Genomic DNA, 57,671 nt, shown 5'->3' with positions numbered 1-57,671 from the left:
TCTCCGAGATGGCGATGCTGGACGCTGGGAACACGCCCGAGGTGATCAGCGCATGGCCGGTGTAGACATCGTGTTGTGGATCCGCACTTCGCTCACCTGGCCGAGGGAAACGCGCGCCAAGCGCGTAAGCGCGTCGCAGCCGATGTGCTGATCCGGGACGGGGCCGGCCGGGTGCTGCTCGTCGACCCCACCTACAAGGAGGGGTGGGATCTACCAGGGGGGATGGTGGAGGCTAACGAGTCTCCCCAGAGCGGCGCGCTGCGAGAACTTGATGAGGAGCTCGGCCTGGCGCCGACGCTCGGACGTCCGCTCGTGATCGAGTGGGTGGGGGCGCACGGACCATGGGACGACCAGATCGTCTTCGTGTTCGATGGCGGGGTCATCCCCGAAACCGAGGTGTCCAGCATCCAAGTCCGGGATCGTGAGATCGCTGACTGGCGCTTTTTCGACGTCGATTCCGCCCGCGGCAAGCTGCGCGAGCACATCGGACGCAGGCTGCAGGCGGCTGTCGATTCGCTCGAGAACGGCTCCATCCACTACCTTGAACGAGAACTCTGAATCGGCCGCTCCCAGCAGCTCAAGGGCTCACGCCGATAAGCAGTTGCTGTTCGCGCTGTCGAAACGAGGCTCTATGCGCGAACCTGGGAGTGCGGTTCTGGACCGTGTCAGTGCGTGGTCTTCTCGGATGCGGTGGCCGTTGAGCAACAGACGCAGCTTGTAGTGGGCGAAGTTGCGGTATCCGCGGCCCGACTCGCTTGTGTTTTTGATCTTCAGGTCCTGGTTCACGATTGGCCTGTTGCTCACATCCGGATGATCGAACTGGGCGGTGAGCTCGGTCGCAGGCGTGGAAGGTGCGGCCGAGCCGAGCCAGCTCGGGGACCGGACAGCTGCGGTCGGCGGCTCCCGGTGAACCGGCGAACCAGCGCGGCCTGCCGCTGCGAGATCGTGATAATCGACAGGAACCGGCTGGCCTGCTGCCCGCTTCAGTCGACCGCGATCGCTTCGCACGCCGCCTGTTCAAGGCGCAGTGAGCGACATTTCTGGCCAGCTTCGAATGCGCGGTGCTGAATATGTGAGGCGTCAGTATCCACGATCCCTCCTTCCGTCGGGGCAAGGAGCTTGCATCAAATGCAAAGGGGAGGCGTTCGGTCTGCTCGGGCAGCGATAGGGGCGAATTGACGCCAGTCGCGTTACTGTAGGTACCGTTAGTTTCCGCGATGCCGGTACTCGGATCGTGCATTTGGTACAGTTACGCATGTTGCTTATGACGCCCGTTATTTGTTCACGGGTTCCCGGTGGTTGGCGCGCTGGTGGATCGCCTCGGCGAGTTGGATGGTGGCGGGTTCGGGTTCGGCCTCGATGTCGGCGAGTTGTGCGTGCAGGAGGGCGTAGGTGTTGGCGGCGTCGTCGGGTCGGTCGAGTTGGGCTTGGATGCGCATGATGTCGCGGTAGATCGCCTCGTTGAGGGGTTCGAGGTTGCGGGCGGTTTCGAGGAGTCCGAGGGTCCGTTCGGGGTCGCGGGAAATGGTGAGGCGGGCCAGCGTGGTGAGGGCTTCGAGGTAGCGGCGGCGGGTGGCTTCGCGCAGGGTGATGAGCCATTCCCCGGTGTGGTCGACTGCGAGGGGTCCCTGGTAGGCGTCGATGACGGTTTCGCAGGCGTGGACGCGCAGGTCCGGGTCGGGTTGGGCGAGTTCGGCGGCGGCGACGAGGAAGGTCCAGTAGTCGACGGCGACGAGGTCGGGGTGCAGGCGGTAGCGGTCGCCGTGTTGGGTGACCAGCTGTGCCAGGCCGGGGTCGCCGGTGCTGCGGAGCGTGCGGCGGAGGCGGGCGAGGGTGGCGTGCAGCGCGTTCGTGGGGCGGTCCGGGCTGGCGTCAGGCCAGAGCGTGGTGACGACTTGGTCGCGGTGGACTCCGGCGGGGTGCACCGCGAGGTAGACGAGTAACTCGGTGGCGCGGGGCCCGAGTCCGCTGATCGGGCGGCTGGGTTGCTGGTCGTTGATCGACTCAGCGCCGCGACTGTGGTCGGCGCCGCTGTGGCAGAGGACGGTGGGGCCGAGGATGGACAGGCTCAGCGGTCGGGGCGTGTCGGGCCCGTGGTCGTCGGCCGTTGCGGCGGCGTGACCCTCGCTCGGTCCTGGTGGGCCGGCGGGGCGCGGCGCCAGTGGGGCCGGTCGGGCTGCTGGGGCGGGCTCGGCGGCGTCGTCGGTGGGTGGTGGCGGCTGCTGGTTCGACGGTGCCGCAGCCGTGGCGTCGTGATGCTCGAGGGTGTGGCGCAGCGTGGCCGTCGGGGTGGGGAACAGGTGGGCGCCGGTGAGGTGCGCGGGCAGGCTCGCTGCTATCCCGCCCGGGGTGGGGTGGGGCGGGGTGTGGCGGGTGATGCGGTGCTGGTCGTCGACGTGGCAGCTCCAGCCGGGCGGCCACCACCCGGTGATCACCGCGACGAGGTCGTGGTCGCGTCCGGCGGTGAGAGCGGCGCGCAAGCGATGCTGGGCGGCGGTGGTGGCGGGTGCGGGCACGATCAGCAGCCATGGTCTGGCCGCGGGGTTGGGGTGGGCGCGGCGGCGGGCCAGCTCGGTCTCCGTGGCCTGGAGTGCGAGGAACGGGTCGGGGACCGTGCGCACCACGTTCCCGAGAACGCCAGAACCGGAAGGCTCACTGCCCCCGGCCGGGAGATCGGTCGGCTCGTCGTCGGTCGGCGTCTGGAGGAGCGCGGCCGCGGTGGAGACCGGCAGCACGATGGTGGCCGGCGGGGCGTGGTCGGTGAGGAGCCGGACCAGGGTGCGGGCGATGGCCGGGGCGCCGGGGCCGGTGAGGCCGAATCCGCCGGTCGCGGCGAGGTCGAGCAACACCGGCTGGCCGTCGTGGACACCGATGTGCAGCGACCGGCGTGGTCGCGTGCCCTCGCGGGCACCGTTTCTGTGCTGACTGCTCGAGGTGGGCGGGATGGGGCGGGGCGCGGGTGCACTCGGCGCCGGAAACGGCCGCTGCGCGCTCGCGCCGGGCGGGGTGGGGTCCCGGTCCGTCCCCTCGCCAGCGGCCTGGCGCGGCGACGTGATCGGGTCGGCCGCTGGCGCGCCGGTCGAGGAGGTCGCGCCAGCCGATCGTGGGCTGGTAGCGGCGGTGAGGTCAGCAGGGGCAGACTGCCGGGCCCGGTCGCGGCGGGCCAGCACCATCGCCGCTGCGGCGGCCGCGGCTGCGGTGGCGGTGGCTCCGATTAGGACGGCGTGGCCGTCGAGCGAGTGCGCGGAGCTGGCGCCGACTCCCGCTCCGGCAGGCAGACCTGTCGCCGTGGGAGGAGGCATCGGGACGGGATCTGGATTTCCGCCCGGTAGCGGTTCGGGCGCAAATGGCACTGGCGCGTGCTCCTCGTGGCCTGGTCGTCGGTGCCCGGGCTGGTGGCCCGGCTCGATTGTTGCGGGGGGCGGCGACAGCGGTGGCGGAGGCGGTGGCGGGGGTGGCTGCCCTTCCTGGGCCGGTCCGTGAAGGCTGGCGGGAGGCGGTGGCGGCGCTGGTGTGGCCCGGTCGGCCGCCTCGGGAGCTGGCGGATCGGGTGCGGCGGTGTGGATGGTGATGTCGACGTCGGTGACTATCACCGGCGGGGCCCCGCGAGGTCGGGCCGCCGCTGGGGCGTCGTGGTCGGTGAGGGCGTGGTGGATGCGGGTGGCGTCGGCGTGCAGGGCGGCCCACCGGTCGCGGTGGTCGGCGAGCCACTGGCCGTAGTTGTCGGCGGCCGCGCCCCGCCAGGCGGGCACCGTGACCGCCGTCACGCTGAGCAGGAAGCTGGTCTGGAGGGCAGCGTCGCTGCGGGCCTGCCACAGGACCAACGCCCGATCCAGCGACATGCCGGCGGGCATCGCGGCCGATGCCGTGACCGTGGGCGCCAGATAGACCGGGACGGGTGGCATCGCATCGTAGTCCGGTGGCGGCGGGTTCGGATCGGCCTGCACCGCAGCGGGCACTACCGGCACCCCGCCGTTGTCATGCCCGGGCGCGATGACGTGTTCCCCGCGGCCGACCGAGATGATCACAGCGGCGAGCTGCTCGTCGCCACGGAGGTAGCTGCGCGCCGTGTCGCGCAGCGCGGTCGCGGTGTCGGTGAGGTCGATGAGCAGCTGGTCCCGCCGGGCGCACCAGTCTGTGTTGGCCTGGCCCAGCCACGGCGGCGCCGGCCGTCCCCCTAACCCAGCGGCTCCGCAACCGGCCGGGGGCGGAACCCCCTGGGGGTCGTGCTCGCGCCGCCGGCGGCGTTCCTCGCCCTCTACGATCTCAGCCAGCTCGCCGCCGGCGAGCTCGAACTGCTCGAGCTCGACAGCGAAACCCGCACCCGGACCTTCACCGCGCTGCACGTCCCCGCGCTCCACGTCACTGCGCTGCACTGCCGCACCCCCGGCACGTCGGCCGCACGGCCATCCGCGGCGGCGAGATCCTGAGTAGTCCACCGCGGACCGGCGCGCGGCCGGTTCACCCGGGATCACCCGATATTCGTAGCGAAGCCGTGTCCGGCGCCCGGAAGCGGACCCCTCCGTTGCTTGTCTGCCAGTGGGTTCGGGCAGAAACACTCCGCACTCGAACCACATTTGGGCCGGGGTGATCGCCGCGAGGTGCGCGGCACCGAGAAAAACCGCCGAGAGGAGTTCGACGGGGTAGTCATTTCGAAACGCCTCGTCCTCGACGCCACGTGTACCCTGCGTGGTAAGCGTGGCTTCCAGTCGTACGTTCAGTGTCGAGCAAACGTGAATTGGCAGAAGAGTCCTGAGTATCGTGCGCCCCTTCTCCTCGTCCACGTGTGTATGTGGCAACGCGGCCAGTCGGGCTACTCCGGGGGCTGTCGCTGATTTAGTGTGGAAGAGCCGTCACTGCAACCCGTAGAATAAGCTGACGCACGCCAGTACAGACGAGAAATTTCCTACGCTCGACAACTGTGGCGTGCACGGGGCGAAGGATGGATCCGCAGCTATGCCGGGCAGCCCTACCGAACACGCTCCGGTCGTGCTGGCAACGCGAGAACAACGCGACCCGGTGTGGCATCAGCACCCTGATGCCCCTGGCATGCTGCGACAAGAGGGACAGAGGGTCGCGAATGATCCGGAGGGGATGCTGACAGCACGGAAGGGACGACGGGTTGCGGTCAGCGGCTCCGGTCGCGCCGAACGGTGCTGTCCGTGATCGCGTTCCGGGCTTCGTGAGCTCTCGCGTCTCCATGCTCGTCACCACCTTCGCGCTAGAAGGCCAGTGCCGGTGGCGAGACGGCGCCCGGTCGGCGCCCAGACGAAAGGATCGTGATCAGCCCCGACTCCCGTCAGAAGCGGCACTGCCAGGGGAACGGAGCAGCTTGAGACCTCACGGCGGGGCACGGCGCCCGATGTGGCCAGCAGTGCACCCCGCTGGCCACCGACTTGACATCGAACCTATTGACTCTTTCCTGCGCTTCGCTTCTGAAGCTAATCGATCCGTGGGTGCTTATTGTGCACTTGCGAAAGCCGACTCGTTGACGCTTTATGCTTTCGCGCCTGGCGATTTGAATTTCCCGATGCAGCCTGGTTCCGCGCGGCTAAATGTCACGTGGCTCCGGGTGATTGTCGATCGGCGCGGACTGTGGGGGGCTAGAAGAATCATGAAGAAATGGCCCCCCTCGTCATTGAGATTCCGGTGCAGAGCGCGTACATTAATAGGTGACAGCGAACGACGGCCCGCCGGGCCCGGAAAGCGGCACCGGACGGAGCCATCAAGGGAAAGCGACAATTCCTCACGGGGGTGTTCTATGCGTGTCGGGCGAACGAGTGAGGACACGGGCCGGTGGACGTGGACGATCGACCGCGGCCGCCGCATGGCCATCCGATGCGGCGGCACTCGGGTTGCCACCTTGACCTACGCCGACGGTGTGTGGCGGGTCGACGGAACGCGCCTCGGCCACCGCGCTGGTGCTGGCCGACATGCCCACCGGCGGGTCGGGAATCGACCGGGCGCAGGCGGCGCAGGCGGCCGGTCTGCTGCTGGCGCGGGCCGACGCCGGGATCCTCACCGCAGCGGAGATCACCCCGGTCGCCCGCACCGTCGAGACCGCGCTCGGCGCCGACACCCTCGCCGACCTCCGCGCGATCTGGCGGGCCGCGCAGCGGGTGGCCGACGACGACACCGAGGCCATGCTCGAGCTCGGCCACCGGTGGTGCACCGCCGTCGGCGCCGACCCCGGCACCCCGCCCGACACCCCCGACACCTCCGTGACCCCGCCCGGTAGCCGGTTGGAGGGCCCGGCCGGGGCGTCGGAGCTGACCGCGGCGATCTCCGAGGTCCTGCGCCGGGTCGCCACCGCGGTGGAGGCCGCGGCGCTGCCTGCCGACCCGGCCGAGACGGCCGCCACCGCGCGGGCCACCGAGGACGCCGCCCGTGCCGCCGCCGAATCCACCGCCCGCGCCGTGTTCACCGCCGCACCCGCCACGCGGCCTGGGCGGCGCCGGGTCGGGCGGACCGCACTCGCGGGTACCCGTCCGGCGACCGATGGCGAGCGGGCCGCCGCCCGCCAGCTCGGTCGGGCACTGACCACCGCCGCGGTGCGGGACCGGGCCACGATCACGACCACGTCGGCGACGCCGCCTGGTCGGCTGCGGATGCGCGGCGCGCTGGCCGCGGACGCGCAATGCGCCGCCGGGGCGATGCCCACCGCTGAACCGTTCATCCGCACCACCCGCAAGGTCACCCCGGCGCCGCCGCTGCGGCTGGGCATCGCCTGCGACGTGTCCGGCTCGATGTATGAGTTCGCGGCACCGGTGGCCTCGGCCGCGTGGATCCTCGCCCACGCCGCCCACCACACCCGGGTCACCGCCACCACCGCGACCGTGATCTTCGGCAACTACGTGCGCCCGATCGCTCGGCCCGGTGACCGCCCGGCCGTGGTCACCGAGTTCGCCACCGACGACGACTACGAGGACATCCCCGCCGCGATCGACGCCCTCGACGGCGCGCTGGACCTGTCCCGGCCCGGTGCCGCCCGGCTGCTGGTCATCGTCTCCGACGGCCTCTACACCGCGGCCGCCCGCGACGACGGCCAGACCCGCATCACCCGGCTGCGCCGCCACGGCTGCGCGGTGCTCTGGCTGACCCCGCCTGGCACCAGCAGACCCTTGGACGGCGTCACCGTGCACCCGCTCACCGATCCCGCCGCGACCGGGCAGACCATCGGCCGCGCCGCCACCGCCGCCCTACGCGCCACCCGCTAGCCGCCGCGTCGGCGGCGCGTGCGAGCGCGCCGCCGACCCGGGCGGGACCGGAAACCCATCGCCGCAACGTCCAGGAAAGGAGACCGAGATGGCCGACGACGTACCCGACGACGCGATCGCCGTACAGCCCGCGGCCGCGAAGCGCAGCACCGCCGAGATCAACGCCGAGTTCGCCCACCTACGACGGCTGAACAAGCGGCACGGCGCGCACCCGGCCCGTACCGCGGCGCTCAACCGGCTCGCCGCCGTCCTGCGTCAACGCCGCAACACCCGCGCCTGACCGACCACCGCCAGGCGGCACGCACGCCAGCGCGCCCGCCGCTGACAGCTTGACTTCAGCACCAGCACCAAGCGTCCATACACGTGTGGCCCTGCATCACGGCAGCGCGCGCCGAAGGACCACATCGCCCCCGGGGGCATGACACCCCAACCCACTCAGCCCATCGAGCAGGAGTCTTGTCATGCCCACAACCACCACCCCGCCAACCACCAGCCCGCCGACGGCGACCGACACCAGCGCGGACGATGCCCGCCGTGATCGCGTGGAGGACCGCGTCTGGGCCGCCCTGCGCGGACACCCCGGCGCCACCGCCGCGCAGCTCGCCACCCACGCCGACGCCGGACGCTCCACGGCGATGAAGATCCTCGCCGGATGGGCCGCCGACGGCAGCGCCACCTCCACCCCCGGCGACAGCCCACGCGCCCCGCGACGCTGGACCGCTACCCCTACGGGCAGGTCGGCCACCGCCCCCGAGCCCGCCGCCACGTCCGCACCCGGCGGCATCGAACCCGGTACCGACGCCCGCGCGGACGGTCCCGCCGAGGACGGGGCCGCACAGCGCCCGGGCCTCGACGCCACCGTCTCCGACACCGGCACCCAGGGCGACGCGCCCAACGAACCGGTCGGCGGCACCGACAGCGCCGACAGCACCGACACGGCCGAACGCGGGCGCCTCGACTCGCCGAGCGAGCACGACCTCGACGGCGACTCGAGAAACCGCACCCCCGACGCGGGCGCCCGTGACGGCGCCACGGGCGAGCCCGCACCCCCTCGCGGTGCTGCCGACGGCGGCCCGGCCGACGACGACGGCCAGCCGCGGAATGCGGCGGCCCGCCACGGGCAGCCGCCACGCGGGACGGCTGGGCGCACCCAATTCGGCTCGACACGGCTGGGCGGGGGGCAGCTACGCGGGATGGTCGAGGAACACCTGCGCGAGCACCACCACGACGACCACACCCCGGTCAGCATCGCCAAGGTCCTCCGACGGTCCTCCGGCGCGATCGCCAACGCCCTCGAGCGGCTCGTCGACGACGGCTGGGCCGAGCGAACCAGCGACCGGCCCAAGCGCTACCGCTACACCGAGCCCGATGACCCGGCAACACCGCACGACCCCGCCGACGGGGCCAGCAGCGCCGACGGGGCCAGCAGCGACGCCCCGGACCCGACACCACCCGCACCGGCGCCGACGACGACCCGGGCGCAACGCGTGAACTCGGAACCAACCGGAGCGGGTAGCCGCACGCCCGGGCAGGCCCGGTTCACCCCTCCAGGCACGCCCGGGCGGATACCAATTACCTCGTGTTCTGGCGCCGCCGCCCTCCCGGCAGACGGCCGCCTCGACCGTTGGGCCGCCCGGGTACGGGGAGGGACAACAACGCCGCCGGGATGCGCTGGCGCCGAACCGACGGTGCCTCGCCGGCGATGCCCGGTCGCGTCGGCGGTAGCTGTGCATCGGGGGGCAACTAAGAGGTCGCGCGGAATGATCACAGGCCGGTAGCGGCGGGCGCGTCGGGAGGTAGGAGCGGGCACGAACCTTCCGATCATGAAGTTGCTGACGCTTCGTGATCACCTGGAGGGTGCGTGCCCGCGCTGCCATCCTGGCTCATCGAGCCACTGTGGGACCAGTTCGCCGCGCTGTTGCCGGCCCGCGAGGAGTTCGTGGCCACCCATCCGTGGGGCTGTCACCGCCGCCGGATCGCCGATCGGATCGTGTTCGACAAGCTGATCCAGGTGTTGCGGTTCGGCTGCTCGTATGAGGCGATCGCCGACACCACCTGTTCGGCCACCACCATGCGCACCCGCCGCGACGAATGGATCGCCCTCGGCGTGTTCGCCTCGCTCGTCGAGATCGCCCGTGACGCCTACGACCGGATGGTCGGGCTGGTGCTCGAGGAGGTCTCGGTCGATGGCTGTATCACCAAGGCCCCCGGCGGGGGTGAGGTCGCCGGACCGTCGCCGGTCGATCGGCGCAAGCAGGGCATGAAACGCTCGGTGCTGGTCGAGGGTTACGGCATTCCGCTGGGCCGGGTGCTGGCCGGGGCGCACCGGCACGACTCGCCGCTGCTGGCGCCGACCCTGGACCGGCTCGCCGCGCTCGGCCCGCTGCCCGACGAGATCACCGTGCACCTCGACGCCGGATACGACTCCGGCAAGACCCGCGACACCTTGGCCGCGCGCGGGCTGAACGCCGAGATCGCGCGCAAGGGCGAGAAGGCACCGATACAGGCCGGGCAGCGCTGGCATGTGGAGCGCACCAACGCCTGGCACAACAGCTTCAACCGACTGCAGCGCTGCTACGAACGACGGGAAGCCGTCGTCGACGCGTTCTTCGACCTCGCCGACGCGATCATCACGGTACGTAGCCTGATCCGCCGAACCTGGATCCTCTACCGCTGGGACACCCGGCCCATCCGCAGGCCATGATCAACTCATCTATCCGCGCGACCTCTAACAGGAACCACTGGATCGCGGCCGGAAGCCCGGCGCGGGTGACCGTCGCGAATCCGACCCACGTGCGCCACTCCAGGCGCGCCACCATGGGTCGCCCGGAGACACCGCAACCGCTGAGGCCCGATCCGGCTGCGCACCACAAGCGAGCTGTCTGAACGGAGAAAGGACAACAACCATGGCCCGCGCCATCCAGACCGTCGGTGAGCTGAAGGCCCATCTCGACCGCTATCCCGACGACGTCCCGGTCCAGCTGGCGGTGCAACCCGACTACCCGCTCGCCGAGACCATCGGCGCGGTGGTAGGCACCCCCCGACGGTGCCGACATGCAGGGGCAGCCACCGGCAGCGGAGACACCGCGCATGGTGTGGATCGGTGCGGGCAGCCGCCTCGGCTGCCTGCCCGACAGCGCGTGCAACGCCCTCGGCTGGGAAGCCAGAAGCTGACCGCGATGAAGAGTCCGCCACTGTTCGGCGAGGTTCCCGGTGCGGCCGCCCATCAACACGAGCGGGAGGAAGTGTGCGATGAGCGTGGCCGAGCGCACCCGCGACCGCCCTCGCGCGATCGCGCACGACCGCCAACGGCCAGTACCCGCGGAGCGCTCGCGGCGTCTGATCCACACACGCGACGGTGGCGGGCCCGGCTGGCCCGCAAGCTCGCCGCCACGCTCGGGTCGACCCGGCCGACGTCGTGGTCACCGCCAACCCCGCGCCGCAGCCCCGGCGGCTACCCCGGCCACCTCCTGATCGTCCACGACACCGAAGGCCGCAACGGCGCGGTGGTGTGGCGGTTCGTACCGGAGGTCGGTGACGACACCCTTCACCTGCTCCTCGGCGCGTGCCGCGGCTGGGCGGCGAAGTACTGGTCGCGGCGATCGCCGGGTTGGCCGACTCGGCCTGTTCCTACCACCGGCCGAACATCCACCACCTGCGGAACGACGAGCGCGCATATGGCCCTGGTGTGCCGGATGTATTCGTCGGCGACCCGGGCCATGCCGCCGACTGCCCAACCCGCACAGGCTCCTCCTCCGGATAGGAAACCCCCGCTTGGTTCATCGCATCGGCGGGGCGCCCTATTCGTTGCGCTTGGCCCGTGGCCGGGCTGGAGCCCTGCGCGGCCGCCGTCGACGGGGAGCTCCCGGATTGTGCCCGCGCGCTTCACGAGGCCGCCCAGCGTGAACGGCACGTGCCCGTCGCGCGCGGGGCATGTCGCGGTGGCGGCGCAGCGGGCCGAGCCACCGCCGCGCGCGGACGCGGCCCCAGAGCATGAGCCACGCGATGACCGCGCCAGACGCGCACGCTTCAACGCTGGGGCGGGGGTCACGCAACGGTCCCGGGCGATGTGGGCGGCGGCCGGTGCGTTCTTCCCCAACGCCCGGCCGACCGCGAACCCATGCTACCGCAAGGGCGAACGCTTGTTCGAGAGGTGGCGAGTGGGCTCGTGCGGTCGGGCGTCGCTGCGGCCGCGTCACGCCCACCACAAAGCAGCGGAGGCGGACCGGGCTCGACAGCGACCCGCGCCTTCTCTTGGGGAAGGTGCAATCACGCGGGGCAGGCACCCCAGAGACCGCGCTGCGCGGCTCGGGAATCGGCCTCGGCCGCGGCGATGACGGAGTGCTCGCGGACGGGGTTGCGCTGGAAGACGTAGGAGCGGGCGGCGCCGGCGTCGGCAGCGAGGACGAAGTAGTGGCACCGCTTCGGCGCCGACGCGATCGGCCAGCACGTCGACGAGCTCACCCGCGACGCGCTGCGGCTGCGCCTCGGCGACCGCAAGTGTCGGTTCCTGGTCCGCCGCGGGCCGGCCGAGGAGGTCGTCGCCGCCGGCTGGGCAGGAACCGGATGTTGAGCTTCGCTGGGCGATCCGTTCCGTGATCCGGTCGGCCAGGCGCAGGTCGACCAGGTTGTTCCAGTAGGTGTGCAGCTGCTCGGGCTGGTGGTGGTGATGGCGAGGTGGCCCATGCCGGAGCGGCCGGTGACGAACGCGGTGTTCTGCATCCGCAGCGGCGCGGTGCTGGTGCGGGCGCGGGTGAAGACCTCGGTGCTGAGGCCCTTGGGGCCGGGGGGCGCCACAGCCGCTTCACCCCGCGTGCGGCCTCGTCCGCGGTGCCCTCGACGACCGGCAGCCCGGCGGCGCGTACGCGGGCCAGGACGATCTCGAAGGTCTCGTGGTCGTCGATCTTCGCCGCCGTGCCGTCGACCCGGCCGGCTCCCGGCACCGTCGCCCGGCCCCGCCTGACGGCTCCACCGACGGCTCCGTGGCGCTGACCCCCGTCCAGTCCGCTCCGGCACCAGCAGCTGCGCGCTGACGTGCTGCCCGCAGAAGGGAACCTCATGGCATTCGACGCGATCACGCAGCCCCGCACCGCGGACCCGATCGCTCCGCCATCGCACCCGCAGTGGCCCAAGGAGACCGTGCGGGCGTGCGCGCCGCCGCCGATCGGCTGCAGCAGGCTACGCGGTGCAGTCCCTGCTCACCGAGGCGTCCCTGGCCAGGGGTCGACACATTTGTCTTGCGCAAGATCGGCCTCAAGTCGCCGGCGGTGCAGGCGTAACTCTGCAGGACGCCGCCGACGACCTCGTCCGGCCGCTGCAGGACTGGCCGGCCCGCGTCGACCGCGAGACACTGACCCTCGGCTATGCCGGGGTGTACTCCAGCTTCCTCCGCTACGCGGAGCGCGCGGCTGCCGAGCACGGCCGCGACACCCGCGCCGTCCTCGTCGGAGGTCGGGCGCCGCGGTCTCGTCGGCGGGCAGGAAGACATTATCGTCGACATCGCACTCGATCTGGCCCGGGCCGCCGGATGACGGCCGGCGGTTTCGGCCCAGGGCCGTTCGCCGCCCCGCCGCGTCCGTCAAGTACGTGATAACGCGCTGTATCACGTATTGGTATCGACACGAAAAGAAGCGTGCCTATTTAGCTTTGCCGCAGGCGCCGCGCAGGCTGATGAGCCGCTCGGCGGCACGCCGGTCCCCGGCGGCGGCGCGCCCCGCAAGGGCGTCTAGGTCGCCACGGAGGGCGAGCAGGTCGTCCAGCTCCCGGGCGGCATGCTGGTCGCCAGCATCGGCCCGCTCGGCCAGGGCGTCGATGTCGCCGCGGTCGACGAGTTTTTTGGCGAGCCACCACGCGGAGTGCTGGTCGCCGGCGTCGGCCCGCGCGGTCAGGGTGTCGAGATCGCCACGCTCGGCAAGCAGCCAAGCGAGCCGTTCGGCGGCGTGCCGCTCGCCGGCGTCGGCCCGCGCGGTCAGGGTGTCGAGATCGCCACGCTCGGCAAGCAGCCAAGCGAGCCGCTTGGCGGCGAACCAGTCGCCGGCGTCAGCCCGCGAGGTCAGAGCGTGGAGATCGCGGCGCTCGGCGAGCAACTCGGCGAGCGCACTCGCGGCGTGCGGGTTGCCGAAGTCAGCGCGCGCGGCCAGAGTGTCGACGTCGCCACGGAGGGCGAGCAGGTCGTCCAGCTTCCAGGAGGCATGCTGATCGCCCGCGTCAGCCCGCGCTGCCAGGATGTGGAGATCGCCGCGCTCACCAAGCATCTCCGCGAGCCGGTGGGCGGCACTCTGGTCGCCGGCGTCGGCAAGGTTGACGAGGGCTTCGGCGTCCCCCACCTCCGCATAGAGCTGAGCGCGTTGCCTGGCGGGGTGACGGCGGATGAGGGCCTGCGCGAGAGCGCGTTCTCCGGCGCGGTCGGCCGCCCGGGCGATCGACATGGACGTGCGGGGTGTGACGTGTGCGGGCAGCAGCCGCCAGATTCCGGTGTGGACAAGCGGCGATGTGCCGGTGGCTCCGCTAAGGAGGTAGTCGAAGGCGCGGTCGCCCCATCCGCGGTGATGTTCGAGGAGCGGGCTGGCGCCAGCGACGGGCTGGCGGGCCCAGGCCAGGCTCTCGATGATGGACGGGGGTGGGGTGGCGTGTCGCAGGTGTTCGGGCAGGTAGAGCTGGTGGACTTCGAGGAGCAACGGTTTGGGGATGGGTTGGGCGTAGCCGGCGCGGTAGCAGCCGATCACGGCGTCCACAAGCGCGGCCGCGGTCTGTTTGACCGGGTCATCGCTCGCGCGGGCGCGCTCGAGCTCGTCGACTAGTGCCGCGTCAGGCAACGTTCGGTAGGTAATCGGGCTTGCGGATCTTGGACTCGGGAGCGAAGCGTCGCTTCGGGCGGGCGTGGCGGTTGGCCCAGCGGATGTAGCCAGCGATCGCGGCCTCCTGGGCGGCGTGAGAGGGGTAGTCGCTGCCGTCGAGGGTGAAGTAGCGCAGCGCGGTGAACTCCGACTCGATCCAGTTCAGCCAGGACGCGTGGGTCGGGGTGAACACCAACTCGACGTCGTTGGCCGCGCACCAGTCGGCGACTTCGGCCTTGCGGTGCGGGGAGAAGTTGTCGCAGACGACGTGCAGCCGGCCGGTAGGGAACCGGCTCCGAAGCTGGCGCAGGAACGCGAGGAACTCCTGCCAGCGCTTGCGATCCCGCAGCCGGTAGAACAGCTGACCGGAGGCGAGATCGAGCCCGGCGAGCATGTGCCGGACACCGCCGTAGCGGTTGTAGGTCGCCCGCAGCCGTGCCGGACGGCCGCTGGGGAACCAGCCCCGGCCCGGGCGGGGTTGCAGGTTCAGCGGCCCGAACTCATCCACGCAGACCACCCGCGCACCCTCGGTCAGCCGCCCGGCGGCGGAGCGGTCGTAGAGGTCGAGTATCCGGGCCATCTTCTCGGCGAACTGCGGGTCCTTGCTGGCTTTCCAGGTCTTCGTGGCCTGCCAGCGCACTCCCGCAGTGCGCAGGATCCGGCGCACGGTGTCGGTGCTGATCTCGATCCGGTGCCGCTCGCGCAGGTGCTCGACCAGCTTGGACAGGCTCCACGTGGTGAACGGCAGCCCGACCTGCTGTGGCGGGGTCCGGGCGACCCGACAGATCAGCTCGCGAGCGTGGGGGCCGAACTTAAGGAGGACGGCCCCCGCTCCATTTTGGGTCCAGCGCCGCGAACCCCTTGTCGTTGAACGCGTGGATCACCTCCCGCGCGTACTGCGCGGTCGCGGCGAACATCGCCGCGGCCTCGGTCGCGCTGCGACCCTGGACAGAGGCCAGCACGATCCCCGCCCGACGTAGCCGGACCCGATCCCGCGCCGTGCGGGTGATCTTCACAAGTCGCTGTGCCTCGGCCGGGTCCAGCTCCCGGACGAACACCTCAGGCTGTCGTGCCATCGCCCACCTCCGACGACAGCCTCCCAGCCGATCACCGTGACCGGGTTACAACGCCAACCTTCTCGGACGAGGCACTAGCTGGGGTCCGGCCCCGAGCCACTCAGCGATCCCGTACCGATCGCCGATCTTGGAGAGGGCCTCGGCAATCCATGGATCATCCAGCGACCGTCCCCGAGCGAGTTCGCGCTCGAAATCGTCGCGGGGCGGCCGGCGCTGCAGCATGATCCTGTGCGCGGCGCGCTGCAGCAACCACCAGCCCGCGGTGTCGCGGAGGGCTTCTTCGGCGTCCGAGCTGAGGGTGGCGAGCAGGACAATCGGCCCGGTGGGCAGGTCAAGAAGGCGGTTGAGACGCTCAACCCCCTCGTTCTCTCGGAGGAATTCCTGGATCTCGTTGAGCCACACCACTATGTGGCGCAGGCCGAAACCGGCGGTGAGCAGTTGGGCGAGGGAGCGGGCGCTGCGTGGGATGAGCAGCCGCCAGGTCGGCAGCTCGGCACGCATGGCTTCTATCGCGGTGCGGGTCTTGCCGGCTAGGGATGCGCCGGTGATGAGCACCAGCCGCACCGGCGGCTGCTCACCGTTCGCGGCCGCCGCGAGTGCGGGGCGCAGCTCGGTGCGGTCTTTCTCCCGCTCCACGTAGGCGGGCAGTTCCCCGGCTCGGACGCGCGCGGATAGGTCCTGTCCCGAGGACAGGTGGGTGATCGGGCGATGCACACGCAGACGGGTCCAGTCGCGGTACTGTGAGCTCCACGACCCAGGGCAGTTCAGCTTTGCGTTATAGAGACCCTGACTTGTTGTGCCTTCGTGCCAGCCTTGCTCCTTCTCGCCCCGACACCTGCAGCTCAAGCCGGGACAGCTGCGCGACGTCGACGAGGGCAACGCGGAGCAGTTCGAGTCTTCGGCGTGGTCCAGCCTTGGCCCAGGATGCCAGCGGGAGGGGAGGTCGCAGCCGCGGGACCCAGCTGGAGACTTTCAGTTGGAGGGCTGCCCCCGGGAACGAGACACGCCAACGAGATCCTCTGTCGAGGTGAGCTTGACCCGGGGCCGCCCGTGTGGCTTGCCACGTCCACGCTCGTGAACGTCGATCGCCTGCCAGCCCTCGTCGGTGACGAGATCAGGCTGCCGCTCGGTCAGCCACTCTTGGATTTTGGCGGCCTCCTGGACGGGTTTCCGCGCGAGGGTAGGGAGGTCGGCGAAGAGGTGTCGCACGGTCTCGTTCGCGTCCTTGCGGTTGGTGCCGATGATCCCGGTCGGCCCTCGCCTGATCCATCCGACGACGTACTCACGCTCCCGGCCCTCGATCTTGCCGGCCTGGTTGGGTATGACCCCGCGGCGGTCATCGAATGGGATGCCGGGCAGCGCGACGCCGCGGTACCCGACGGCCCGGAACACAAGGTCTGCTGGAACGACCTCGCGCTTGCCGGTGTCGACGGCGCGGACCAGCCCCCCGGCGTCGGTCTGCAGCTCGGTGACCGCTAGCACGACTTCCTCGACCCGCCCGTCACCGCGAAGCTCCACCGGCGAGCGGTGGAACCGAAAGGCGATCTGTCGGGCCGCGGCGCGCGTTGGGCCGGACGTGGCCCACTCCCGCATGAGGTCGAGATTCCGGCGCACCGCCTTGGTCATCGACCCTGCGTCCACGTCCCCTTCGGAAGGAACCTCCTGCGGGTCCACGGCGACGACCAGCCCCGCGATGTCGTCGAGCTCCCGCAGCTCGGTTGTGGTGAACGCCGCCTGAGCAGCCCCACGGCGGCCCAGCACGACGACATCGGAGATGTCGCTGCCGGCGAGGGCATCGAGGGCGTGGTCGGCGATGTCGGTGCGGGCCAGCTCACTGGGTGACAGGACGAGCATCCGTGCCACGTCGAGTGCGACGTTGCCGTTGCCGACGACCACAGCGCGCTTGCCGGACAGGTCGAACTCGAGCTCCGCGTAGTCCGGGTGGCCGTTGTACCAACCGACGAAATCGGTGGCCGACCAGCTGCCGGGCAGGTGCTCGCCGGGGATACCCAACGAGCGGTCGGTCTGTGACCCTACAGCGTAAATGATCGCGTGGTAGCGCTCGAGCAGCTCGTCGCGAGTCACATGTCGGCCCAGCTCGATATTGCCGAAGAAGCGGCAGTCGTCGTGGGCTGCGATCTTCTCGTACTGGGCGCTCACCGACTTGATCTTTGGGTGGTCCGGGGCGACGCCGGCGCGGACCAGCCCCCAGGGCGTCGCGAGCCTGTCGTACAGGTCAACGCGGACGTCGAGCTCATCGGCGTCGAGCAGCGCGCCGGCCGCGTAGAATCCGGAGGGGCCGGAGCCGATGACAGCGACCCTGTACGTGCTCACTGATTTTCCCCTTCTCGGATGCCGCCGTACATCTCACTCGTCATGCGACTGGGGCGGCAGGCTCGCTGCCGGACCGACGTCCTTGTCGATCTTGCCGATCTTCGAGGCGCCGCCGGGCGAGCCCAGCTCGTCGAAGAAGTCGACGTTGGCCGTGGTGTAGGTGGCCCACTGCTCGGGGACGTCGTCCTCGTAGTAGATCGCCTCGACCGGGCAGACGGGCTCGCAGGCGCCGCAGTCCACGCACTCGTCGGGGTGGATGTACATCATCCGCCCGCCCTCGTAGATGCAGTCCACCGGACACTCTTCGATGCACGACTTGTCGAGCAGGTCGACGCAGGGCTCGGCGATCACGTAGGTCACGGGCTGGATCCTCCGTTCGGGCGTTCCACGAACACTCCAATTCTACTATACGGTCAGTAAGCGTGCAAGGGGTGCGATGCTCAACGTGATCTTTCGCAGGCCTGGCCGGTTCCTCGGCCCAGCGCTGCGACGTCGACATCCGGCCGCCTGAGCCGCGCTGGTCGAGCACGGCCGGCGGCGTCGGGGCCTGCACGCAACGAGCTTCTGGGCGTGCTCGTCGAACACGAGACGGTGCTTGACACGGCGCGGCGGCAACCCTAAAGTCGTCGATCAATCGATCGACCAATTAGTCGGGCACAGGACGGAAGGAGCCCTCCAGTGCTGGAAGACCAGAGGTCTGCATCGCTTGCCGGAGCGATGCCTGACTACGACCACTTCTCCGAGAAGATGACCGTGTCGCCCTACGACGTCTGGGCCCGCCTTCGGCGGGTGGCTCCCGCAACACGGAGCAACAAGTACGGGGGCTTCTACTTCGTCAGCAGGTACGAGGACGTCAGCAAGGGCCTCAACGACTGGAAGACGTACTCCTCCGCACAAGGGATTGCCGTGCCGCCGATGCCGGGCGCGCTCCTGCCCATCGAGCTCGATCCTCCGAGACACCGTGCGTTCCGAGCGTTCCTGAACCCGCATTTCACCCCGCAGGTTGCCGAGAACCATGCATCCTGGATCCGGGCCTCGGCCCGGGAATATATCGACCGCTTTCCCGCCGACGGCGTGCCGTTCGACATCTGCGACGCCTTCACCCTTCCTTTTGCCAAGCTCATGGCCTGCCGACTGATCGGGATCCCCGACGGCGATCTGGAAGTCATCGACCCGTGGGTCGATGAACTGACGACGACGACGAGCCGGGATGGCAGCGACGAGTCCGGTGCGGGGGCCCGACTCTTCGGGTACCTGCAGAAGCTGTTGACGGAGCGCAAGGCGGGGGAGCCGCGCCAGGACCTGCTGTCTGTCGTGATCGAAGCCGAGGTCGACGGCGCATCGCTCGACGAGATGGAGCAGATGTCGGTCCTCATGCTTCTGCTGTTCGCCGGACTCCATACGACGTCGGCGGCACTCGCCGGAGCGCTCGTCTGGCTCGCCGACCATCCCGAGGACCAGGACCAACTGCGGCGTGAACCTGATGGGATCAAGCTCGCAGTGGACGAGTTCGTCCGGTACGTGTCGCCTGCCGCGCACATGGGTCGGATGTGCGTCCAGGACACCGAGATCGCGGGGTGTCCGGTCAGCAAGGGCGAGCGGGTCCTCTTCGGGATTGCCTCGGCGAATCGCGACGCCGCCCAGTTCGAGCACGCCGATGACGTGATCCTCGATCGCCAACCGAACCACCACGTCGGGTTCGGCATGGGTCTGCACCGGTGCCTGGGATCGAACATCGCCAAGGTGGCGATGCGGGTGGCGCTCGAGGAGATGCTGACGACGTTCCGCGGCTTCTCGGTCGTCGACCACAACTTCGGATGGGTTCCCGGGGCAGAGGCGCGGGGGCTTCGCAATGTGATGTTCGCGGTGGACCGCTGATGGCACTCTCCGCCCATGTCGACAGCGGGCGGTGCCAGGGACATGCCCGATGTGTGGACATCTGCCCAAGTGTTTTCGACTTCGACGATGAAGGATTCGCGTATGTCACCGTCGACCGCGTGGACGACGATGACGCCGCGGCCGTGGAGCGGGCGATCGCTGCCTGCCCCGAGCAGGCGATATCGGCCACCCCTCTGGCCTGATGCGACGGCCGCTCGGCAGCGACTCCGCCCGGTGCGATCTCCTGCCCACGCCCGTCCTCGCTGGAGCCCGTCATGACCGAGACCGAACTGGACCTCGTCGTCGCCGCGCGCCAGGACGTCGCCGTCGGCACCGTCGCCCTCGACCTGCGCCACCCCGCGGGCGATGAGCTGCCGGCCTGGGCGCCGGGCGCGCACATCGACCTGGTCCTCGCCGACGGCCTCATCCGCCAGTACTCGCTGAGCAGCGACCCCGGCGACCGCACCAGCTGGCGGGTCGCGGTGCTCCGCGAGCCGGAAGGGCGCGGCGGATCGGCGTTCGTGCACGACAAGCTGCTGCCCGGCGACTCCGTCCGGGTCCGCGGCCCGCGCAACCACTTCCCTCTCGAACCCGCCGCCCACTACCTGTTCATCGCCGGCGGCATCGGGATCACCCCGATCCTGCCCATGCTCACCGTGGCCACCGCCGCCGGGACGGACTGGCGGTTGGTCTACGGCGGGCGCAGCACCGCATCGATGGCGTTCATCGATGAGGTGACCGGCTACGGCGACCGCGTCGAGCTGTGTCCGCAGGACCAGCACGGCCTGCTCGACCTCGACACCCTGCTCCGCGAACCCGCCCCGGACACGCTCGTCTACTGCTGCGGGCCAGGCCCGCTGCTGGACGCCGTCGAGGCATGCTGCGCGGCCTGGCCTAACCGATCGCTGCACGTCGAGCGGTTCAGTCCCAAGGAGGTCGGTGAGCCGGTCCGCACCGACTCCTTCGAGGTCGAGCTGGCCGTCACCGGCACGACGCTCACGGTGCCGCCGGACCGCTCGGTGCTGGACGTCGTCGAGGAGGCCGGCGTCGAGGTGCTGGCGTCGTGCATGGAGGGCACCTGCGGCACCTGCGAGACCACCGTGCTCGCGGGTGCGGTCGACCACCGGGACTCGCTACTCACCGCCGACCAGCGCGCCGCCCAGGACACCATGTTCATCTGCGTATCCCGGGCGGCGTGCCCGAAGCTGGTCCTGAAGCTCTGATGCGTTGACGGGACGGCATCGCGTAATGACCGACCAGGCGTCAGATCAGAGGCTGCCGCGCGTGCTGCGCTTGCGGGGCGTTGCGTCCGCCGCCCATGGCGTCTCGGGGATGTCCCCGTTCGGCATCTGGAGGCCGTAGATGATGAAGTTCCAGAACGAATACGCGATCTCGCGCGGGCGCAGCTGCCCCGCTCGGCCGTACCAGTGGTAGGCCCAGTTACACATGCCGAGCAGCGCCTGCGTCGCCAGTCGCGGGTCGACGTTTCGAAACTCGCCACGGTCTACCCCGTCACGAATCACGGCGCGCACCATGGACTCGTACCGATCGCGCTTCCCCCGAATGACGTCCCACTGCTCGGTCGGCAAGTCTCGGTCATGCTCGAAGAGCGCTCGCAGATGGCCGCGGTGCGTCTCCATCAGCTCCAGGATGTCGCTCATGATCTCGAGTAGGAGATGCTTGCCGTCGAGGCCGGCGGCCAGTCGGGCCTGGTGGCGATCGAGGACCAGATCGAGGCAGGTGTTGTGGATCCCGTAGAGGATCTCATCCTTGCTCCGGAAGTAGTGGTAGAGCGTTGGCTTCGCGATGCCGACCGTCTTCGCGATATCATCCATCTTGACGCCGGCGTACCCGGACCGGTCGAACAGTCGAGCCGCGCGATCGATGATCTGCTTACGGCGCTCATCAGCATCACTGCCAGCGACGCGGCTCGCGGTTTCATCGGTACCGACGCCGACGCCGGAGATCTCGCTCATCACTAAAATGTAGGCCAACCGGCCGGTGGAGTCCAGGAGGACCGCCTCCGTACGTCATGTGCAGCCGTATGGGCCTGCCCTCCTGTCGATCCGCGTGATCGAGGACGCGAAAGCCGACGCCCGAGACAACCCCCGCCACCAGCGGATGAGCCCTGGTCACCCGGCTCACCCGACGGAGCCGGTGGCCCAGCGATCGACGCTGACCGCCGACCTCAAAGCATCCACGCGTTCTGCCAGGGTGCCCGGCCGTCCCGCTTCCGTGACTTCGCCAGCCCACCGATAAACAAATCCCGGCGACTGGCGACTGACGACTGGAAGGCCGGGCTCGCCACCGCTGTCGCCGCAAAGGCCGTGCACCGAAATTGCCTCGCGGTCTATCCCCGCCCGCACGGTTGGTGTTACGATTCAAGCCATGGTAGCCGAAACGGTGGGATCTGCCGCGGAAACACCGCAGCTGCGTGTCGATCTCTACCGAAGGATGAGCTTGATCCGCCACGCTGAGTTGCGCGTACTGCAACACGTACAAGGCGGAGACTTCGGCGGGTTGTGGCACTCCGGGTTGGGCCACGAGGCGATCGCCTGCGGGACGGCCGCCGCGCTGCGGGGCACCGACCGGCTGTACGCCACGCATCGCGGCCTCGGCCATGTCGTGGCCAAAGGCATGTCGCTGGAGGCGGTTTTCGGCGACATCCTTGTTCGCCGGCTCGGCAGCGCGCGAGGCAAGGGGGCCGGAACACCGCATTTCGCCGACCCGGCGGTCGGCGTCATGGGTTTCAGCGGCACGCTCGGCGGAAGCTTCGTGCTCGGCGCCGGAAGCGCGCTTGCCGCAACCATCCTCGGCCGCGACGAGGTCACTGCGGTGGTATTCGGGGATGGCGCATCCGCCCGTGGGACCTTTCACGAGGCGGCGCTGACCGCATCGACCTGGAAGCTCCCGGTTGTCTGGATCTGTGAGAACAATCAATGGGGGGCCTCTGCCCCTTTCGCGGTGCACTGCCCGACCGAGACGATCGCCGAGCGAGCCGGCGCGTATGGCATGCCGGGGGCGGTGGTCGACGGCGCGGACGCGCTCGCGGTGCACGCCGCGGTGCGGGAATCCGTGGATCGGGCACGCGACGGCGGCGGTCCCAGCCTGCTCGAACTGCGTACCGTCCGGATGCACGGGCACTACGCGGGCGACCAGCAGCAGTACCGGGACGAGAAGGTCCAGCTCGATGATCCCGACCGCGATCCGTTGCCCAGGATGAGGTCGCGGGTGGATGCCGCCACCGCCGACCGGCTCGATCGCGAGACGGCGGCGGAGGTGCAGGCCGCATTCGACGCGATACTCGCCGCACCAACAGTCGGGGCCGAAGTGATCTATGAGGATGTGTGGGTATGAGTGGTTCCACCGAGGGGCAGGGCGTCCTGCTCGATGCTGATCGGCGAGCCGAGACGAAGCAGGTCTCCTACAGTCTCGCGATCAACCAGGCGCTCGCCGAGGAGATGCGCCGGGACGACCGCGTGTTCCTCATGGGGCAGGACGTCGGCACGATGGGCGGGGTGTTCGGCGTGACCCGGCGCTTGCTCAAGGAGTTCGGGCCCAAGCGGGTACGGGACACCGCGATCAACGAGACCTTCGTCGTTGGCGGCGCGGTCGGCGCGGCATTGGCCGGCGCTCGGCCGGTTGCGGAGCTCCAGTTCGCCGACTTCCTCTTCTGCGCCGCCGACGAGATCTTCCTGAAGATGGCAAAATGGCGCTATATCCACGGCGGACAGTTCACTGTCCCGATGGTCCTGCGCTGCCCGACCGGGATCATGGGCGGTGCCGGCGCCGAGCACTCCGCCAGCCTCGAGGCCATGTGCCTGCACACCCCCGGCCTGCGGGTGGCGATGCCGGCCACGGGCTCGGATGCCAAGGGCCTGCTCAAGACGGCTATCCGCGACGACAACCCCGTGGTGTTCTTCGAGCACAAGATGCTCTACAAGGAGAAGGGACCGGTCCCGGTAGCCGACACGCACTTGGTCCCGTTCGGCAGCGCCACGGTACGCCGCCAGGGCCGGCACCTCACCGTGGTGGCCACCGGTTTGATGGTGCATCGCGCGGTCGAGGCCGCGGAGCGGGTCGCGGGTTCGGGCCTCGAGGTTGAGGTGATCGATCCGAGGACGCTGGTGCCGCTGGACATCGATACCATCATCGAGTCGGTGCAGCGCACCGGCAGGGCCTTGGTCGTGCACGAAGCCGTCCGCACCGGTGGAGCCGGCGCGGAGATCGCCGCACAGATCCAAGAACGTGCGTTCTTCGCGCTCGACGCACCGGTCTGGCGACTCGGTGCGCTCGACGCCCCGATCCCGCAGGATGCCGCGCTCGAGCAGCATTGTGTGCCCAGCGTCGACGAGATAGAGCGAGCTGTACGTGAGCTGGTTGCCTTGTGAGGCGTGGCCGCCGAAACCGAGACGGTGAGGTGACCATGTCACCTCACCGTCTCGGTCCTCAGGACGCTTGCTCAGGACACTTGAACGGCGCAGTGTCCCAATAATCGCTCCAGTAGACGATCTTGCCCTCGCGGACTTCGAAGGCGCCCATCGCCTTGAGCGACATGAGTTCCTCGCCCGCTTCGTTGTAGATGTAATCCATCCGCTCGGCCATGACGAGCGAGCCGTTCGACAGTACCGGACCCCAGTCCACCCTGAAGGCCGCGAAGCCGAGCCCTTCCCTGAACTTCGTCAGAAAGGCAATCATTTCCGCTGTGCCGTGTGCGGTGGGGTAGCCGGTGTTATGCCAGGCACAGTCCTCGGCGCAAAACGTGTGCAGTGCGTTCAGCGTGTCGTCGAACGTGGGGCCCATCGAGTTGAAGAACTCACGAACCACCTCTTCTGGAGTCAACGTTGCTTGGGTCAACTTCGGCACCTCCCGATGACGGATGATAGACGACTGTCAACTGCTCTGGGCCTTCGTCCCAGCATGGGCCTTCACTGCCTTGTTGACCTCCAATGCCCGCCGGATCGAGTCCTCGGCGTCGCTTGGCCCGACGATCAAAGGAGTCATGTCCAGGTGTCCGACGAAACGCGCGCCGGCGTCGATGAACTGCGAGTTGATCGCCGCGATCTCCTGCGGGGAACCGACGTTGAACGATTTGCGAACCATATCGGTGCTCACGCTCGACGTGATGGCGTCGAGCTCCGCGTCGGTCTGCTCGAACGGCAGCCAGTGCAGCGCGTAGTGCCAGCTTTTGGGCATCACCGGCTGGATCCCCTCCTCGGCCCAGTCGGCTCCGTTGAGCCGCCCGAACTGGGCGGCGTAGTACTTGGCGATCGGATTCTGCAGCACCTGCTCGATAACGTCGGGATCGTCGTGGCAGATGCAGATGTTCCAGATCCCGAACCCGAACGCCTCGGGGTCCCGGCCGTGGCTTTCGACCTGCTGACGCAATGAGGTGACCTGCGCGGCGAACTTGGCGACATTGGCGATGGCCTGGGGGGTCGCGGCCTCGAAGCCGTCCGCATACTTCGCTGCGATCTCCAGGAGCTTGGGACCGCCGCCGAGCGCCCAGAACTCCGGCCGCTTCGCCGGCCGGGTAGTGCCGATGAACGCGTTCTGGTAGTTCCAGAAGTTCCCTTCGTAGGACACGGGCTCATCCGCGTCCCACAGCTTGTTCAGCAGGACGAACACGTCCTCGAGACGCTTCAGCCCCTCGGACCGCTTGTATCCGAAAGGCTTGGCGTGCCGCTGCTCGCCCGCGCCGATCGCACAGATAACATCGCCCTCCGTGCCGTGTGCGAGGGTCAGCATCTTCCGCAGCAGCTCCACCGGTGACGCGCGCACGGCGTCGGTAGTCAGCCTGACGCTCGCCGTGGGGTTGGCGGACAACGCGAAGGCCGCGTGGACGAAGGGATCATGTGTCGAGTGGCCATCGATGATCTCTGCGAACGGCGTGTTCTCCTTCGACCAGAGCTTGCCGGGGAACCACCAGGAGAACTCGTCATACAGCCAGAGGAAATCCACTCCGCTGGCCTGCATGGCCGACGTGAACGAAGCGATCGCCGATATCGGCGTGCTGCGGTGGTGGTCGAACGGGACGGCGAACTTGACGGGTCCTGACATCTACTTGCCTCCTTGTTGAGGGGTAATGCTCACGGGCGCGATCAGTCGGCGCCTTACTGGTAGGCGTCGGTCGGCCAGCTCTCCAGATGCTCACGGATGAGGTTGAGGCAACGTCCGGCTTCGGCCCCGTCTATCACCCGGTGATCGAACGTCAGATTGGCACGCATGATCGGTCGGATACCGATGCTCTCGGTCCCGTCGGCCAGCGTCTGCACCCAGGGGCGGCGTACGACCGCTCCGGTCACCAGGATGGCGACCTGCGGCTGGTTGATCACCGGAATGCCGGATACCGACCGCACCGAGCCCAGATTGCTGATGGTGAAGGTGCCACCGGTCAGCTCGTCGGCCGTGATTCGACGTTCACGCGCCCGCCCCGACGCGTCGGCGATGCGATCGGCGATCGACTCCGCCGTCAGTTCGTCGGCCTCGCGTACGACCGGTACGAGCAACCCCTCGGGCGTGTCGACCGCAAAGCCCAGGTTGACCGAGGTCCATTGCAGGAGCTGGTTCCCCGCCACGCTGGCGTTGAGCTCCCGGTGTGTCCGCAATGCGACGACGGTCGCGCGGGCGATGAGGGGGAGGAAGGACATGGTCTTGCGCTGGCGGATCCGACGCGCCTCGTTGAGCTCGTCCCGGATGGCACTGAGCCGGCCGAGGTCGATCTCCGCCTCGACGGAGGCGTGGGCGGAGGTGGCGCGCGAACGCAGCATGTGCTCGGCGATCGCTCGGCGCCGGGGTGACAGGCGCACCGCGGTGTACGGGACGGTGGAGTAGCCGGAGGGGACTTGCCCCTCGCCGGATGTTGCCGGGGATACCGGCGGGGATGTCGACGGGGAGACCTGTGGGGCAGGGGCCTGTGGGGCAGGGGCCTGTGCCGGGAGGTGCGCTTCCACGTGCAGGCGCACATCGTCGACCCGAACCCGTCCCTGCCGCCCCGTTCCGGTGACGTCGTCGAGGGTGACGTCGTGCGCGGCGGTGAGCTGACGCGCTGCAGGTGACGCGATCGGCGAGCGCGTGGCGCGCCGAAGTACCTCGTCCGCGCTTGCCTCCGGATCGAAGCGCACCACGATGCCGGGAGCCGGCAGGACAGCCGACACCGGTGGTGCGGACGGCTGGGCTCGCAGACCCTGACTCGGTTGCGTGGTCGATGGTGTTCGGGGTCCCGTCGCCGCCACCGGCCTGATTGGTGCGGGGGATCCCGGCTGCTCATGTGACAGGCGCGCCAAGGGTTGGCCGAGCTGCACGGTGTCGCCTTCGGCGACCAGGATCTCGCTGAGCACTCCGCCAGCGGGTGCCGGTATCTCCGTGTCCACCTTGTCGGTGCTGACTTCGCACAGCGGTTCGCCATCTGTGACGGTGTCACCCACGGATTTCAGCCACGTCGTGACGGTTGCTTCGGTGACCGATGAACCCATCGTCGGCAGGACGACGTCGACGGTGGTCTCGCTCATGCCGCCACTTCCTGAACGAGGATCTCCAGCCGGTCGCCGGAATCGGTTCTCACAGCAGCATGAGTGACCATGCGGCGATCACCTCGGCTCGACCAGCTATCACCTCGCAATGTCTCCCCCTCGATCTGCGCTCGTGCTGGCTGCCGACGTCGCCAGCTCATCACCGATGCGAAGGAGCTGGTCGGTGGCGCCGCCGAGGGTGAGTTCGTTCTGTTTGGTCGCCAGGAAGTACCGGTGGAGCGGGTAGTCGTAGTCGATTCCGACACCGCCGTGCAGGTGAACTGCGGCGTGCCCGACGCGGTGGCCGGCGTCGGCGGCCCAGAACTTGGCCGTCTCCACTTCCGTGCGGGCCGGCAGACCCTCAGAGAGCCGCCACGCTGCCTGCCAGAGCGAGAGGCGGATGCCCTCCACGTCGATGTAGGCGTCCGCGGCCCGCTGGCCCACGGCCTGGAACGTCGCGATGGGCCGGCCGAACGCGACCCGTGTCGTCGCGTACTGCGCCGTCATCTCCAATGCCCGCGAGCACACGCCGAGCTGCATCGCGCACAGGCCCACCGTTGCCCGCTCGAGGAGCCAGTCGAGGATCTCGCCGCCGTCGTCGACAGACCCGAGCAGCTGATCGTCGCGGACGGTCACGCCGTCGAGCTCGAGGTGGCCCTCGCTGTCCTTGTCGGTGGTGCGCTGTCGCTGCATCGTGACGCCGGGCGCGGCCGTGTCGACAATGAACACGCCGATGGCCGGGCCGGATTCCACGACCGCGGGAACGAGCACGGCCGACGCGAGCGGGCCGGCGGGGACGCGGGTCTTCACACCGGTCACGGTCCAGCCCGCATCCGTACGCTCCGCCCGGGTGCGCAGCGGAATCGAGTGGGGGTTGTCCGGCTCGGTCAGCGCCGCGGTGAGGATTCTCTGCCCGGTCGCGGCCGGTGTTGCCCACGTCGCCTTCTGCTCCGCGGTCCCGAACGTCGCCACCGGCAGGGCGCCCAACACACACGACGCCCACACGGGCACGGGCGCGACGGTGCGACCGACCTCCTCGAGCACCAGGCACTGCTCGATGAAGCCGTAACCGCTGCCGCCCACCTCCTCGGGGAGACCGATGCCGAGCAGGTTGGCCTCGCCCAGCACGCGCCACGTTTCGGGATCGAACCGGTCCTCGGCTGCCTCGACCTCGCGCAGCCGCACGTCGGTGACCTTGTCCTCGAGGATCTCGCGGGCCAGCGCCCTGAGGTCCCCCTGCTCCTCCGACAGGCTGAAGTCCACGACCGCTCTCTCCTACCTCGGGGCCCTGGGCATACCCAGGGCCGCCGTGACGATGATGTCCCGCTGAATCTCGTTGGTGCCGCCACCGAAGGTGCGGACGAGCGCCAGGCGGTACGTGAACTCGAGATGACCTCGCAACTCGGCGCCGACCGAGTCCTCCTGGATGACGGCACCCGCGCCGAGCACCTCCATCGCCAGTCGATGGGCCTCCACCGTGAACTCGCTTGCGTAGACCTTCGCCACCGACGACTTGGCCGGGTTCACCGCCTCGCTCGTGGCGATCTCCCAGGTGATCAGCTTGAGAAACTCGGCGCCGGCGTGAATGCGGGCCAGGTTCATCCGGACCCACTGCTGGTCGATGACCCGGGTGCCGTCGGGCAGCCGCTTGTCGGCCGCCCACTGCACGACCCGCCGCAGCAGGCTCTGCAGCTCGGCGGGTGAACCGATCATCGCCCGCTCGTGATTGAGCTGGTTGGTCACGAGCCGCCAACCCTGGTTCTCGCCGCCCACCAGGTTCTCGGCCGGGACCCGGGCATCGTCGAAATACGCGACGGTCGTCCGTTCCCCCATCGTGTTCACCCGGCTCCACCTGAGGCCAGGCGTGTCGGTCGGGACGAGGAACACGGAGATGCCGTTGTGCCGCTGCGCGTCGGGGTCGGTACGCGCCGCCAGCCACAGGTAGTCCGCGTACTCGGCGAAGGTCACCCACATCTTCTGGCCGTTGATGACGTAGTCGTCCCCGTCGCGCACCGCCCGGGTCTTGAGCATCGCCAGGTCGGTCCCCGCATCCGGCTCGGAGTAGCCGATCGACACGATCACCTCGCCGTTGACGATCCGTGGCAAGAAGCGCTTCTTCTGCTCCTCGGTTCCGTAGGCCATGATCGTCGGCCCCACGGCACTGAGCGCAAGCCACGGGATCGGACCCATACCAGCGACGTCGGCCTCGTCGGAAAAGATCAGTTGATCGAGCGTCGATCGCCCCTGGCCGCCGTATTCCTTGGGCCATCCGATCCCGAGCCACCCGTCGCTGCCGATCTGGCGGAGGACCTTCTTGTAGACGCCGGGATTGCCGTGATCGCCCTCGTCGGACGAGGCCAACGCCTGCTTGATGTCCGGCGTCATGAGCTTGGCGAAGTACTCCCGCAACTCGTCGTGCAGCTGCTCCTGCTCCGCCGTCAACGCGATCCTCACGAGCGTGCTCCTCTTCTCAGTTGAAGGCCGCTACCACACGACACGGCGGACGACGGAACTCGCGATCGGGGCAGGTGGAAATTGTCGCTCGGGATGCCGGCCGAAAGGTGTCTGCGCCGGCTCCGCGAGGAGCCTGCGGGAGTGCGGAGCGCTGTTCCATGCCTGCTCCTCCGTCGTCGTTACGCCCATGGTGAACGAGTGGCCTTGAATCGCGCGGGCAAGCGAAAACGCTTCCACGACTGCTTCTCAGAGCTAGTCGACCGATTGGTCGATCAGCGACGATATGGGGGCCGTCGTCCCATGTCAAGGGCGCCTCCGCGACCGTCGCGTCAGGACGGGCGGCAGGTCGGCTCGAGTGTGCGGCGCCTGCCGGCAGGACCCGACGCGCGCCGCGCGCGCTGGCGTGGGCTGGGGCGTGGGGCTACAGTTCTACTGACCGCTCAGTAGTGGAGGGCCCATGGAAGAGCTTGCCGTCGCAGGCGTCGGAATGACGCGCTTCACCAAGCAGCCCGAGCGGTCGCCGGAGTCGCTCGTCGGCGAGGCGGTCCGCGCCGCCCTGCGCGATGCGGGTGTCGCCCGCGACGAGATCCAGGCTTCCTTCGTCGGCAACGTCCAGCTGACGGCCGGCACCGGCCAGCGGGTGCTGAAGGATCTCGGGCTCACCGGTCCGCCGGTCATCAACGTCGAGAACGCGTGCGCCAGCAGCACGACTGCGCTCAACGAGGCCGCCATGTGGATCCACGCCGGCATGGCCGAGACCGTTCTCGTCGTCGGTGTCGAATCGCTGAGCCGGCACGAGGGCGTCGTCGGCCTGAACCTCGACGACCCGATCAGTGGCATGGGCGCGGCATGGCCTGCGATGTACGCACTCAAGGCGCGAGCGAAGATGGAGCAGGGTCTCACCGTCGAGCAGCTCGCCCTCGTGGCGGTGAAGAACCGCAGGCACGCGATGGCGAACCCCTACGCCCACTTCCGCACCCCGATCAGCGTCTCCGACGTGCTCGCCAGCCGCCCCGTTGCCGACCCGATCACGCTCCTGCAGTGCTGCCCGCGCTCCGACGGCGCATCGGCAGTCGTGCTCACGACACTGACGCGCGGACGCGAGCTCGCGAACGGCCGACCCATCGTTCGACTGGCCGGCTCTGCCCTGAACTCGGGCGTGCTCAACGACCAGGTCGAGCGCGCCTCCGATGCGACGGTGCGCACGTCGCGCCTGGCATACGAGCGGGCCGGCATCGGTCCCGAGGACGTCGACGTGTGCGAGGTGCACGACGCCTTCACCATCGGCGAGATCTTGCACTGCGAGTCGCTCGGGTTCTGTGCGGCCGGTGCGGGCGGCCGGTACGTCGAGGCCGGGAAGTCCGCCCTCGGCGGCGGCGGCGTCGTCGTGAACCCCAGCGGCGGCCTCCTCTCCCGCGGTCATCCGCTCGGCGCAACCGGCACCGCGCAGATCGCCGAGCTGTCGTGGCAGCTGCGGCGGGAGGCGGGGGATCGCCAGGTCGAAGGGGCCCGGGTGGCCGTCTCACACACCATGGGTGGCACCGTGTACGAGCTCGAGACCAACGTCTGCGCCGTGCACGTGCTGAAGGTCTGACATGGGGAGCGGCCGTCGGGAGGAGGTGCTCGCGGTCTCAGCGCGCCTGTTCCAGGAGAAGGGCTATCGCTCCACGTCGATCGAGGACCTCACGAGCGAGATGGGATTCACCAAGGCCGCGCTCTATTACTACGTCCGCTCCAAGCAGGAGCTCCTCGAGGAGCTCGCGCGGCAGATCGGCCGGGAGCTCCTCGCGGCGGCGGCGAAGGACTTCGACGGCGCGGGCAGCGCCTCGGGGGCCCTGCGCGCGTTCGCTCGGCAGCACGTGGCGGCAGTCGTGGCCAACCGTGCCGTGCTGTCGGTCACCTTGAGAGAACGGTCCGAGCTGTCGCCCGAGGTCCTGGGCGAGCTCGAAGACATGGAGCGACTGTACGTCGGCCGTCTGACCGAGCTGGTGGCAAAGCTTCCGTCGCGCCGGCGCTCCCGGCCGGCGCCGTCGGTGGCGACTCATCTCCTGCTCGGCATGCTCGCCTCCGCCGTCGACTGGTACCGCCCTGACGCCGGCCTCCCGCCGGAGGACGTGGCCGACGTGATCGTCGACCTTTTCCTCCGTGGACTTGCCACCGGGCGGGCGGCCCCGCGGACCGTGTCGAAGACGGCGCTCCCGACGCCGAGCCCCAGCCCCTCGACCGGACACGACGGTCGACGAGAGCAGATCGTCCGGGTCGCCGCGTCGCTGTTTCACGCCAAGGGGTACGAGGCGACGACGATGCAGGACATCGCCGACGAGCTCGGCCTCACGAAGGCGGCGCTGTACTACTACGTCACGGGGAAGCAAGAGCTGCTCGAGGAGCTCGTGCGGCGTGTCGGATACGCGCTGATCGGCGCCGCCGAAGCGGTCGCGGAGGGCCGCCCGCCGCACCGGGTGCTCGCCGCGATCATCCGCCTCCACCTCCGGTGGGTCCACGAGCAGCGTGCGCTCTACTCCCTCTACCTGCTGTCGCGCTCGTCGCTGTCGGATGCGGCGTTCACGGAGCTTCGGGTGGGGGAGCGCACCTACGCGGAGCTCTTTCGCGGCGTCGTTCGACAGGGGATCAAGGAAGGCGTGTTCCGGCCGGTCGACTCGCGCGTCGTGCTGCCCGCACTCCTCGGCGGGATGAACGCCACCTTGCGGTGGTTCCACGAGGGTCCGCTCAGCGTCGATGACCTCGGCGCCGTGGTCGCGGACCTGGTGTACCACGGCTACGCACCCGCCAGTCCCTGAGGCCCCGCAGGCCCTCACGAGCAGCAGCAAGGCCCTCTCGGCCGAAGCGCGCGTTGACTATCTACTATGCGGTTAGTAAAGTTCCGGGCGCTGTCACTCGACCGATCGGTCGGGAGCATCTCGAGATGGGGGCCCGTGAGCGACTTCCTATCGTTGCTGGTCAACGGGGCGTCGGTCGGCATGATCTACGCGCTCGTCGCCGTCGGGTTCGTGATCATCTTTCGCGCGACGCGCGTCCTCAACTTCGCGCACGGCGAGTTCATGACCGTTGCCGCCTACCTCTCGGTGACGCTCACCCTCTCGGTCCTGGCCCTCCCGTTCGTGGCGGCGGTGGGCGTCGCGGTCGTGGTCACCGCGGTTATCGGGGTCCTCGTGTTCGCGCTGCTGATGAGGCCGCTGCTCGGAGAGGCACTCTGGGCCCCGGTCATGGTGACGATCGGCCTGACCGTGGTCGCGCAGTCCGTCATCAAGATCATTTGGCACGGCAATCCGGAGATCCTCCGACCGCCCTGGCCCCGCACCGGCGTCCACATCCCAGGCGCGGACATCCTGGTGTCGAACTACGTGCTGGCGACGATCGTCATTGCCGGCGTCTTCTTCGCGCTGCTGATCGCGTTCTTCCGCTACGTCGGCCTCGGCCGGCAGATGCGCGCGGCCGCCGAGAACCCGCGCCTCGCCAGCTGGTCGGGGGTCAACGTCATGGCGCTGTTCGCCGGTGCGTGGGCGATCGCCGGGTTCGCGGCCGCATTGGCCGGCGTCGCCGTTGGAGTCGGCGGGATCGTCACTGCCGAACTCGGTGCCATCGGTCTGCGCGCCATCCCGGCGGCGATCCTCGGTGGGCTGGACAGCGTCAGTGGGGCGCTGATCGCGGCGCTGATAGTCGGGTTCGTCGAGGTGGCTGCCGCAGAGTACATCTCGAGCAGCACGCGCGACATCGCTGCGTTCTGCGTGATGCTCGCGGTTCTGCTCGTCAGGCCAAGCGGACTGCTCGGGTCGCCCGAGATCAAGCGGATCTAGTGGGGAGCGACATCGTGGCTTCGAAGCCCTACGCCACCAGCTACGCCAGGGACATCGCTCTGCTGGGGTCGCCCGGCCGTCGGTTCTGGTTCGCGGCCGTCGCCGTCGCGCTGCTGGCCGGTCCGCTCGTCCTGTCCGAGCTCCACGTGGTCGTGGCGTCCACCCTGTTCATCACGCTCATCGGCGCCGTCGCGATCAACCTGCTCATGGGCGTCGCCGGGGTTCTCTCCCTCGGTGCGGCCGCGTTCCTGGCCGTGGGAAGCTTCGCTGCGACCTTCTTCGCGGTCGACCTCGAGCTGCCGTTCGCACTGGTGCTCCTCGGCTCCGGCCTGACCGCCGCGCTCGTTGGTGCCGTCGTCGCGCTGTTCACCGCCCGCCTGCGCGGGCTGTATGTCGTCATGGCGACGTTCGCCCTGCACTTCATCGCAATCTTCGCGGTGGCGCAGTACCAGGTGGCCCGCGTCGGGTCCGCCGGTTGGATGATGCCAAGGGTCGAGATCGGACCGTGGAGCAGCAGGAGCGACTCCTTCTGGTACTTCATGGCACTTGTGCTGGCGGGCGTCACGGTGCTCGTCGCCGCCAACATCATGCGCAGTGGTGTCGGTCGCTCGTGGATCGCGATGCGGGACCGGGACATCGTCGCCGAGGCGATCGGGATCAACCTCTTCCGCGCCAAGGTCGTCGCGTTCGCGGGGACATCGTTCCTGTTCGGCGTGGCCGGGGCGCTCAATTCCTACTTCATCGGCCACGTCGGGTCCGAGCAGTTCACGATCGCGCTGGCGATCGAGTACCTGGCGATCATCATCATCGGCGGGATCGGTTCGATCCTCGGCTCGGTGATCGGAACGATGTTCGTGGTCCTCCTTCCGTATGTCGTCGAATGGTTCATCGAGGGCGGCGTCGGTATCTCGTTCGAGAGCGCGCTCGGCGGGCAGCAGTTCGAGGTCCAGGCGGCCATCTACGGTGTCGCCATCATCGCGTTCATGCTGATCGAGCCAGGTGGGATCGCCGCGCTGTGGCAGCGGAGGATCAAGGGCTACTTCGCGCTCTGGCCCTTCCGACGGAGGTGGGACTTTGGCCAGTGAGACGTCGACCGCCGACGCCATGGTGAGCGACACCCCGGCCGTACCCGGCCCTCGGCCGCGGGATCTCGTCCTCGAGCACGTCGAGGTGACCTACGAGGGCGTGTTCCTCGCTGCTCACGGCGTGAACCTTCGGGTACCAGCTGGCAAGATCATCGGGCTGCTCGGGTCGAACGGCGCCGGCAAGACCACGACGCTGCGCGCGATCAGCGGGTTCCTGCGATCCGAGCGGGCCGCAGTGTCCAACGGCACGATCTCCTACGGCGAAGGCGTCCGGCTGGTCGGGCGGTCCCCGCACTGGGTGGCCCGGCAGGGCATCGTGGTCGTACCGGAGCGCGACAAGGTCTTCGCCGGCCTGTCGGTCGCCGAGAATCTCAAGATCGGCAGCGCCGGCACGAGAAACCGGACCGGCAAGCGCGAACGTCTCGAGGTGATCTACGGGTATTTCCCGATCCTGCGGGAACGCGGTACCCAGAAGGCCGGCTACCTCAGTGGCGGCGAACGCCAGATGCTCGGGATTGCCCGGGCCTTGATGCGACGGCCGAGCTTGCTCATGATCGACGAGCTGTCGCTCGGTCTCGCACCGAAGATCATCGAGGATCTGCTTGAGATCATGACACGCATCAACGAGGAGCAAGGCACCTCGATCCTGGTCGTCGAGCAGAATGCGGCGGCAACGCTGGACGTCTCCGACTTCGTCTACATCATGGAGAGCGGACGGATCGTCCTGGAAGGCACGCCGGGCGAGCTACGAGACCGGGCCGACGTCCAGGAGTTCTATCTCGGCATGGGCGGCCAGGAGGTCCGCAGCTACGGCGAGGTCAGGCCGCACAGGAAGGCGGCACGGTGGTGGGGGTAGAAGCACCGCTCCTGAGCGTGCGCGACCTGACGCTGCGCTTCGGTGGCAACATCGCCCTCAACGGGTTGAGCGTCGAGCTCTACGAAGGCGAGCTGCTCTCGATCGTCGGGCCCAACGGCGCCGGGAAGACGAGCCTTTTCAACTGCATCAGCGGCGTCTATCGGCCGGAGCGGGGAGACGTGCTGCTCGAGGGCAGGAGCGTCATCGGCCTCCCGCCGTACCAACTCGCCCGCCTCGGCGTGTCCCGCACGTTTCAGAGCGTCGAGCTCTTCTCGATGAGCGTCGTGCAGAACATCCTCGTCGGACGCCAGGTGAAGATGAAGTCTGGCCTCCTTCGGGCCAGCATCTTCGCGGGGTTCACCGCGCGCGAGGAGCGGCACCAGCGACGTCGCGCCGAAGAGATCCTCGACTTCCTGGAGATCGGTCGGTATCGACACGACGACGTCGAGCACCTTCCGCTCGGCGTGCAGAAGCGAGTCGAAATGGGCCGGGCCTTGGCGCTGGAGCCGCGTCTGCTGCTGCTCGACGAGCCGACCGCGGGCATGAACCGCGCGGAGAAGGAGGACATCGCCCGCATCATCCTGCGGATCCGCCGGGAGCTCGGGATATCGCTCGCGCTCATCGAGCATGACATGCGCTTCGTCATGGACCTGTCCGACCGCGTCTGCGTCATGAACTTCGGCGAGGAGCTGGCAACGGGAGCGCCGAAGGACGTCGCCAACAACGAGCAGGTCATCCGCGCGTACCTGGGTGACCACGCCTAGTCGAGGGGAAAGCGTGCAGCAGTTGAACGAGCGCCATGACCGGGAGCAACCCGAGGTCGAATCCAGCTCACCGGGGACACTCGTCGACCTCTTCGTGTCCCGCTGCCGCAGCCACCCCGAACGCGTCGCCTACTGCCGGCACCACCTCGGCCTCTGGGAGGAGGTCAGTTGGCACCAGTACGGCAGGGAGGTCGGCGCAGCGGTTGCGGCGCTCCGCAGGCGTCGGTTGGCCCCGGGAGACCACGTCGCCGTCATGGGCGATGCCCGGCCCGAGCTCGTCGCGGTCGTGCTCGCCGGACAGCTCCTCGGACTGCGCTGTGTTGCGCTCTACCCGTCGGCCAGCTCCGACGAGGTGCGCTCGATCGTCGAGCAGGTCGCTCCCCGGCTGTTCGTCGCCGAGGACGACGAGGACGTGCACAAGCTGATCCAGTCCGGCCTCGCTGCGAACGTGGGTGAGATCGCCATCCTGGATGCGCGCGGCATCCAGCACGTCGAGATCGTCCCGCTCCGCTGGCACGATCTGATCGCGGAAGTCCCGGCGTGCGACCTCGACGAGCTCGGGGCACTCGCGGCCGGAATCGGCCCGGACGAGGTGGCTAGCATCGCCTACTCCTCAGGTACCGGCGGTACGGCCAAAGGCGCCGTCCTGACCCATCGGAACGTCGTTGCCGCCTGGTCCGGTGCCCTCTCGCTCCTGCCGCGTATCGGCTTCCGCGATCGGGTCGTGGTCGACGCTCCGTTGGCGCATGCCGCCGGCCACGTGACAGCACTCGTGCTCCCGCTACTCACGGGATGCGTCTCGTTCTTCGTGGAGGACGTCGAAGAGGTGCCGGCGGCAATCGCGAACGTGCGCCCCACCGTGTCCGTGGGAACCCCTCGCCGTTGGCTCAAGGCGTCGAGGCAGATCACCGCGGCTGTCGCCCAATCGTCCTTCGTGAAGCGCATGGTGTTCAACACCGCCTTACCACCGCTGCGCGAGGACGACGGCACCGGCGGCAAGGAGCGGTCGCGGTCGCCCATGGCGTTGCTCGGCTACCTCGCTGCGCGGCGTCCGGTGCTGCGCATGCTCGGATACGACGAGCTGCGGGTGTGCGTCGTGGGATGGGGCGCGACATCGGCACGCACGCGCCGCTTCTGGAAGCGGCTGGGTGTCGACATTCGGGACCTCTACGGCATGGCGGAAACGGCCGGCGCGGCCGCGGTGGCGACCGGGCCTACTGTGTCATCGTCCACGATCGGCATTCCGGTGCCGGGGACCGAGATCATGCTCGCGCCCGATGGCGAGATCCTCGTTCGGGGTCCACACGTCTGCCTGGGCCTACTTTCGGACCGCGGCGCTGTCACGAATGCCCTCGACGACGACGGCTGGTTCCACACCGGCGATATCGGTGTCCGGGCATCCGACGGCTCGGTGAGCATCCTCGACCGCGTCGAGAACGGCGTCGTGCTCGCCGACGGGCGAACCCTCCACCCGGGTGCCATCGAGCGGCTACTGAAGGACAGCGCCTACGTCGCCGAGGCGGTGGTCTTCGTCGACAGCGCCGCGAGCGTGCGGGCCCTCGTCGAGCTCGACCGCGACACGGTTCGCGAATGGGCCCGAGCCCACGGCGTCTCGTACACCTCCGCCGATGATCTGCCCCGGCAGCCGGCCATCCGCGAGATGATCGACTCCGAGGTGCGGCAGCGGAACGACGAGCTGCGAGAGCAGGGCTGGCCGGTTGTCGAGCGCGTCGAGATCGTCCCCGGCTCACTGGGACACGACGAGCTCACACCGACCCGAAAGATCCGCACCCGCTTCCGCCATCAGCTCGGGCACCGCGGGTAGCCGGCCCCCGCCCGCAGGCGGTCGAGGCCGGCCGGCATACCGACGCCACGCCCGACCTGGTCTCGACCCGCGTCGGTGGGCCACCTGCCGGTCACCGGCGACGCTTGCGAGCGCGGAGGCACGGTGGTAGCCTGATTGGTGTATCAATCAGGAAATGTACGCGAAGCCGCCCCCCGTCCCTTGCGAGCCCGGCCCAGCTTTGAGCGTGAACGGAGCGAAGAATGGTGAACGAAGAGAATGTGGACGGTCGTCTCGATCGCAAGTTCGAGGCCTGGAGCGAGATGACCGGTGAGTATCGCGCCGGTGTGCGGACGTTGACCGAGTACCAGGTCGTGCAGGAGCTGGTCGGCCTGCTGCCGTACGCGGATTGGCTCGACCGCGCCCCGGACGTCGGCCGCAAGCAGATGCTCATCGCGAAGATCCAAGATGAGGTTGGGCACGGCCACATCGTCGCGCGAGTCGCTGAGGACCTGGGCGGCGATCGCGATCAGATTCTCACCGACTTCGTCGAGGGCAAGGCCAAGCTGGTGAACGCCTTCCATTACCGGTTTGAGACGTGGGAGGAGTTCGGGCCCGCGGCGCTGCTGGGCAACTCCACCGCGCTGGTGCAGTTCCAGTCCCTGAAGCACGGCACCTACCTGCCGTACGCTCGGGCGCTGAAGAAGATCGAACGCGAAGAGTCGTTCCACTACCATCACGCGTTGGACCTCACCCACGAGATGATGACCAGTGGGAACGAGCAGCAGCGGACGTTGGTGCAGGAGGCGTTCGAGAAGTGGTTCCCCCGGATGCTTGCCGTCTTCGGCCCGGACGACTCCGAGAAGATCCGGAACAACCCGCTGTACCAGATGGGGCTGAAGGTGGCATCGAATCACGAGCTCCGGCAGAGGTGGGTCGCGAAAATGGTCCCAGTCTTCCAGTCGCTCGGGGTTCGGGTGGATCCCGCTCTCGCATCCTATGATTCAGATACCGACCGGTGGAACTACGCGATGCCGGACTGGAAAGAGGTTGCGAACCTCGTTCGGAATGGCGGCCCGGCCTACCATCTGTGGGTCGAGAAGATCCGTAGGTCGCTGGCCCGCAACAGCGTCTATCGCGACGTGGCATTGAGCCAGGCGGCGTAGGACCCATCATCCTGATTCACGTCTCCGGGTGATGACCGATTGGAAAACGGGGTGACCGATGGCAACCTTTGGAAGCGACCCGCTGGCGTATGAGGTCTTCGTCCAGATTGGCGTGGGTAAGGCCATTCAACACGTAGGAAGCGTTCGGGGCGCCGACCCAGACCTTGCCTGGCATGCCGCAAAGGAAATCTACGTCCGGCGTGATACCTGCACACTGCTCTGGGTCGTGCCGCGAACGGCCATCTTGATGAGTGACTCGACCGACCTAGTCTCGCTGGGCACCGGAGGCCGACTGGACTACCGGCAGCCCACGTATCCTGGCAAGCATCGAAATGCCCGCACCGCAGCCGGTGCTCCGAGGCCATGACACACGCGAAGACACCCGCGAAAGGTGCCGATGTGAACGCGACGAAGCTGGCCGCCACGGCCTGGGCCGACGACTTGTTCGTCTTCGGACACAGTCTCTCGTCGTGGATCACCGACTATGTGGACATGGAAGAGTCGCTCGCCGTCGGATCGATGTCGCAAGAGTGCCTCGCGCACGCCGTGGCGCTGTGGAAGCGCGCAGGGATGAGCGCCGAGGAACGTGATCGACATGTCTTCACGGACCCGCTGAGCGATTGGCACCCTGCGGCCCTTGTCGCGGAACCCGCCACCATCTGGCCCGACCTCGTGGCGCAAGGGTGGCTGTTCTCCCAGGCATGCTGCTGCGTCGCGGAGTACCTCGGTTCTCAGAACGACCAGACCGATAGCGTCTTCGACGTCATGGTCGCTGAGCAAACCCTGCATGTTCGACACTGGCAACGGTGGGTGGAGATGCTGCTCGGAGACCAGCGCACGCGGCCGGAGCTGGTGGAGAGCCTCACTAATCGGCTGGCGTCGACCTCAGATTTGCTGCAGCCGGTGCTGCCCGCCGAGTCGGTGCGACAGGGAGCCGACGAGAACCTCCTGAACTCGTGGTCGGCTCATCTGCGCGAAGCGCAGATGCGCATCGGCGATGCGGCGGTGGCCAGATCGGGTGCACCGGCCGCTGCCGTCGACGGGGCCCGTCGCCCCATCAGCGACGGCGACGCGCTCGCTCGGTTGTTCGGGCGGATCCGCGAGGTGCGCAGCAAGCACCCGGAGTGGAGGTACGAGATCTATGACTGACACAGCACCATTAGACGCGATCCGGAAGGCGCTCGCCGCGGTCGAGGATCCGGAGATCCCGATTTCCCTGCAGGACCTCGGGGTGCTCAGGGAGTCGTCGATACAGGGGAGTCGACTGAGAGTTGTCCTGGTGCCTACTCGGCTGGGGTGTCCGGCCAAGGGTGAGATGGAGCGTCGGGTTCGGGCGGCCGTGCGGGGCGTGGCTCCGTCATTGACGGTGGAGGTGATCTGGCGGGGCGATCGATGGACCCAGGACGACATCAGCGAACACGGCCGCGAGATGCTCCGCTCGCATGGGTACGACGCTGGGGTAGAAGCGCAGCGGCGGTGTCCTTACTGCGCCGGGTCCGACGTGAAGCAGCATGGCTCCTTTGGTGGCAGCATCTGCAAGGTGCCATTCAGTTGCCGTGCGTGTGGCTCTACCTTCGAGATGCTCAAGAGTTCGGTGATGAGCGATCTGCCCGCAACCGCTGGTGGGCCGAAGCCGCCCCACGCCGAAGGACGACCATTGCTGCGGATCGTCTGACCCGTTGATACCGCCCCCTTGCCGACCGTGAGCCCGGGTCCAGCCGGCGGCGCTGGTCGGCGGCTGGGCTCGTCAGCACGGGGGAGCAGGAAGACCACCAAGGATCCCAGGTCGGCGTCGCCGGCCCCTCCTCGGCGGCGGGCGGGGGCTCGTCCAGCGCGGCACCCGGTCCCGGCACCGTTCGTGCAGTCCGCCGCGGCATACCGGCGAAACGACGGACGCGCGCCGCGAGCCGTCCTCGTCGCGCAGCCGTGGGAAGCGCTCGCCTGGCTCGCCCCGGTGTCGGACCTCATCGCGATGTGGCCGCGTCGTTTGCTCCTGCGTCTGACTGTCTCATCGATCAGGGGCTAGGATCGGATCCGGTGAGGAGCCATGAGGGCTCGTCAGGGTGAGCGGCCATGCCGATCACGGGTGCGAGCGCGACCGTGGCTCGCCGCGCAAGCGCACGTCGAGGACCGAGGAGACGGACGAGCTGTGGCTTCAGCGTGGAGAACTCATGTCGATAGCTAACATCGGGACTGGTGATGAATCGGTTGGGTCGACCTATGACCGCATGCGGCAGAGGATCCTCGAGGTGGCCGCAGAGGTCTTCGCGGAGAAGGGTTTCGATGCCGGCACCACCAAGGAGATTGCCACCAGGATCGGCCTGAGTCAACCATCCATCTACTACTACTTCGGGTCCAAGGAAGGCTTGCTCAAGGAGATCATGCTGGCGGTTGTCAATGACTTGACAGCTGCTTTGCGGCAAGCGCGTTCGAATGGCGCGAGCTCGCGGGACGTGCTGGCGCAGGTGATCGAGCAGATGACGCTGGTGGTCGCGAAGCAACGCGTTCCGTTTACGGTGTATTACAAGGAGTTCGGCAGGATCGATGTAGAGATTCGCCGAGCGCTCCAGGATACGGAGCGGGAGTTCGTCGCCGAGGTTCGGGGTATCGTCCAAGAGGTGCAACGAGACGGCGGGCTGCCGGCCGAGCTCTCGCCTATGGTGCTCACCGAAGCGATCCTCGGCATGGTGAGTTGGACGCACCGGTGGTTCCGGCCTGACGGGCCCCTCGAGGCGAGAGACATCGCCCGACACTTTACTGCCCTGATCGGAATTCCAGGCTGATCCCTGGTACCTGGCTAGCTCGAGCCGGTGACTCGTATGCTTTGGTAGATCAATCAATCAAATGGGAGGCCGTGATGCGACTGCCGGTCACCGCGCCGCACGACCGGTCCGTCATCGGCGAGATCGAGGCGGACGACGAGGCGGCGATCGACGCCAAGGTCGAGGCAGCGGCCGCCGCCATGACGAAGTGGGCCGCGACGAGCCCGATGGCGCGGGCCGAGACGCTCCTGCGCATCGTCGAGGCCATGCGCCCGGAAGTGCCGCGGCTCGCGCAGGCGCTCAGTCTCGAGCAGGGCAAGACCATGAAGGAAGCGACGCTCGAGCTCGAGCGCTCGATCGGACCGTACGTGCAGTACGCCGGGCTTGCCATGAACATCGGCGGCCGCCACGTGGCCCTGGGTGACGGCGTCGAGGGGGTGGTCGAGCGCGAGCCGGTCGGCGTCGTCGTCGGCGTCGTGCCCTGGAACTTCCCGGTGTCGCTGTTCGTCTCGAAGCTCGCTCCCGCGCTCGCCGCCGGCTGCGCGTTCCTGATCAAGCCGGCGGAGACGACGAGCCTCATCACCCGGGAGCTCGCGGCCATCGCTCAACGGTTCCTTCCGCCCGGCCTCCTGGACGTCGTCGTCGGCGGTCCGGAGGTGGGGAGCTACCTCGTGTCGCATCCCGGCATCGCCCGTGTCACGTTCACGGGGTCGACGCCGGTCGGTCAGGCGATCGCGGCCACCGCGGGTGTCGCGCTGAAGCGCCTGAGCCTGGAGCTCGGCGGCTGCGACCCCTTCGTGGTTCTCGACGACGCCGACCTGACCCGTGCCGTGCGGTCCCTCATGGGTACCCGCTTCTACAACGCCGGCCAGGTCTGCGTGGCGCCCAAGCGGTTGATCGTCCACGACGCCGTGGCCGACAAGATGATCGACATGGTCACCCAGCGTATGGCGCGCATCCGCGTCGGGCCGGGCCAGGCGCCGGACAGCACCATGGGGCCGCTGCACACCGAGGCCGCCCGACAACGTCTCGAGGAGCAGGTGGCCGACGCCCTCGATCACGGGGCCGAGATCGTCGGCGGTGGCCGCCCGGACCGCGCCGACACCGAGCGTGGGTCCTTCGTGCAGCCGGCCCTCCTGCTCGCCCCGCCCGAGTCGGCGCGGGTGCGTACGGAGGAGACCTTCGGCCCCGTGCTCACGGTGCTCCGGGTCGGCTCGGACGACGAGGCGGTGCGCATCTCCAACCAGACGCCGTACGGCCTCGGCGCCTCGGTCTGGAGCGCTGACCGCGACCGCGCGCTCTCGGTCGCCCGCCAGATCGCGGCCGGCTACACCTGGGTCAACGCCCTCGGCCGCGTCTACGACGAACTCCCCTTCGGCGGCGTCAAGGCGTCCGGATTCGGCCGCGAGCACGGCGTCGAGGTCCTCGAGTCGTACCTGGAGGACCACACCTATGTCATCGGGCCCGGCACCAGCGCGCCGATCGATCGGGCGCAGGCGGCCCCACCACTCGCCGAACCGGGCTCCGACGTGCCCGACTCCATCGCCGGGAGGAACCCATGAGCAAGCCGATGCTCCCCGCAGATGTCTACGACACCGAGAGCGGCACCCTCTACGGGTCCCGCTGCGCGACGTGCGGCACGACGCACTTCCCACCGAAGGGAGGCTGCCCCGACTGCTTCGGTGAGTCGGTGGAACGCGTGGCCCTGTCGCAGCGGGGGAGGGTGCACGCGTGCACCGTGGTGCACTCCGCGCTACCGGGATTCAGTGCGCCGTACGCGCTGGCCCAGGTCGACTTCCCCGAGGGCGTCCGCGTCGTGGGCCAGCTCGCCGGCGTCGAGGATCCGAGCGCTGTAGCCGCGGGCTCCCAGGTCGTGCTCGAAACCGGGGCCGTCCGCGTCGACCCCTCCGGCGAAGAGGTCATCGGCTACCGGTTCGTGCCCGCGTGAGATGCCCTCCCGGAAGCAACGCCACCCATACTCGGTGCTTACCCGACGAACAGAATCCGAGGAATGCCGACGTGAACATCGATGGTGTGCAGGGCCTGGCCTTTTCGCCTCGGGAACTGGTTCCGGAGGAGCGGGTTTCGGTGCCCACCTACGCGCGTACGGTCGGCGCGACCGACGCAACGTACTCGAGGACTGAAACTGCACGCAGTCGCGGGTACGCGGCGCGGCCGCTTCCACTCGCGATGCTGACGTTCTTCAACACCATCGACGAGTCGGACGTGCAGGACGTACTCGGGATCGTCTACGGCAAGACCCTCTACACCGGCACCGAGTTCGAGTGGGGGACCGTCGCCACCGAGGTCGAGCCGCTCGTCGGTCAGACCCGCGTCGCCGATGCCTACGAGTGCGTCGGCCGGGACGGGACGAAGCGACAGTTCCTCGTGCTGCTCACGGAGTTCCACACCAAGGAGGGCGAGCTGGTGAGTCGACAGCGCATCACGTTCATCGAGAAGGCCGCCTGATGGCGCGCATCGATGTGGCCGCCGCGGCGGCGGCCAAGGCCGGCGATGAGCTCCCGGGCCGGGTGGTCGGCCCGCTCACCCGGATGGACTTCGCCCGCTTCTCGGTCGCGACCGACGATCCGAACCGCGTCCACGTCGAGGAGGAGGTCGCAGCGGCGGCGGGCTTCCCCCACGTCATCGGGTCCGGTGGCATCGTGACCGGCGTCCTGACCGACGTGGTGACGGCGTGGGCTGGGCTGGAGGCCGTCACCAGTGGGAGCACCCGCATGTTTGCCCCGCTGTTTCCGGGCGTGACGCTGAGGGCGTCAGGGTCCGTGACCGGGCGCGACGACAACGGCAACCTCACCGTCCACGTGGTGGTGGACGACGAAGCCGGAACCCGCGTGGGCGAAGGCACCTTCGCCGTCCGACAGATGAGCTGAACCAGGTCCCATCACGACGTGGAGGACGCGCCTTGCGCGCGCGCGTCTGCACCAGGACCACCTCGCCGGCAGGGTGCCGTTTCACCTCGGCGCGCTGGCCGACCCGCTGCAGTCCGGTTCGACGCTCTGCCGCGGGCACTTGCCTGTACGGCAGTGACAGCTGCACGGCCTGTTCCCGTCCTTGTGATTATACTGACCACTTAGTAGAATCCCCGTCGATCGATTAATCAGTCATACGATCCGGGGAGGCCTCGATGAGCAGTGAGCCCAGTGCCCAGCTCGCCCACCAGGAGCCGAGCGCCATCCGCTGGCGAGTGATCATCCTGGCCTTTCTCGCGCTCTTGCTCGACGGCTTCGACACGGCCGCGCTCGCCTTCGCCGTTCCCACGCTGGCGACGGCGTGGGAGACCGTTCCGGCGGCGTTCACACTGCCGCTGGTTCTCACGAACGCCGGTGTGGTGGTGGGCTACCTGACCTGCGGCTGGCTGGGAGCTCGGCTGGGGCGGCGCCGGGTGCTGATCGGCGGCGTCGTGCTCTACGGCCTCGGCGCGATCGCGGCGGCGCTGGTGATCCCGCTCGAGTCCATCGCGATCCTGAGCGTCGTCCGGCTGATCACCGGACTTGGTCTCGGCGTCGTCCTGCCCATCGCCGTCTCGCTGTCGACGTCGCACAGTCCCGTCCGCCGCCGGGAGGCCGTCTCCGTCGCCGTCACCCTCGGCCTGCCGTCCGGCCTCACGCTCGGCGGGTTCACCGGCGGCGCGCTGATCCAGAGTGTCGGGGTCACCGGGGTGTTCTCGGTGGGCTGCTGCCGATGGCGCTGGCGATCGTCATGGTGTGGGGGCTGACCGAGCCGCCCCAGGTCGACGGCGGTGCGGCGGCGCGAGCCGAGTCGAAGGTCGGACGGCTGTTCGTCGCCGACCTCCGTACCAGCACGCTCCTGCTGTGGGCGTTCGCGTTCCTGGTGTTCGTCGCCGCCTACATCCTGACGTCCTGGACGCCGACGATGCTGATCGAGTACGGGTTCAGCGCAACCGAGGCGCCGCTGGGGCTGGCGTACGTCAGCCTCGGCGGGATCCTCGGCGGGGTCCTGCTGATCCCGCTCGCCGCCCGGCTGGGGGTTGCGCGGGCCCTCGTTCTCGCCACGACGTTCTCCGTGATCTGCATGGTCATCGCCTCGCGGTTCGAACTCGGCAACATGCTGCTGCTGCTCCTGCTCGGCGGCGCGGGAATGGGCTTGTACGCCAGCGGGATCGGTCAGCTCGCCTTGGCGGTGTCGCTGTACTCCATCGGCACCCGCACCACCGGCGTTGGCTGGGCCGCCGCCCTGGGTCGGATCGGGTCGATCGTCGGCCCGGCGATCGCGGGAATCCTGCTTGCCTTCTCGCTGCCGGCGCGCGACATCATCTTCCTGACCGCGCTCCCGGTCGTCGTGGGCGTTCTCTGTGCCACCGTCCTCTGGCGCCACAAGGCCGGTGCCCGGACCGGCGCCGACGTCGTCGGCAGGTAGCCGGCGCCGGCTCGCTATCGAGCGAGACATCGAGAAGCCGCGGGGCACCGGCCGATACACGGTGCCCCGGCGGCCGTCCTCCGGCTCCCGACGGGCTACGGGATGGATGCGGGCGCAAGCCCCTGCTCGTAGTGCACGACTCCGGCGACGACCGACGACCGCAGCCGTCCCTGCGCCGCGAGCAGCTCCAGGTGTGCCCGTGTCTCGATCACCGCGAGCATCTGGTTGAACGGATCGAGCTCGCTCAGCTGACGCTCTCGGCGGGTCCACCGGAGGCAACGCGCCACGTCGTGGGCCGTGCTGGCCCCCTTCACGACCGCCTCCTCGGAACGCAACAGTCGCGCCCGATGATGGGCGAGGAGTTCATCGATGCGGTCGTGACTGCTACCGGCCACGGGACCGTGCGCCGGCAGCAGCCGCATGTCGGGCAGCCCTCGAACGACCCGCAGGGACTGGAGGTAGTCCCCGAGGGGCAGCTCGCCGGGAAACGGCTCGAAGCCGATCGACGGCGTGATGTGCGGGAGCACGTGGTCCCCGGCGAACAGCAGCCCGGCGTCGCTGTCCGCGAACACCACATGCCCCTGGGTGTGGCCAGGGGTGGGAAGCACCCGCAACGTTCGGGTGGCGAGCTCGATCTCCGGCTGCTCGGTCAACCAGTCGTCGGGCCCCTCCCAGATCATTCGTTCCCCGGATTCGGGATCGAAGGCGCCGAGCTGCTCGGCCAGCTCCGCAGCCCCACTCGCCCGGAGCTCCACGAGCTGCGGCTCCAGGTTGGCCACACCGCTGACGAGCGCATCGAGGGCGGGCTTCTCGCCGAGGCCGACGCTCACCCGCGCCCCGAAGTCGCGGCGCACCGTGACGGCCTGGGTGTAGTGATCTCGATGAATGTGGGTGACGAGGAATCGACGCACGTCACCGAGCCCGCAGCCCAACACCCGCAGCGCGCTCGAGAGCGCCGCCCGGGATTCCTCGAGTGCCCACCCGCTGTCGACGAGGACGAGAGCGTCGCCGTCCTCGATCGCGTAGACGTTGACGGCCCGCAGCCCGTCGGTCGGCAGCGGCAGCGGTATCCGATGGATACCGGGCGCGACGGCGAAGGCGCCCGGCTCGGTCCACTCGGCAGCAGCGGCGGTCATTGCGCTTCTCCTGTCGGCACGAGGGTCATACGTCGTAAGCGTCGGCCGGGATCTCGCCGCGCTGGGCCCAGCCGGCCAGCGTCTTGGCGACGATCTTGCCGAGCGGGTCGCGGGGGAGTTGTCTCAGAAAGACGAGGCGCCGCGGGTACTTGTACGGCGCTATCCGGGCCTTCACGAACCCCTGCAGCTCCGCCCGCAGCGCCGCGTCCGGGTTGACTCCCGCGGCGGGGACGACCCAGGCCATCACGACCTGGCCACGTTCGGTGTCAGGCGCCGCGGTGACGGCAACCTCGGCCACGGCGGGGTGGGCCAAGAGGGCCTGCTCGGCCTCGACCGGGGCGACCTTGTAGCCCCCCGTAGCGATCATCATGTCCGATCGGCCCATGTACCAGTAGTGGCCGTCCTCGTCGACGCGGAACAGGTCGTCGACGACGGTCCATCCCTCTCGGACGTCCCGTCTCTGCAGCTCGGGCCGGTTCCAGTAGGTCAGCCCCGACGGGCCGCGCACCGCGAGCTGCCCGATCTCGAGCGGTGCCACGTCGGTCAGGGGTGCGGTGTAGGGCTGCACGATCCGGGCTTCGTAACCGTCGATCGGGCCCCCCATGCTGAGCGGTGGGACGTCCGCGTCCTGGGGCGGCACGAAGAACCAGCCCGCGAACGCGGTACTGCCGAACGGGTTGAGCAGATCAAGTCCGTACGTTCGCCACGCGTCGTACAGCCACCGCCCATTGCTCGTGATGGTGGGGGCGTAGGTGCGCCGGAGGGACGACACGTCGTAGGCGCGCGGGTCCTTCTCGAAGATGGGCAACATCTGTACCCAGGTCGTGCCCGCGGCGATGATCCAGGTGACCCGGTGCTCACCGATCGCCCGGAGCACCTTCTCCGGGTTGCCGAAGTCCTCGAGCTCCACGAACGTGATGCCCGCTAGGAGGGAGAACATGGCGCGGGACAGCCACCCCGCGGCATGGCCGATGGGTGCCGGGAACATGTGGACGTCGTCCGGGGAGACGTCGTAGGCGGCGATGTTGCAGTGCGCCGCGAGCAGGAGCCGACGAGCGGTGTGGTAGCAGGCCTTGGGGACGCCCGTTGTACCTGCGGTGTGCCAGATGACCGCAACCGCATCGGCCGGGTGCGGCTGCGCCGGGAAGCTGTCCTGCTCCTCGCGCATGAGCGCATTCCACGAGAGGTGCTCGGCACCGTCCGCATCGGGGAAGGCGATGACGTGCTCGACCGAGGGGACCTCGGCACGGTCCACGGCGTCCAGTCCGCTGAGATACGGGTCCTTCCTGGCCACGACGACGACCTTGGCCCTCGTGTCCTGCAGGAAGAACCGGATCTCCTCGCGACGCGCCTGCGGGGGCGTCAACACCGAGATGGCGCCGAGCCGCCACGCGGCAAGGAACGCGATCAGCGCCTCGGGACGGTTGGGGGACCGCACCGCGACGCGGTCGCCGGGCCCGACGCCCAGCCGCCGCAGCGCATGCGCCAGCTGCGAACTGGCCCGAGCGAGGTCCGCGTAGGTGTAGCGGGAACCGTCGTCGGCCAGCGACAGGGCGACGTGGTCACCGCGGCCCTCGCGCACGTGCCGGTCGAGCAGGGCGTCGGTGAGGTCGAGGGCCGGTCCCACCGACGACGACAGTGGGGTCTCGAGGTACTCCGGCTGCTCGTCCGGTGCCACCAGCCAGCCGTCGGGGATGTTGTCGTAGCGGGGGTAAACGTCCTTCATCCGGGTCTCCCTCGTGTACGGTACCGGTCCACGACGGGGTTACGGCTCCTGCTCCTCGTCCTGACCGCTCGTCGAGCTCGACGTGGCATGCAGACCCAGCGTCGTGCCGTCGGGCCCGAGGTGACCTGACGGGAGCGACGGAGCGTCACCAGTACGTTCGGCCTACTCCCTCGCGCACGGGTGGCTCGGGTCGCTCCAGTACGGGAGCGTCGTGTCGTAAACCGGCTTCTTCGACTGGGCGTCCCAGCGGAAGAACATCGTGGACCGGTGGCCCTGGTGGCACTTGTCGTCGAAGCCGAGGGGACCGCCGGCCAGGTCGTCCGGGTTTTCCGGCGGCACCTGCTCGAGCGCATCGCGCAGGCGTGCCCTGTCACAGTCGGCGCCGCAGCCCTCGAGGGCCTTGCCGATGTACTGCGCCAGGCTCCAGCCGGACGTGTAGTAGAAGCTCGTCGGCGACGCGCCACTGAGCTGCAGCATCTTCTGGACGCCCGCGTGATCCTCCTCCATCGGGGAGTGGAAGTAACGGGCGCCGACGTACTCGTAGGTCTCGCTGCCGGCGAGTTCGAACTCCGCGACGTCGCCCCCCGCCGCTGCCACGACGATGGTTCCGCCGAAGCCGGCGACCTGCGCCGTCGTCATCGCCGACGAGAAGATTCCGGCGGTGGCACCACCGAAGAAGATGTATTCCGCGCCCTTGTCGATGAGATCGCGCATCTCGGCGGAAACGTCGGTCGCGGTTGCCGGCGGTAGGTGGTCCGCCACGAGCGTGGCGTCGGACTGCTCGATGCGGCTCCGCACGGCGTCGCGCTGCGCCCGGATAAGCGGCGTATCGTATGCCATGTAGCCGATCTTGGCGTCCGGCTTCTCCCCGAGGATGAAGTCGAGGGTCGAATTGGCGGATCCGGGCAGGTCGTCGCCCCAGCTGAAGTACCACCTGCTGTACGGCAGCGCCTCGGCGAGCGACGACGTGATCGAGATCCCGGGGAGCTCCTCCTCTTCGAGCATCGGCAGGACCGACACCATCTGTACGCTGAGTCCCAAGCCGGTGACCAGGAGCACATCGTCGTCCAGGGAGAACTCGCGGGTCGCGGCCAGCGCCCGCGCGACCTCGGTGCCGGCGTCCGTCGACCGGAACTCGACGGGGCGACCGTTGACGCCGCCTTGCTCGTTCAAGTACTCGAAGTAGTCGGTCATCCCGTCCTCGGCAGGGCCGAAGATCGGGCCGAGCGGCCCGGACAGTGGACCTTGGAAGCCGATGACGTACGGGTCGGCGTTCCCTGCTCCGGTGTCGTCGCCGCCGCCGCATGCCGCCAGTAGCAGCAGCATGGCGACGCCCAGTCCCGTTCCCGCCCGTCGGCGTCGCCTCATGTCCATTGCTTTTCCTTCCGAGGTAGTGGTGTAGCGGGGATGATGAGTGGTCGGCCCGGACGTTCAGGACCCGGGTTTGACGGACAAGCCAGCGGCTTCCCGATCCCAGGTTGTGGCCGTGACCCCGGTCCGGCGCAGCTCGCTCTTCTGGATCTTCTCCGTCGGCGTCTTGGGCAGCTCATCGACGATGTCGATGTACCTCGGCACCATGAAGTGCGGGAGTCGCTGCACGCAGAACTGAAAGATCTGCTCGGGCGAGATGTCGAAGACCCCACGAAGCGTGAGAACGGCCCGTACCTCGTCCTCGCCCCACTCCGACGGCGCGGCGATCACCGCGCACTCGAGTACCGCCGGGTGTTCGTTGATGGCCGCCTCGACCTCGGCCGAGGAGATGTTCTGCCCGCGTCGCCGGATTGCGTCCTTGATCCGGTCGACGAAGTAGTAGTTGCCTGCCTCGTCATAGGTGAACGCGTCACCGGTGTGGAACCACAGGTTCCGCCAGGCGGCGACCGTCGCGTCCGGGCGACTGAAGTACTCCGTCATGAGCTTCCACGGCTCGTCGGCGCGGACGACCAGCTCGCCGATCTCGCCCGCCGCCACCTGCTGGTCGTGCTCGTCGACGACCCGGACCTGGTACCCGGGTCGAACACGCCCGCAGGACCTCTTGTTCTCCGGATTCCACTCCGAGACGATGGGGCAGCTGAGCTCGGTGCTGTTGTAGGCGGTCCGCACCCGAACGCCGAACCGTTTGCAGAAGTCGTCGCTCTCCGGGGGCAGCGGCGCCACGAGAACGCTGTGGAGTGGGGTGTCGGCATCCTCCGGCGTCGGGGGCTGGGTGAGGAGAAAGCGCATCGTCGCCGGGCTGAACGGCGCGTAGGTGCAGCCGTACTCCCTGATTTCCCGCCAGAAGTTGCTCGTGCTGAACCTCTCGCGCATGACGTATCGCGCGTTGACGAACGCCGCTACATAAACGTAAAGCTTGCCGGCCACGTAGTACATGGGGTACGGCGAGTACAGCGCGTCTTGCTCACCCATCTCCTCGGGCGGGAACGCTCCGGTCCCCATCGCGAGGAGCTGAGACCACGACAGGAGCGTCCCCTTGGACGGCCCGGTGGTCCCCGACGTCCACACGATGCATGCGGTGTCGTAGGGCTCCGCGCGAAGCAGCGTGTCCTCCGATGGCGTCGCGTCCTCGAGGAACTGCTCGACGGCGACGACCTCGATACCGTCCGGCTGCGCCCTCGGGACGGCGCCGATCACCACAATCGTCTCCAGCGCCGGGAGCAGCGGCGCGACGTTGATGACCTGCTCCGCGAACTGCTCGTCGACGACGATCAACCTCGACGCGGCGGTCCGAAGGACGTCCTCGAGCATCTTGCCGATGAACGACGTGTTGACGGGCAACTCGGTTGCCCTCAGCCACGCCAGGCCGATCCATGCGAGGAGCGTCGTCGGCGTGTTCGGCAGCATGACCGAGACGACGTCACCCTCTTTCACGCCGTGGCGACGGAACGCGTCGGACCAGCGAAGGATGCGTGAGTGCAGCTCCGCGTAGGTGAGCGACTCACCACCGGCTTCGTGGATGAAGATGCGGTCTGGATGTGTCTTCGCTCGCTCGGCGAGGAGCTGCGGCAGTACGTGACGCTGTTCCATGCCGTCCGCCCTTCGTGGTGAAGTCGTAATCGACGAGCACCCTCCGCTTGGCACCTTCATTATCCGCTCTTCGACGGCCCTTCCGCGTGCAGGCTGATCGCAGGTCGGGTATTCATGCTACTAACCGTACAGTAGAACGTCAAGAGTCTAGAGCGCGATCGCGCCGACGATCAGGTCCTCGGCTACGTCAATCAGGCGACGAGCGGCACGATTCAGCAGGGTGGAAACCTGCGGCAACCGTGTTCCGCGGTAATCACACCACCACCACCACCGCCGCCAAGTAGCCACTCGACTCCCCGACACCCTCACGGCTTCCGCCGAGCGGCAACACGTGGGCGCTCCGTCTGATTGAAAAGGCAGACGGAGCGCCCGGCAAGCGCTGTAGCAATCGGAACGATACCTGGGATCCTCTGCAATCCTTCGTTGCGGCTCAAGGAGTCGCGACTGATGGCAGCGGTCGAGGCCCACTTCCGCGCAGCCCGCGCGGCAACTAGTCCTTCAGATACTTCTCGGTACGCCGTCGAGGACGATCGTCTTCGCCTCGAGGTAGGGTCGCAGTCCCTCCTGGCCGCCCTCTCGTCCCACGCCCGACTGCTTGAAACCGCCGAACGCGATGCCGAAGTCGTTCCGGACGGCGTTGTGGCCGACCGTTCCGGACCGGATCAGCCGAGCTACCTGGAGCGCTCGGTCGACATCGTCGGAGAACACCGTGGCGTTGAGGCCGTAGATGGTGTCGTTGGCCACCGCGACGGCCTCCGCCTCGCTGTCAACGGGGATGACGCTGAGCACAGGACCGAAGATCTCCTCCTGGGCGATCGCCGAGGAGTTGTCGACGCCTGCGAAGACTGTGGGCTGGACGAAGTAGCCCCTCTCGAACTCCTCGGCGCGGCCGCCACCGGTGACCAGTGAGGCGCCGGAGCTGCGGCCCTGGGGGATGTAGCCCAGCACCCGGTGCAGTTGGCGCTCCGACACGAGCGGGCCCATCTCGGTGCCCTCCTCGAACGGGTTGCCCAGGCGCACCTTCGCGAACGAGCTGCTCAGCGCCTCGACCAAGTCGTCGTGTCGGTCGCGTCCCACGATGATGCGGGTCAACGCCGCGCAGACCTGGCCGGTCAGCACCCGTGACGTCTGGGAGATGACCTCGGCGGCGGTCGCGATGTCGTAGTCGTCGAGGACGATGGCTGCCGACTTGCCACCCAGCTCGAGGGTCGCCCGGGCGATGCGCTCTCCACATAGCGACGCGATGCGCCTTCCCGCGGCGGTGGACCCGGTGAAACTGATCTTGTCGATGCGAGGGTCCCGCACCAGCAGCTCGCTGACCTCACGGTCCGCCGTGACGAAGTTGACCACCCCGGGCGGCAGGCCGACCTCGTCACAGATCTCGGCCAGGAGATAGGACGACCCCGGCGCTTCCGGCGCCGACTTGACGACCATCGTGCAACCCGCGAGCAGGGCCGGCGCAAGCTTCCACCCGATCTCGGACATGGGCGCGTTCCAGGGGACGATCGCGCCGACGACGCCCACCGGCTCCCGCGCGAGCAGCCCGATCTCTCCGCCGGCCGTCGGCGTGTGCCGCTCCACGAACGGGAAGTCCTCGGCGAGGTCCGCATAGTAGGCGTAGGTGCCGCCGAAGCCGGCGGCGATCGCCTCCGCCACACCTATCAATATGCCGACCTCCGACGTCCAGACACTGGCCACTTCCGACCGTCGCTCGTGGAGGCGCTGGCCGATGGCGCGCAGGTAGTCGGCACGCTCTTTGTGGCTCAGCTTTGGCCAGGAGCCTGCGTCGAAGGCTCTGCGGGCGGCCGTAACCGCACGGTCCATATCCTCTGCCGTGGCCGCGGCGGCGCGGAAGTAGAGCTCTTCGGTCGTCGGCTCGATCACGTCGAATGAGGCCGTGGTCGACGGCTGCTGCCAGCCGCCGTCGATGTAGAAGGTGTCGGATCGGTCCAGTGAGCTGGGGCGCGACCGGGCGGAGGTGGTCATGAGGCCTCCTCTCTACTGTCCGAGACAATCTCGCTGGACGCGGTGAAGCCAACGGTGGCGACCGGGTTCCTCGCGGTTCGAGCGCGGTCGTTGCTCAGGTCGGGGTTCACTTGAGTGCCTTCCCGAGGTCGATCGGAATGGTGGTGCCGGTGATTGATCGGGCCGAGTCGGATGCCAGGTACGCCACCATGTCGCTGACCTCCGAGGCTTCGAGCCACGGCCGTGGGAGCACGACGAGCGACCGGAAGATCTCCACCGTGTCCTCCCGCGTCGGCTCCTCGAGGTCCGGACGGAACAGGTTGAACAGCGACGGGTTGTTGATCATGTCCGTGTCCACGGTGCTCGGGGCGATCGCGTTGACCCGGATGGAGTACTCACCCAGCTCGGCGGCCATGCACCGAACGAGACCGATCACTCCGTGCTTGGCGACCGTGTAGGGCAGGAGGCCGGGGGACGCTTCGAGGCCAGCCACCGACGCGGTGACGATGATCGAACCACCCCGCCCGGCCTCGATCATCGAGGGGGCCACTGCCGCACAGGTGTGCCAGGCACCACGCAGGTTGACGTCCATCGTGTCGTCCCAGGACTGATCGTCCCACTCCCAGAACTTCTTCCCCCACTGAATGATGCCCGCGTTGGCCACCACGATCTCGATGGGACCGAGCTGAGCACGAGCGTCGTCGACAGCCGCGGTCAGCTCAGCCCGGTTCGTGATGTCCGTCTGGTGAGAGACCACCTGCACGCCCAGTGCGCGTGCCTCCTCGGCAACGTTCTTGAGGTCGGCCGGCGTCGCCATCGGGTACGGAACGGTGTCGTACGACGCGCACCGGTCGATCGCGATGATGTGCACTCCCTCCGACGCCAGCCGCAGAACGTGTGAACGCCCCTGGCCCCGGGCGGCTCCTGTAACCAGGGCGACCTTGCCCTTGAGTCTACTCATGCTGCGAGCTCCTTCTACGGGGCCAACTGATTAGTCGATAGAACCGTGACACGCACCACTGGCCCTCGTCAAGACGGAACATGGAAAGCGGCCCAACACGGGCCGAGGGTCAGAGCAGGCTCTTGCGCTCCGCGTAGTGCAGGCCGCCGGGTGGCCCTGACCGCGGTCGACGAGCTCCGGTGGCTGCTCGATGCAGGCCGTGCGCTCGGCGTCGGTGAGCTCGTTCGCGAAACGGGGGCAGCGGGACTGCTGGGAAGTGGCGGACGGTCAACGACGAGTATCGGGTCCGGCTCAGCCGCAGGCGGCGACGATCTCGTGGCCGTAGAACACCGAATCACCGCGCTCCACCAGCTGCCCCTGTGCTCCGGCGCGGCGGGCGGTCGCGCGGGGCGTCGGCGAGTGAGTTGCCCGCGCCGCGGACCGATGCCGCTGCCCGCGTCGCAGACGCGTGCCGACGATGACCGGGGCCGAACCGGGGGCGGCAGACCGCCAGCAGGGCGTTGAGCTCGTTCACCCCGCTGTAGCCGCCTCCGGGGCCTGCTTGGTGTAGCCGGAGCCGCTGCGGACGGTGTCGTCGATGCCGAGGCAGGCCTGCCGGTCCGCGTCCGGGAGCAGCGGCACGCTCGCGGTCAGTCGGGCCAGCAGCCCGGCGAGGGCGTCGAGCTGGCGGACGTGACCGAAGGTGCACGCGCGCAGAAACATTCCGAGGTCGAGCGCCGCCGCATCCCGGTGATGACCCGGCTCGGTCGCGTCGGCGGGCACCGGTACCGGTACCCGTACCCGTACCCGTACCCGTACCCGTACCCTACCCGTACGCGTACCCGTACCGACGACCCAGCAGCGGCCGGTGCGCGACGGCACGTCGCGGGATATCCGGCACTGGCCGACGCGGTGCAGCTACCAGATCAGCTCCTCGGGCTGCAGCGACCCGCCGACTTCCTGGGCATCGCCGGTCGCCGGGGATCGCGACCAGCAGCCAGGGACCGGCGGCGTCGATCACCTCGACGTCCCATTGCCGCTGCTCGACGCACCCGGTAAGGGTCACTGTGACCTCCTGCCGCGCCCGGGTCACGCCGCCCGGCGATCAACGCGGCCATCATCTCCCGCCGGGACCACCCCGAAGAGGTCGCTGGCCACCACCGACAGCTTGATCTGCGCGTCCTCGAGCAGCTTCTCCGCCCGCTGCTTCTCCGCGGTCCGCGCTTCGACCAGGTCCACCCGGTAGCGGGCCACGTCCCGCAGCCGACGGGCTGCCGGAGCTGGAGCGCGGGTTCGCCGCCGACGTCGCCGCCCGGTTCGGCATGGCGTTCCGGATGCGGGACGTGTCGGTGTCGACCCCCGTCGCGGTGTTCGTCTCCCGCCACGACCACTGCCTGCTCGACCTGCTGTGGCGATGGCGGCGCGGCGAGCTGCCGGTTGAGATCGTGCAGGTCGTCTCCAACCCACCCCGACCCGGCCGCCGATGTCGCGTCGTCGGCGTGCCGTACGCGCAAATCCCGATGAGTCGCGAGACGAAGGCCGCGGTTGAGCAGCGCCAGCTGGAGCTCATCGCCGGGCGGGTCGCCCTCGTCGTGCTGGCGCGCTACATGCCGATCCTGTCGGGCGACTTCCTGCGCCGCGCCGATGCCCCGGTGATCAACGTCCACCGCTCGTTCCTCACGGCGTTCGCCGGCGCCGGACCGTACGAGCGGGCCAAGGAGCGCGGAGTCAAGCTCATCGGCGCGACGGCGCACTACGCCACCGAGGACCTCGACGAGGGGCCATCATCGAGCAGGACGTCGTGCGGGTCTCGCATCGGCAGACCGTCGCCGAGCTCACCCGCGGCAGCGCGGACATCGAGCGCACGGTCCTCGCCCGCGCGGTCGCCTGGCATTGCGAGGACCGCGTGCTCGTCCACGACCGGACGACGATCGTCTTCTGATCACCCGTAGGCACTGAGATCGCTCACCCGTGGGCAGCGTCCGGATGCGGGGACCTGGTGCTGGTCTCCGGCATCCGCGCGATCATCACGAGGGCGGCCAGCGAGACGGCGACGACGTACCAGGCGGGGGCGATCCGGCTGCCGCTCGCCTCGATCAGGTAGATCGACAGCAGCGGAGCGGTGCCGCCGAAGAGGGTGAAGGCCAGGTTGTAGCTGATCGAGGCGCCGGTGTAGCGGGTGCGCGCGGGGAACAGCTCGACGAACGCCGCGCCGGCCGGACCGAAGAACATGCCGAGGCTGAACGCGAGCAGTCCCTGGCTGATGGTTGCGGTGACCAGGCTGCCCTGCGCGGCGAGCAGGTACGCCGGCACCGCGAACGCGGCGTTCATGATCGCCGCGATCTGCAGTGCGCGGCGCCGACCGATCCGGTCCGACAGCGCCCCGGCGAGCGGGACGGTGACGAAGGTGATCGTCAGTGCGATGCTGTTGGAGATCAGGGCTGCGGATTCGCTCAGTCCGATGGTCACCGTCATGTAGGTGAAGAAGTACCCGGTCAGGGAGTAGTAGCCGAGGCTGGCGATGGCGGCGATGCTGAAGCAGGTTGCCATGGCGCGCCGGTGTTCGCGCAGTACGGTCCGGATCGGGGAGGATTCGACTTGCTTCGTCTCCCTCAGCGCCGTGAAGGCCGGTGTCTCGTGCACGCGGGTCCGGATGTACAGGCCGACCAGCGCGAGCGGGGCGCCCAGCAGGAACGGCACCCGCCAACCCCAGGACTCGTAGGTCGCCGTGCTCATCGAGTGGGTGAGTGCCAGGACCAACAGTGCCGCGAGGACCGGGGGCAGGTTCGACCACGTGTAGACGGTGGCCACGAACCGGCCTCGCTTCGGCTGGGGCGAGTGCTCGGCCACGAACGAGTTGGAGCCGATCGTCTCGCCCGCGGCGGACAGCCCCTGCAGCAGGCGGAAGACGACCAGGAGGATCGGCGCCAGAATGCCGATCTGCTGGT

The 57,671-nt window shown here is 68.8% G+C and carries 54 protein-coding genes and 1 pseudogene (1 of these 55 running past the window's edge); 32 read left to right on the top strand and 23 right to left on the bottom strand.

Features of this window, described 5'->3' with window-relative positions:
• Both KME75_RS07430 and KME75_RS07425 read left to right on the top strand, forming a co-directional pair.
• Positions 1 to 65, top strand: the 3' end of a protein-coding gene (locus tag KME75_RS07430) for an NsdA family TPR-like regulatory protein (RefSeq protein ID WP_219413794.1). It extends 1,033 nt beyond the left edge of the window; only the last 65 of its 1,098 coding nucleotides appear in the window; the start codon falls outside the window, past its left edge; it ends in the stop codon at positions 63 to 65.
• 10 nt (positions 66 to 75) lie between these two features.
• A complete protein-coding gene (locus tag KME75_RS07425; RefSeq protein ID WP_219413793.1) occupies positions 76 to 558 on the top strand; it encodes an NUDIX domain-containing protein in 483 nt (160 codons plus the stop codon).
• Between the two features lie 716 nt (positions 559 to 1,274).
• Here the strand turns inward: KME75_RS07425 and KME75_RS45705 are convergent.
• Positions 1,275 to 4,376 (bottom strand): AfsR/SARP family transcriptional regulator, encoded by a 3,102-nt coding sequence (locus tag KME75_RS45705; protein WP_219413792.1) that lies wholly within the window; start codon positions 4,374 to 4,376, stop codon positions 1,275 to 1,277.
• Between the two features lie 1,503 nt (positions 4,377 to 5,879).
• Between KME75_RS45705 and KME75_RS07415 the strand changes: the two genes are divergently transcribed.
• The 4 genes from KME75_RS07415 (at position 5,880) to KME75_RS07400 (ending at position 9,921) form a co-directional block, all read left to right on the top strand.
• Positions 5,880 to 7,217, top strand: a complete 1,338-nt coding sequence (locus KME75_RS07415) for a hypothetical protein (protein ID WP_219413791.1) — start codon at positions 5,880 to 5,882, stop codon at positions 7,215 to 7,217.
• Positions 7,218 to 7,305: 88 nt separating this feature from the next.
• Positions 7,306 to 7,497 (top strand): hypothetical protein, encoded by a 192-nt coding sequence (locus tag KME75_RS07410; RefSeq protein WP_219413790.1) that lies wholly within the window; start codon positions 7,306 to 7,308, stop codon positions 7,495 to 7,497.
• Between the two features lie 181 nt (positions 7,498 to 7,678).
• On the top strand, positions 7,679 to 8,995 hold the full coding sequence (locus KME75_RS07405) for a hypothetical protein (protein ID WP_219413789.1): 1,317 nt from the start codon (positions 7,679 to 7,681) through the stop codon (positions 8,993 to 8,995).
• A gap of 83 nt (positions 8,996 to 9,078) precedes the next feature.
• A complete protein-coding gene (locus KME75_RS07400) occupies positions 9,079 to 9,921 on the top strand; it encodes an IS5 family transposase (protein ID WP_219413788.1) in 843 nt (280 codons plus the stop codon).
• Between the two features lie 1,565 nt (positions 9,922 to 11,486).
• On the opposite strand, the gene KME75_RS07395 is transcribed toward KME75_RS07400, so the two are convergent.
• A complete protein-coding gene (locus tag KME75_RS07395; RefSeq protein WP_219413787.1) occupies positions 11,487 to 11,681 on the bottom strand; it encodes a hypothetical protein in 195 nt (64 codons plus the stop codon).
• Positions 11,682 to 12,402: 721 nt separating this feature from the next.
• On the opposite strand from KME75_RS07395, the pseudogene KME75_RS45700 reads away from it, so the two are divergent.
• Positions 12,403 to 12,609 (top strand): annotated as a pseudogene (locus KME75_RS45700) (4-hydroxy-2-oxovalerate aldolase family protein); the annotation flags it as partial.
• Complete coding sequence (locus tag KME75_RS42785) at positions 12,581 to 12,748, top strand: 4-hydroxy-2-oxovalerate aldolase family protein (protein ID WP_308282626.1); 168 nt, start codon at positions 12,581 to 12,583, stop codon at positions 12,746 to 12,748. The pseudogene KME75_RS45700 and the gene KME75_RS42785, both read left to right, overlap by 29 nt.
• 105 nt (positions 12,749 to 12,853) lie before the next feature.
• On the opposite strand, the gene KME75_RS07385 is transcribed toward KME75_RS42785, so the two are convergent.
• The 6 genes from KME75_RS07385 to fdxA form a co-directional block, all read right to left on the bottom strand.
• On the bottom strand, positions 12,854 to 14,032 hold the full coding sequence (locus tag KME75_RS07385) for a hypothetical protein (protein ID WP_219413786.1): 1,179 nt from the start codon (positions 14,030 to 14,032) through the stop codon (positions 12,854 to 12,856).
• Entirely contained in the window at positions 14,025 to 14,801 is a 777-nt protein-coding gene (locus tag KME75_RS07380) for an IS630 family transposase (protein WP_246631668.1), read from the bottom strand. Before KME75_RS07380 ends, KME75_RS07385 begins: the two co-directional genes overlap by 8 nt.
• A 64-nt stretch (positions 14,802 to 14,865) precedes the next feature.
• Positions 14,866 to 15,129 (bottom strand): helix-turn-helix domain-containing protein, encoded by a 264-nt coding sequence (locus KME75_RS42780; protein ID WP_246631654.1) that lies wholly within the window; start codon positions 15,127 to 15,129, stop codon positions 14,866 to 14,868.
• A gap of 45 nt (positions 15,130 to 15,174) precedes the next feature.
• Complete coding sequence (locus KME75_RS07375; RefSeq protein ID WP_219413785.1) at positions 15,175 to 15,843, bottom strand: hypothetical protein; 669 nt, start codon at positions 15,841 to 15,843, stop codon at positions 15,175 to 15,177.
• 258 nt (positions 15,844 to 16,101) lie between these two features.
• Positions 16,102 to 17,463: an FAD-dependent oxidoreductase gene (locus tag KME75_RS07370; protein ID WP_219413784.1), complete on the bottom strand. Its 1,362-nt coding sequence runs from the start codon at positions 17,461 to 17,463 to the stop codon at positions 16,102 to 16,104.
• Between the two features lie 33 nt (positions 17,464 to 17,496).
• Complete coding sequence (gene fdxA / locus KME75_RS07365) at positions 17,497 to 17,823, bottom strand: ferredoxin (RefSeq protein ID WP_219413783.1); 327 nt, start codon at positions 17,821 to 17,823, stop codon at positions 17,497 to 17,499.
• Positions 17,824 to 18,141: 318 nt separating this feature from the next.
• Between fdxA and KME75_RS07360 the strand changes: the two genes are divergently transcribed.
• From KME75_RS07360 to KME75_RS07350, 3 genes are all read left to right on the top strand, one after another.
• Positions 18,142 to 19,341: a cytochrome P450 gene (locus tag KME75_RS07360; RefSeq protein WP_219413782.1), complete on the top strand. Its 1,200-nt coding sequence runs from the start codon at positions 18,142 to 18,144 to the stop codon at positions 19,339 to 19,341.
• Positions 19,341 to 19,544, top strand: coding sequence for a ferredoxin (locus KME75_RS07355; RefSeq protein ID WP_219413781.1), 204 nt, complete (start codon positions 19,341 to 19,343; stop codon positions 19,542 to 19,544). The genes KME75_RS07360 and KME75_RS07355 overlap by 1 nt, the downstream gene beginning before the upstream one ends.
• 72 nt (positions 19,545 to 19,616) lie before the next feature.
• Positions 19,617 to 20,564 (top strand): PDR/VanB family oxidoreductase, encoded by a 948-nt coding sequence (locus tag KME75_RS07350; RefSeq protein WP_219413780.1) that lies wholly within the window; start codon positions 19,617 to 19,619, stop codon positions 20,562 to 20,564.
• A gap of 45 nt (positions 20,565 to 20,609) precedes the next feature.
• Here KME75_RS07350 and KME75_RS07345 read toward each other — a convergent pair whose 3' ends face one another.
• A complete protein-coding gene (locus KME75_RS07345) occupies positions 20,610 to 21,317 on the bottom strand; it encodes a TetR/AcrR family transcriptional regulator (RefSeq protein ID WP_219413779.1) in 708 nt (235 codons plus the stop codon).
• A gap of 412 nt (positions 21,318 to 21,729) precedes the next feature.
• Between KME75_RS07345 and KME75_RS07340 the strand changes: the two genes are divergently transcribed.
• The gene (locus KME75_RS07340; RefSeq protein ID WP_219413778.1) at positions 21,730 to 22,698 is read left to right on the top strand and encodes a thiamine pyrophosphate-dependent dehydrogenase E1 component subunit alpha; all 969 of its coding nucleotides are present in this window, start codon (positions 21,730 to 21,732) and stop codon (positions 22,696 to 22,698) included.
• Positions 22,695 to 23,732 (top strand): alpha-ketoacid dehydrogenase subunit beta, encoded by a 1,038-nt coding sequence (locus KME75_RS07335; protein ID WP_219413777.1) that lies wholly within the window; start codon positions 22,695 to 22,697, stop codon positions 23,730 to 23,732. Before KME75_RS07340 ends, KME75_RS07335 begins: the two co-directional genes overlap by 4 nt.
• A gap of 58 nt (positions 23,733 to 23,790) precedes the next feature.
• Here the strand turns inward: KME75_RS07335 and KME75_RS07330 are convergent, their stop codons facing one another.
• From KME75_RS07330 to KME75_RS07310, 5 genes are all read right to left on the bottom strand, one after another.
• Complete coding sequence (locus KME75_RS07330) at positions 23,791 to 24,207, bottom strand: limonene-1,2-epoxide hydrolase family protein (protein WP_219413776.1); 417 nt, start codon at positions 24,205 to 24,207, stop codon at positions 23,791 to 23,793.
• Between the two features lie 27 nt (positions 24,208 to 24,234).
• Entirely contained in the window at positions 24,235 to 25,401 is a 1,167-nt protein-coding gene (locus KME75_RS07325) for an LLM class flavin-dependent oxidoreductase (RefSeq protein ID WP_219413775.1), read from the bottom strand.
• 53 nt (positions 25,402 to 25,454) lie between these two features.
• Positions 25,455 to 26,852: a dihydrolipoamide acetyltransferase family protein gene (locus KME75_RS07320; protein ID WP_219413774.1), complete on the bottom strand. Its 1,398-nt coding sequence runs from the start codon at positions 26,850 to 26,852 to the stop codon at positions 25,455 to 25,457.
• A 99-nt stretch (positions 26,853 to 26,951) separates the two neighbouring features.
• Positions 26,952 to 28,115, bottom strand: coding sequence for an acyl-CoA dehydrogenase family protein (locus KME75_RS07315; RefSeq protein ID WP_219413773.1), 1,164 nt, complete (start codon positions 28,113 to 28,115; stop codon positions 26,952 to 26,954).
• Between the two features lie 12 nt (positions 28,116 to 28,127).
• Complete coding sequence (locus KME75_RS07310; protein WP_219413772.1) at positions 28,128 to 29,306, bottom strand: acyl-CoA dehydrogenase family protein; 1,179 nt, start codon at positions 29,304 to 29,306, stop codon at positions 28,128 to 28,130.
• 457 nt (positions 29,307 to 29,763) lie between these two features.
• On the opposite strand from KME75_RS07310, the gene KME75_RS07305 reads away from it, so the two are divergent.
• From KME75_RS07305 to KME75_RS07220, 18 genes are all read left to right on the top strand, one after another.
• Positions 29,764 to 30,900, top strand: a complete 1,137-nt coding sequence (locus tag KME75_RS07305) for a thiolase family protein (RefSeq protein ID WP_219413771.1) — start codon at positions 29,764 to 29,766, stop codon at positions 30,898 to 30,900.
• A 1-nt stretch (position 30,901) separates the two neighbouring features.
• Positions 30,902 to 32,104, top strand: a complete 1,203-nt coding sequence (locus KME75_RS07300; protein ID WP_219413770.1) for a TetR/AcrR family transcriptional regulator — start codon at positions 30,902 to 30,904, stop codon at positions 32,102 to 32,104.
• Positions 32,105 to 32,239: 135 nt separating this feature from the next.
• A complete protein-coding gene (locus tag KME75_RS07295) occupies positions 32,240 to 33,121 on the top strand; it encodes a branched-chain amino acid ABC transporter permease (RefSeq protein WP_219413769.1) in 882 nt (293 codons plus the stop codon).
• A gap of 14 nt (positions 33,122 to 33,135) precedes the next feature.
• Positions 33,136 to 34,206: a branched-chain amino acid ABC transporter permease gene (locus KME75_RS07290; protein ID WP_219413768.1), complete on the top strand. Its 1,071-nt coding sequence runs from the start codon at positions 33,136 to 33,138 to the stop codon at positions 34,204 to 34,206.
• The gene (locus KME75_RS07285; protein WP_219413767.1) at positions 34,196 to 35,062 is read left to right on the top strand and encodes an ABC transporter ATP-binding protein; all 867 of its coding nucleotides are present in this window, start codon (positions 34,196 to 34,198) and stop codon (positions 35,060 to 35,062) included. Before KME75_RS07290 ends, KME75_RS07285 begins: the two co-directional genes overlap by 11 nt.
• A gap of 17 nt (positions 35,063 to 35,079) precedes the next feature.
• On the top strand, positions 35,080 to 35,826 hold the full coding sequence (locus KME75_RS07280; protein ID WP_308282625.1) for an ABC transporter ATP-binding protein: 747 nt from the start codon (positions 35,080 to 35,082) through the stop codon (positions 35,824 to 35,826).
• 13 nt (positions 35,827 to 35,839) lie between these two features.
• Positions 35,840 to 37,651, top strand: a complete 1,812-nt coding sequence (locus tag KME75_RS07275; RefSeq protein WP_219413765.1) for an AMP-binding protein — start codon at positions 35,840 to 35,842, stop codon at positions 37,649 to 37,651.
• A 221-nt stretch (positions 37,652 to 37,872) separates the two neighbouring features.
• The gene (locus tag KME75_RS07270; RefSeq protein WP_219413764.1) at positions 37,873 to 38,775 is read left to right on the top strand and encodes a Phenylacetic acid catabolic protein; all 903 of its coding nucleotides are present in this window, start codon (positions 37,873 to 37,875) and stop codon (positions 38,773 to 38,775) included.
• A gap of 58 nt (positions 38,776 to 38,833) precedes the next feature.
• Entirely contained in the window at positions 38,834 to 39,142 is a 309-nt protein-coding gene (locus KME75_RS46620) for a 1,2-phenylacetyl-CoA epoxidase subunit B (protein ID WP_219413763.1), read from the top strand.
• Positions 39,143 to 39,174: 32 nt separating this feature from the next.
• Positions 39,175 to 39,924 carry a Phenylacetic acid catabolic protein gene (locus KME75_RS07260; protein WP_219413762.1) on the top strand — a complete coding sequence of 250 codons (750 nt, stop codon included), beginning with the start codon at positions 39,175 to 39,177 and terminating at the stop codon, positions 39,922 to 39,924.
• Positions 39,917 to 40,450 carry an iron-sulfur cluster assembly protein gene (locus KME75_RS07255; RefSeq protein WP_219413761.1) on the top strand — a complete coding sequence of 178 codons (534 nt, stop codon included), beginning with the start codon at positions 39,917 to 39,919 and terminating at the stop codon, positions 40,448 to 40,450. Before KME75_RS07260 ends, KME75_RS07255 begins: the two co-directional genes overlap by 8 nt.
• 574 nt (positions 40,451 to 41,024) lie before the next feature.
• Entirely contained in the window at positions 41,025 to 41,558 is a 534-nt protein-coding gene (locus KME75_RS07250) for a TetR/AcrR family transcriptional regulator (RefSeq protein WP_219413760.1), read from the top strand.
• Between the two features lie 74 nt (positions 41,559 to 41,632).
• Positions 41,633 to 43,099 carry an aldehyde dehydrogenase family protein gene (locus KME75_RS07245; protein WP_219413759.1) on the top strand — a complete coding sequence of 489 codons (1,467 nt, stop codon included), beginning with the start codon at positions 41,633 to 41,635 and terminating at the stop codon, positions 43,097 to 43,099.
• Positions 43,096 to 43,485: a Zn-ribbon domain-containing OB-fold protein gene (locus KME75_RS07240; protein ID WP_219413758.1), complete on the top strand. Its 390-nt coding sequence runs from the start codon at positions 43,096 to 43,098 to the stop codon at positions 43,483 to 43,485. The genes KME75_RS07245 and KME75_RS07240 overlap by 4 nt, the downstream gene beginning before the upstream one ends.
• Positions 43,482 to 44,006, top strand: coding sequence for an FAS1-like dehydratase domain-containing protein (locus KME75_RS07235; RefSeq protein WP_308282624.1), 525 nt, complete (start codon positions 43,482 to 43,484; stop codon positions 44,004 to 44,006). The genes KME75_RS07240 and KME75_RS07235 overlap by 4 nt, the downstream gene beginning before the upstream one ends.
• A complete protein-coding gene (locus KME75_RS07230; protein ID WP_219413756.1) occupies positions 44,006 to 44,428 on the top strand; it encodes a MaoC/PaaZ C-terminal domain-containing protein in 423 nt (140 codons plus the stop codon). Before KME75_RS07235 ends, KME75_RS07230 begins: the two co-directional genes overlap by 1 nt.
• A gap of 254 nt (positions 44,429 to 44,682) precedes the next feature.
• The gene (locus KME75_RS07225; RefSeq protein ID WP_219413755.1) at positions 44,683 to 45,273 is read left to right on the top strand and encodes an MFS transporter; all 591 of its coding nucleotides are present in this window, start codon (positions 44,683 to 44,685) and stop codon (positions 45,271 to 45,273) included.
• On the top strand, positions 45,240 to 45,935 hold the full coding sequence (locus KME75_RS07220; RefSeq protein ID WP_219413754.1) for an MFS transporter: 696 nt from the start codon (positions 45,240 to 45,242) through the stop codon (positions 45,933 to 45,935). Before KME75_RS07225 ends, KME75_RS07220 begins: the two co-directional genes overlap by 34 nt.
• A 95-nt stretch (positions 45,936 to 46,030) precedes the next feature.
• Here KME75_RS07220 and KME75_RS07215 read toward each other — a convergent pair whose 3' ends face one another.
• The 8 genes from KME75_RS07215 to KME75_RS07180 form a co-directional block, all read right to left on the bottom strand.
• Positions 46,031 to 47,071: an MBL fold metallo-hydrolase gene (locus KME75_RS07215; RefSeq protein WP_219413753.1), complete on the bottom strand. Its 1,041-nt coding sequence runs from the start codon at positions 47,069 to 47,071 to the stop codon at positions 46,031 to 46,033.
• Positions 47,072 to 47,096: 25 nt separating this feature from the next.
• Positions 47,097 to 48,797 carry an acetate--CoA ligase gene (locus tag KME75_RS07210; protein WP_219413752.1) on the bottom strand — a complete coding sequence of 567 codons (1,701 nt, stop codon included), beginning with the start codon at positions 48,795 to 48,797 and terminating at the stop codon, positions 47,097 to 47,099.
• A 162-nt stretch (positions 48,798 to 48,959) separates the two neighbouring features.
• Positions 48,960 to 50,123, bottom strand: coding sequence for an ABC transporter substrate-binding protein (locus tag KME75_RS07205; RefSeq protein ID WP_246631656.1), 1,164 nt, complete (start codon positions 50,121 to 50,123; stop codon positions 48,960 to 48,962).
• Positions 50,124 to 50,228: 105 nt separating this feature from the next.
• Positions 50,229 to 51,878, bottom strand: a complete 1,650-nt coding sequence (locus KME75_RS07200) for an AMP-binding protein (protein ID WP_219413750.1) — start codon at positions 51,876 to 51,878, stop codon at positions 50,229 to 50,231.
• A gap of 438 nt (positions 51,879 to 52,316) precedes the next feature.
• Positions 52,317 to 53,804, bottom strand: a complete 1,488-nt coding sequence (locus KME75_RS07195) for an aldehyde dehydrogenase (protein WP_219413749.1) — start codon at positions 53,802 to 53,804, stop codon at positions 52,317 to 52,319.
• Positions 53,805 to 53,910: 106 nt separating this feature from the next.
• A complete protein-coding gene (locus KME75_RS07190) occupies positions 53,911 to 54,744 on the bottom strand; it encodes a mycofactocin-coupled SDR family oxidoreductase (RefSeq protein ID WP_219413748.1) in 834 nt (277 codons plus the stop codon).
• A 510-nt stretch (positions 54,745 to 55,254) separates the two neighbouring features.
• Entirely contained in the window at positions 55,255 to 55,506 is a 252-nt protein-coding gene (locus KME75_RS07185; RefSeq protein ID WP_219413747.1) for a hypothetical protein, read from the bottom strand.
• Positions 55,507 to 55,812: 306 nt separating this feature from the next.
• Complete coding sequence (locus KME75_RS07180; RefSeq protein ID WP_219413746.1) at positions 55,813 to 55,977, bottom strand: hypothetical protein; 165 nt, start codon at positions 55,975 to 55,977, stop codon at positions 55,813 to 55,815.
• A gap of 68 nt (positions 55,978 to 56,045) precedes the next feature.
• Here KME75_RS07180 and KME75_RS07175 point away from each other — a divergent pair, with 68 nt between their 5' ends.
• Entirely contained in the window at positions 56,046 to 56,675 is a 630-nt protein-coding gene (locus tag KME75_RS07175; protein ID WP_308282623.1) for a formyltransferase family protein, read from the top strand.
• Between the two features lie 13 nt (positions 56,676 to 56,688).
• Here KME75_RS07175 and KME75_RS07170 read toward each other — a convergent pair.
• A partial coding sequence (locus KME75_RS07170; RefSeq protein ID WP_219413745.1) for an MFS transporter occupies positions 56,689 to 57,671 on the bottom strand: 983 nt, incomplete at its 5' end.

It is taken from the genome of Pseudonocardia nigra (assembly GCF_019396355.1).
GTDB lineage: Bacteria > Actinomycetota > Actinomycetes > Mycobacteriales > Pseudonocardiaceae > Pseudonocardia > Pseudonocardia nigra.
This window is presented reverse-complemented; position numbering and strand designations above follow the sequence as displayed.

Coding starts and splice junctions, on each gene's coding strand:
- KME75_RS07340 (WP_219413778.1), top strand. CDS start 21,730: ATGGTAGCCGAAACGGTGGGATCTGCCGCGGAAACACCGCAGCTGCGT.
- KME75_RS07175 (WP_308282623.1), top strand. CDS start 56,046: ATGGCGTTCCGGATGCGGGACGTGTCGGTGTCGACCCCCGTCGCGGTG.
- KME75_RS42780 (WP_246631654.1), bottom strand. CDS start 15,129: ATGGCACGACAGCCTGAGGTGTTCGTCCGGGAGCTGGACCCGGCCGAG.
- KME75_RS07210 (WP_219413752.1), bottom strand. CDS start 48,797: ATGAAGGACGTTTACCCCCGCTACGACAACATCCCCGACGGCTGGCTG.
- KME75_RS07325 (WP_219413775.1), bottom strand. CDS start 25,401: ATGTCAGGACCCGTCAAGTTCGCCGTCCCGTTCGACCACCACCGCAGC.
- KME75_RS07345 (WP_219413779.1), bottom strand. CDS start 21,317: ATGAGCGAGATCTCCGGCGTCGGCGTCGGTACCGATGAAACCGCGAGC.
- KME75_RS07195 (WP_219413749.1), bottom strand. CDS start 53,804: ATGACCACCTCCGCCCGGTCGCGCCCCAGCTCACTGGACCGATCCGAC.
- KME75_RS07215 (WP_219413753.1), bottom strand. CDS start 47,071: ATGACCGCCGCTGCTGCCGAGTGGACCGAGCCGGGCGCCTTCGCCGTC.
- KME75_RS07300 (WP_219413770.1), top strand. CDS start 30,902: ATGGGGAGCGGCCGTCGGGAGGAGGTGCTCGCGGTCTCAGCGCGCCTG.
- KME75_RS07245 (WP_219413759.1), top strand. CDS start 41,633: ATGCGACTGCCGGTCACCGCGCCGCACGACCGGTCCGTCATCGGCGAG.
- KME75_RS07320 (WP_219413774.1), bottom strand. CDS start 26,852: ATGAGCGAGACCACCGTCGACGTCGTCCTGCCGACGATGGGTTCATCG.
- KME75_RS46620 (WP_219413763.1), top strand. CDS start 38,834: ATGGCAACCTTTGGAAGCGACCCGCTGGCGTATGAGGTCTTCGTCCAG.
- KME75_RS07230 (WP_219413756.1), top strand. CDS start 44,006: ATGGCGCGCATCGATGTGGCCGCCGCGGCGGCGGCCAAGGCCGGCGAT.
- KME75_RS07240 (WP_219413758.1), top strand. CDS start 43,096: ATGAGCAAGCCGATGCTCCCCGCAGATGTCTACGACACCGAGAGCGGC.
- KME75_RS42785 (WP_308282626.1), top strand. CDS start 12,581: ATGCCGGGGTGTACTCCAGCTTCCTCCGCTACGCGGAGCGCGCGGCTG.
- KME75_RS07405 (WP_219413789.1), top strand. CDS start 7,679: ATGCCCACAACCACCACCCCGCCAACCACCAGCCCGCCGACGGCGACC.
- KME75_RS07270 (WP_219413764.1), top strand. CDS start 37,873: ATGGTGAACGAAGAGAATGTGGACGGTCGTCTCGATCGCAAGTTCGAG.
- KME75_RS07355 (WP_219413781.1), top strand. CDS start 19,341: ATGGCACTCTCCGCCCATGTCGACAGCGGGCGGTGCCAGGGACATGCC.
- KME75_RS07410 (WP_219413790.1), top strand. CDS start 7,306: ATGGCCGACGACGTACCCGACGACGCGATCGCCGTACAGCCCGCGGCC.
- KME75_RS07190 (WP_219413748.1), bottom strand. CDS start 54,744: ATGAGTAGACTCAAGGGCAAGGTCGCCCTGGTTACAGGAGCCGCCCGG.
- KME75_RS07225 (WP_219413755.1), top strand. CDS start 44,683: ATGAGCAGTGAGCCCAGTGCCCAGCTCGCCCACCAGGAGCCGAGCGCC.
- KME75_RS07335 (WP_219413777.1), top strand. CDS start 22,695: ATGAGTGGTTCCACCGAGGGGCAGGGCGTCCTGCTCGATGCTGATCGG.
- KME75_RS07205 (WP_246631656.1), bottom strand. CDS start 50,123: ATGCTGCTGCTACTGGCGGCATGCGGCGGCGGCGACGACACCGGAGCA.
- KME75_RS07220 (WP_219413754.1), top strand. CDS start 45,240: ATGGCGCTGGCGATCGTCATGGTGTGGGGGCTGACCGAGCCGCCCCAG.
- KME75_RS07350 (WP_219413780.1), top strand. CDS start 19,617: ATGACCGAGACCGAACTGGACCTCGTCGTCGCCGCGCGCCAGGACGTC.
- KME75_RS07255 (WP_219413761.1), top strand. CDS start 39,917: ATGACTGACACAGCACCATTAGACGCGATCCGGAAGGCGCTCGCCGCG.
- KME75_RS07200 (WP_219413750.1), bottom strand. CDS start 51,878: ATGAAGGTGCCAAGCGGAGGGTGCTCGTCGATTACGACTTCACCACGA.
- KME75_RS07305 (WP_219413771.1), top strand. CDS start 29,764: ATGGAAGAGCTTGCCGTCGCAGGCGTCGGAATGACGCGCTTCACCAAG.